Origin of the sequence: Shewanella sp. KX20019 (assembly GCF_016757755.1) — a bacterium.
Taxonomy (GTDB): domain Bacteria; phylum Pseudomonadota; class Gammaproteobacteria; order Enterobacterales; family Shewanellaceae; genus Shewanella.
The window spans coordinates 5075085-5132755 of record NZ_CP068437.1; the positions used below are offsets into that span (position 1 = coordinate 5075085).

Annotated in this window: 55 protein-coding genes, 3 tRNA genes and 6 rRNA genes (1 of these 64 only partly in view); 8 read left to right on the forward strand and 56 right to left on the reverse strand. The window is 45.3% G+C overall.

From position 1 onward, the window contains the following. Nucleotides 1-544: the final stretch of a phosphoenolpyruvate carboxylase gene (ppc, locus tag JK628_RS21940; RefSeq protein ID WP_202287008.1), read on the forward strand. It extends 2093 nt beyond the left edge of the window; the window shows 544 of its 2637 coding nt (coding positions 2094-2637); its start codon lies beyond the left edge, outside the window; the stop codon is at nucleotides 542-544. Continuing rightward, entirely contained in the window at nucleotides 544-1086 is a 543-nt protein-coding gene (locus JK628_RS21945; RefSeq protein ID WP_202287009.1) for a DUF1439 domain-containing protein, read from the forward strand. Before ppc ends, JK628_RS21945 begins: the two co-directional genes overlap by 1 nt. 45 nt (nucleotides 1087-1131) lie before the next feature. Here JK628_RS21945 and JK628_RS21950 read toward each other — a convergent pair whose 3' ends face one another. From JK628_RS21950 to JK628_RS22000, 11 genes are all read right to left on the reverse strand, one after another. Beyond that, nucleotides 1132-2406: a CinA family nicotinamide mononucleotide deamidase-related protein gene (locus JK628_RS21950; RefSeq protein WP_202287010.1), complete on the reverse strand. Its 1275-nt coding sequence runs from the start codon at nucleotides 2404-2406 to the stop codon at nucleotides 1132-1134. A 673-nt stretch (nucleotides 2407-3079) separates the two neighbouring features. Then, nucleotides 3080-3195 (reverse strand): 5S ribosomal RNA (gene rrf, locus JK628_RS21955). A 171-nt stretch (nucleotides 3196-3366) separates the two neighbouring features. Beyond that, a 23S ribosomal RNA gene (locus JK628_RS21960) occupies nucleotides 3367-6271 on the reverse strand. Nucleotides 6272-6668: 397 nt separating this feature from the next. Beyond that, a 16S ribosomal RNA gene (locus JK628_RS21965) occupies nucleotides 6669-8211 on the reverse strand. A 1598-nt stretch (nucleotides 8212-9809) separates the two neighbouring features. Next, nucleotides 9810-9925 (reverse strand): 5S ribosomal RNA (gene rrf / locus JK628_RS21970). A 171-nt stretch (nucleotides 9926-10096) separates the two neighbouring features. After that, nucleotides 10097-13001 (reverse strand): 23S ribosomal RNA (locus JK628_RS21975). Between the two features lie 397 nt (nucleotides 13002-13398). Further along, nucleotides 13399-14941: ribosomal RNA gene (locus JK628_RS21980) — 16S ribosomal RNA — on the reverse strand. The 16S, 23S and 5S rRNA genes sit together here, the layout of an rRNA operon. A gap of 650 nt (nucleotides 14942-15591) precedes the next feature. Continuing rightward, nucleotides 15592-16158 carry a TlpA disulfide reductase family protein gene (locus JK628_RS21985; RefSeq protein ID WP_202287011.1) on the reverse strand — a complete coding sequence of 189 codons (567 nt, stop codon included), beginning with the start codon at nucleotides 16156-16158 and terminating at the stop codon, nucleotides 15592-15594. After that, nucleotides 16155-16634 carry a heme lyase NrfEFG subunit NrfF gene (gene nrfF / locus JK628_RS21990; RefSeq protein WP_202289928.1) on the reverse strand — a complete coding sequence of 160 codons (480 nt, stop codon included), beginning with the start codon at nucleotides 16632-16634 and terminating at the stop codon, nucleotides 16155-16157. The genes JK628_RS21985 and nrfF overlap by 4 nt, the downstream gene beginning before the upstream one ends. Further along, nucleotides 16634-17188, reverse strand: a complete 555-nt coding sequence (locus tag JK628_RS21995; protein ID WP_202287012.1) for a DsbE family thiol:disulfide interchange protein — start codon at nucleotides 17186-17188, stop codon at nucleotides 16634-16636. Before JK628_RS21995 ends, nrfF begins: the two co-directional genes overlap by 1 nt. Before the next feature lie 17 nt (nucleotides 17189-17205). Further along, on the reverse strand, nucleotides 17206-19185 hold the full coding sequence (locus JK628_RS22000; RefSeq protein ID WP_202287013.1) for a heme lyase CcmF/NrfE family subunit: 1980 nt from the start codon (nucleotides 19183-19185) through the stop codon (nucleotides 17206-17208). Between the two features lie 432 nt (nucleotides 19186-19617). On the opposite strand from JK628_RS22000, the gene ccmI reads away from it, so the two are divergent. Next, entirely contained in the window at nucleotides 19618-20871 is a 1254-nt protein-coding gene (gene ccmI, locus JK628_RS22005; RefSeq protein ID WP_202287014.1) for a c-type cytochrome biogenesis protein CcmI, read from the forward strand. Nucleotides 20872-20931: 60 nt separating this feature from the next. Here ccmI and JK628_RS22010 read toward each other — a convergent pair whose 3' ends face one another. Beyond that, entirely contained in the window at nucleotides 20932-21225 is a 294-nt protein-coding gene (locus JK628_RS22010; RefSeq protein WP_202287015.1) for a c-type cytochrome, read from the reverse strand. A gap of 321 nt (nucleotides 21226-21546) precedes the next feature. Here JK628_RS22010 and ccmA point away from each other — a divergent pair, with 321 nt between their 5' ends. Genes ccmA through ccmE form a run of 5 tightly spaced genes read left to right on the forward strand, consistent with a single transcriptional unit; the run spans nucleotide 21547 to nucleotide 24329 of the window. Then, complete coding sequence (ccmA, locus tag JK628_RS22015; RefSeq protein ID WP_202287016.1) at nucleotides 21547-22197, forward strand: cytochrome c biogenesis heme-transporting ATPase CcmA; 651 nt, start codon at nucleotides 21547-21549, stop codon at nucleotides 22195-22197. 9 nt (nucleotides 22198-22206) lie between these two features. Continuing rightward, entirely contained in the window at nucleotides 22207-22893 is a 687-nt protein-coding gene (gene ccmB, locus JK628_RS22020; protein WP_202287017.1) for a heme exporter protein CcmB, read from the forward strand. A 1-nt stretch (nucleotide 22894) separates the two neighbouring features. Further along, the gene (locus JK628_RS22025; protein ID WP_202287018.1) at nucleotides 22895-23641 is read left to right on the forward strand and encodes a heme ABC transporter permease; all 747 of its coding nucleotides are present in this window, start codon (nucleotides 22895-22897) and stop codon (nucleotides 23639-23641) included. After that, nucleotides 23641-23838, forward strand: a complete 198-nt coding sequence (gene ccmD, locus JK628_RS22030; RefSeq protein WP_202287019.1) for a heme exporter protein CcmD — start codon at nucleotides 23641-23643, stop codon at nucleotides 23836-23838. Before JK628_RS22025 ends, ccmD begins: the two co-directional genes overlap by 1 nt. Continuing rightward, nucleotides 23838-24329: a cytochrome c maturation protein CcmE gene (gene ccmE / locus JK628_RS22035; protein WP_202287020.1), complete on the forward strand. Its 492-nt coding sequence runs from the start codon at nucleotides 23838-23840 to the stop codon at nucleotides 24327-24329. Before ccmD ends, ccmE begins: the two co-directional genes overlap by 1 nt. Before the next feature lie 812 nt (nucleotides 24330-25141). On the opposite strand, the gene rplQ is transcribed toward ccmE, so the two are convergent. The 44 genes from rplQ to JK628_RS22255 form a co-directional block, all read right to left on the reverse strand. Continuing rightward, nucleotides 25142-25534 carry a 50S ribosomal protein L17 gene (gene rplQ, locus JK628_RS22040; RefSeq protein WP_202287021.1) on the reverse strand — a complete coding sequence of 131 codons (393 nt, stop codon included), beginning with the start codon at nucleotides 25532-25534 and terminating at the stop codon, nucleotides 25142-25144. A 39-nt stretch (nucleotides 25535-25573) separates the two neighbouring features. Beyond that, nucleotides 25574-26563: a DNA-directed RNA polymerase subunit alpha gene (locus JK628_RS22045; protein ID WP_202287022.1), complete on the reverse strand. Its 990-nt coding sequence runs from the start codon at nucleotides 26561-26563 to the stop codon at nucleotides 25574-25576. Nucleotides 26564-26587: 24 nt separating this feature from the next. Beyond that, nucleotides 26588-27208: a 30S ribosomal protein S4 gene (rpsD, locus tag JK628_RS22050; protein ID WP_101089003.1), complete on the reverse strand. Its 621-nt coding sequence runs from the start codon at nucleotides 27206-27208 to the stop codon at nucleotides 26588-26590. 35 nt (nucleotides 27209-27243) lie between these two features. Continuing rightward, entirely contained in the window at nucleotides 27244-27636 is a 393-nt protein-coding gene (gene rpsK, locus JK628_RS22055) for a 30S ribosomal protein S11 (RefSeq protein WP_012153476.1), read from the reverse strand. Nucleotides 27637-27650: 14 nt separating this feature from the next. After that, the gene (gene rpsM / locus JK628_RS22060; RefSeq protein WP_202287023.1) at nucleotides 27651-28007 is read right to left on the reverse strand and encodes a 30S ribosomal protein S13; all 357 of its coding nucleotides are present in this window, start codon (nucleotides 28005-28007) and stop codon (nucleotides 27651-27653) included. 115 nt (nucleotides 28008-28122) lie between these two features. Further along, nucleotides 28123-28236 (reverse strand): 50S ribosomal protein L36, encoded by a 114-nt coding sequence (rpmJ, locus tag JK628_RS22065; RefSeq protein WP_202287024.1) that lies wholly within the window; start codon nucleotides 28234-28236, stop codon nucleotides 28123-28125. 23 nt (nucleotides 28237-28259) lie between these two features. Beyond that, nucleotides 28260-29600 carry a preprotein translocase subunit SecY gene (secY, locus tag JK628_RS22070; RefSeq protein WP_020912155.1) on the reverse strand — a complete coding sequence of 447 codons (1341 nt, stop codon included), beginning with the start codon at nucleotides 29598-29600 and terminating at the stop codon, nucleotides 28260-28262. Nucleotides 29601-29607: 7 nt separating this feature from the next. Continuing rightward, a complete protein-coding gene (gene rplO, locus JK628_RS22075) occupies nucleotides 29608-30042 on the reverse strand; it encodes a 50S ribosomal protein L15 (protein ID WP_020912154.1) in 435 nt (144 codons plus the stop codon). 1 nt (nucleotide 30043) lies between these two features. Next, nucleotides 30044-30229, reverse strand: a complete 186-nt coding sequence (gene rpmD / locus JK628_RS22080; protein ID WP_173292921.1) for a 50S ribosomal protein L30 — start codon at nucleotides 30227-30229, stop codon at nucleotides 30044-30046. A 5-nt stretch (nucleotides 30230-30234) separates the two neighbouring features. Then, the gene (gene rpsE, locus JK628_RS22085; protein ID WP_142873464.1) at nucleotides 30235-30738 is read right to left on the reverse strand and encodes a 30S ribosomal protein S5; all 504 of its coding nucleotides are present in this window, start codon (nucleotides 30736-30738) and stop codon (nucleotides 30235-30237) included. Nucleotides 30739-30751: 13 nt separating this feature from the next. Next, nucleotides 30752-31102: a 50S ribosomal protein L18 gene (gene rplR, locus JK628_RS22090; RefSeq protein ID WP_202287025.1), complete on the reverse strand. Its 351-nt coding sequence runs from the start codon at nucleotides 31100-31102 to the stop codon at nucleotides 30752-30754. 10 nt (nucleotides 31103-31112) lie between these two features. Further along, entirely contained in the window at nucleotides 31113-31643 is a 531-nt protein-coding gene (gene rplF, locus JK628_RS22095) for a 50S ribosomal protein L6 (protein ID WP_202287026.1), read from the reverse strand. A 10-nt stretch (nucleotides 31644-31653) separates the two neighbouring features. Further along, nucleotides 31654-32046, reverse strand: coding sequence for a 30S ribosomal protein S8 (gene rpsH, locus JK628_RS22100; RefSeq protein WP_101088996.1), 393 nt, complete (start codon nucleotides 32044-32046; stop codon nucleotides 31654-31656). 24 nt (nucleotides 32047-32070) lie between these two features. Continuing rightward, nucleotides 32071-32376, reverse strand: coding sequence for a 30S ribosomal protein S14 (gene rpsN, locus JK628_RS22105; RefSeq protein WP_202287027.1), 306 nt, complete (start codon nucleotides 32374-32376; stop codon nucleotides 32071-32073). 10 nt (nucleotides 32377-32386) lie between these two features. Further along, nucleotides 32387-32926, reverse strand: a complete 540-nt coding sequence (gene rplE / locus JK628_RS22110) for a 50S ribosomal protein L5 (protein ID WP_202287028.1) — start codon at nucleotides 32924-32926, stop codon at nucleotides 32387-32389. A gap of 12 nt (nucleotides 32927-32938) precedes the next feature. Then, nucleotides 32939-33253: a 50S ribosomal protein L24 gene (gene rplX / locus JK628_RS22115; RefSeq protein WP_202287029.1), complete on the reverse strand. Its 315-nt coding sequence runs from the start codon at nucleotides 33251-33253 to the stop codon at nucleotides 32939-32941. An 11-nt stretch (nucleotides 33254-33264) separates the two neighbouring features. Beyond that, nucleotides 33265-33633 (reverse strand): 50S ribosomal protein L14, encoded by a 369-nt coding sequence (gene rplN, locus JK628_RS22120; protein ID WP_011863976.1) that lies wholly within the window; start codon nucleotides 33631-33633, stop codon nucleotides 33265-33267. 182 nt (nucleotides 33634-33815) lie between these two features. Next, on the reverse strand, nucleotides 33816-34064 hold the full coding sequence (gene rpsQ / locus JK628_RS22125; RefSeq protein ID WP_202287030.1) for a 30S ribosomal protein S17: 249 nt from the start codon (nucleotides 34062-34064) through the stop codon (nucleotides 33816-33818). Next, nucleotides 34064-34255, reverse strand: a complete 192-nt coding sequence (rpmC, locus tag JK628_RS22130; protein WP_012144642.1) for a 50S ribosomal protein L29 — start codon at nucleotides 34253-34255, stop codon at nucleotides 34064-34066. The genes rpsQ and rpmC overlap by 1 nt, the downstream gene beginning before the upstream one ends. Then, nucleotides 34255-34665 (reverse strand): 50S ribosomal protein L16, encoded by a 411-nt coding sequence (rplP, locus tag JK628_RS22135; RefSeq protein ID WP_202287031.1) that lies wholly within the window; start codon nucleotides 34663-34665, stop codon nucleotides 34255-34257. The genes rpmC and rplP overlap by 1 nt, the downstream gene beginning before the upstream one ends. An 11-nt stretch (nucleotides 34666-34676) precedes the next feature. Next, a complete protein-coding gene (gene rpsC / locus JK628_RS22140; protein WP_202287032.1) occupies nucleotides 34677-35366 on the reverse strand; it encodes a 30S ribosomal protein S3 in 690 nt (229 codons plus the stop codon). Between the two features lie 9 nt (nucleotides 35367-35375). After that, on the reverse strand, nucleotides 35376-35708 hold the full coding sequence (gene rplV, locus JK628_RS22145; RefSeq protein ID WP_012144645.1) for a 50S ribosomal protein L22: 333 nt from the start codon (nucleotides 35706-35708) through the stop codon (nucleotides 35376-35378). A 15-nt stretch (nucleotides 35709-35723) separates the two neighbouring features. After that, nucleotides 35724-36002 carry a 30S ribosomal protein S19 gene (rpsS, locus tag JK628_RS22150; RefSeq protein ID WP_006083596.1) on the reverse strand — a complete coding sequence of 93 codons (279 nt, stop codon included), beginning with the start codon at nucleotides 36000-36002 and terminating at the stop codon, nucleotides 35724-35726. Nucleotides 36003-36013: 11 nt separating this feature from the next. Continuing rightward, nucleotides 36014-36841: a 50S ribosomal protein L2 gene (gene rplB / locus JK628_RS22155; protein WP_202287033.1), complete on the reverse strand. Its 828-nt coding sequence runs from the start codon at nucleotides 36839-36841 to the stop codon at nucleotides 36014-36016. Between the two features lie 16 nt (nucleotides 36842-36857). Beyond that, a complete protein-coding gene (rplW, locus tag JK628_RS22160; protein ID WP_202287034.1) occupies nucleotides 36858-37160 on the reverse strand; it encodes a 50S ribosomal protein L23 in 303 nt (100 codons plus the stop codon). Then, a complete protein-coding gene (gene rplD / locus JK628_RS22165; protein WP_202287035.1) occupies nucleotides 37157-37762 on the reverse strand; it encodes a 50S ribosomal protein L4 in 606 nt (201 codons plus the stop codon). The genes rplW and rplD overlap by 4 nt, the downstream gene beginning before the upstream one ends. Nucleotides 37763-37779: 17 nt before the next feature. Continuing rightward, on the reverse strand, nucleotides 37780-38418 hold the full coding sequence (gene rplC, locus JK628_RS22170; RefSeq protein WP_202287036.1) for a 50S ribosomal protein L3: 639 nt from the start codon (nucleotides 38416-38418) through the stop codon (nucleotides 37780-37782). A 24-nt stretch (nucleotides 38419-38442) separates the two neighbouring features. Beyond that, the gene (gene rpsJ / locus JK628_RS22175) at nucleotides 38443-38754 is read right to left on the reverse strand and encodes a 30S ribosomal protein S10 (protein ID WP_005503530.1); all 312 of its coding nucleotides are present in this window, start codon (nucleotides 38752-38754) and stop codon (nucleotides 38443-38445) included. Nucleotides 38755-39114: 360 nt separating this feature from the next. Next, nucleotides 39115-40299: an elongation factor Tu gene (tuf, locus tag JK628_RS22180; RefSeq protein WP_202287037.1), complete on the reverse strand. Its 1185-nt coding sequence runs from the start codon at nucleotides 40297-40299 to the stop codon at nucleotides 39115-39117. Between the two features lie 85 nt (nucleotides 40300-40384). Further along, nucleotides 40385-42481 carry an elongation factor G gene (fusA, locus tag JK628_RS22185; protein ID WP_202287038.1) on the reverse strand — a complete coding sequence of 699 codons (2097 nt, stop codon included), beginning with the start codon at nucleotides 42479-42481 and terminating at the stop codon, nucleotides 40385-40387. Nucleotides 42482-42556: 75 nt separating this feature from the next. Next, the gene (gene rpsG / locus JK628_RS22190; protein WP_202287039.1) at nucleotides 42557-43027 is read right to left on the reverse strand and encodes a 30S ribosomal protein S7; all 471 of its coding nucleotides are present in this window, start codon (nucleotides 43025-43027) and stop codon (nucleotides 42557-42559) included. Nucleotides 43028-43107: 80 nt separating this feature from the next. Then, entirely contained in the window at nucleotides 43108-43482 is a 375-nt protein-coding gene (gene rpsL, locus JK628_RS22195; protein WP_101088981.1) for a 30S ribosomal protein S12, read from the reverse strand. A gap of 189 nt (nucleotides 43483-43671) precedes the next feature. After that, nucleotides 43672-47886: a DNA-directed RNA polymerase subunit beta' gene (gene rpoC / locus JK628_RS22200; RefSeq protein WP_202287040.1), complete on the reverse strand. Its 4215-nt coding sequence runs from the start codon at nucleotides 47884-47886 to the stop codon at nucleotides 43672-43674. An 80-nt stretch (nucleotides 47887-47966) separates the two neighbouring features. Beyond that, nucleotides 47967-51998 carry a DNA-directed RNA polymerase subunit beta gene (rpoB, locus tag JK628_RS22205; RefSeq protein ID WP_202287041.1) on the reverse strand — a complete coding sequence of 1344 codons (4032 nt, stop codon included), beginning with the start codon at nucleotides 51996-51998 and terminating at the stop codon, nucleotides 47967-47969. Between the two features lie 239 nt (nucleotides 51999-52237). Then, complete coding sequence (gene rplL / locus JK628_RS22210; protein ID WP_202287042.1) at nucleotides 52238-52603, reverse strand: 50S ribosomal protein L7/L12; 366 nt, start codon at nucleotides 52601-52603, stop codon at nucleotides 52238-52240. A gap of 56 nt (nucleotides 52604-52659) precedes the next feature. Then, nucleotides 52660-53157 carry a 50S ribosomal protein L10 gene (gene rplJ, locus JK628_RS22215; protein ID WP_202287043.1) on the reverse strand — a complete coding sequence of 166 codons (498 nt, stop codon included), beginning with the start codon at nucleotides 53155-53157 and terminating at the stop codon, nucleotides 52660-52662. A gap of 268 nt (nucleotides 53158-53425) precedes the next feature. After that, nucleotides 53426-54127 (reverse strand): 50S ribosomal protein L1, encoded by a 702-nt coding sequence (gene rplA, locus JK628_RS22220; RefSeq protein WP_202287044.1) that lies wholly within the window; start codon nucleotides 54125-54127, stop codon nucleotides 53426-53428. Nucleotides 54128-54131: 4 nt separating this feature from the next. After that, nucleotides 54132-54560: a 50S ribosomal protein L11 gene (gene rplK, locus JK628_RS22225; RefSeq protein ID WP_160798931.1), complete on the reverse strand. Its 429-nt coding sequence runs from the start codon at nucleotides 54558-54560 to the stop codon at nucleotides 54132-54134. 127 nt (nucleotides 54561-54687) lie between these two features. Then, nucleotides 54688-55239, reverse strand: a complete 552-nt coding sequence (gene nusG / locus JK628_RS22230; RefSeq protein WP_202287045.1) for a transcription termination/antitermination protein NusG — start codon at nucleotides 55237-55239, stop codon at nucleotides 54688-54690. A gap of 9 nt (nucleotides 55240-55248) precedes the next feature. Further along, complete coding sequence (gene secE, locus JK628_RS22235) at nucleotides 55249-55620, reverse strand: preprotein translocase subunit SecE (protein WP_202287046.1); 372 nt, start codon at nucleotides 55618-55620, stop codon at nucleotides 55249-55251. A gap of 290 nt (nucleotides 55621-55910) precedes the next feature. After that, nucleotides 55911-57095 carry an elongation factor Tu gene (gene tuf, locus JK628_RS22240; RefSeq protein ID WP_202287037.1) on the reverse strand — a complete coding sequence of 395 codons (1185 nt, stop codon included), beginning with the start codon at nucleotides 57093-57095 and terminating at the stop codon, nucleotides 55911-55913. Nucleotides 57096-57290: 195 nt separating this feature from the next. After that, a tRNA-Gly gene (locus JK628_RS22245) sits at nucleotides 57291-57364 on the reverse strand. A gap of 35 nt (nucleotides 57365-57399) precedes the next feature. Further along, a tRNA-Tyr gene (locus tag JK628_RS22250) sits at nucleotides 57400-57484 on the reverse strand. Nucleotides 57485-57492: 8 nt separating this feature from the next. Further along, a tRNA-Thr gene (locus JK628_RS22255) sits at nucleotides 57493-57568 on the reverse strand. Between the last annotated feature and the right edge of the window lie 103 nt (nucleotides 57569-57671).

Below are 57671 nucleotides of genomic sequence, written 5' to 3' on the forward strand. Positions count from 1 at the left end.
ACCAGCCAAGCGTCGAGTTGATGGTGGGATTGAAAGTTTACGTGCTATCCCTTGGATATTTGCCTGGTCTCAAAATCGCTTAATGTTGCCAGCCTGGCTAGGTGCAGGCGAAGCCTTGAAAGCCGCCTCACAACGAGGTGAACTGCCTCTATTGCAAGAGATGGAGCAACAGTGGCCTTTCTTTAAAACACGTATCTCCATGCTTGAAATGGTTTACGCCAAAGCCGAACCTAACTTGGCAAAATATTATGAGGCCTGCTTAGTCCCCGAAGAACTACACCATCTAGGCGTTCAATTACGTGAACGTCTAGCGATTGGTGTAGAAGCAGTGCTTGAGCTTACTCAATCTGAAAGCTTAATGGCACACACCCCTTGGAATAGAGAATCAGTCGAATTAAGGAATCCCTATATTGATCCTCTCAACTTCCTGCAAGCAGAACTATTAGCCCGTACTCGCCGTGAGGAGGAAACGTCTAAAAATGTACAGCTAGCACTCATGTTAACAATTGCAGGGGTGGCAGCAGGAATGAGAAACACTGGCTAATGAAATTACTCAATATTGCTCTATGCGGTTTATTACTATTATTGACTGGCTGTGTCAGTCAATACAGTATTACCGAAAAGGAATTAGAAGGTTATCTTAGTGACGAAATGCATTTTGAGATCAAGCAGGGTAATCAAATATTTGGTATTGATCTCAAGGTTAATGATATTGATGTCACTTTAGGTGAGAAGCCAGACACTATGGCAGTAATGGCTTCAACTCGCGTCAAGGTGCGTAATCCAATGTTACCCATTAGTGCCGATATAACTGCAAAATTTGAAGCACAACCTTGGTACGATGCAAGTAACAATAGTGTTTACCTGCGGAACCTAAATTTGGTAAAAGTAGAGTCTCAGCCTAAAGATATTGAGAAAGCGATTGGCTCAATAGCGCCTCAACTAATGGGATTTTTAACTCAATTTTTAGAGACTCAACCTGTTTATGTACTCGATACAAAAGAATCAAATCAGGCCCTTATCGCTGAAATGACAAAGCGTATTGAAGTTAAGCCGGGTAAACTAGTGTTAGTGTTTGACGAATAGATCCTGATTACGGCAGCAATGAGTTTTTCATCGCTGCCGTTTTCTCTATTTATTGAATCTAGTGATTGAACCGTAGTCAACAATTACCGCTTCACCTAGTAACTCTCTGCGCAGCATATCAAACGCAACAGCAGTACTTAAGCTGCGAACCAAATCACGCGAACGTCTCGGTAGTTTAATCATCTGGCTATAAACCCCACCCTTGGTAGCCAACGCTATGGCAACTGTTCCTACAGGCTTATCATCAGTACCGCCAGTAGGGCCTGCTACGCCGCTAGTGGCTAACGCATAGTCGCTATCGAGTATGCCTCTTGCCCCTTTGGCCATCTCCTCCACTGTCGCTATAGATACTGCGCCATGATCGTCCAAGGTTTCTGCATTGACACCCAATACCCTGACTTTTGACTCATTGCTATAAGTCACAAGCCCTTGATCAAAATAGGATGAACTTCCTGCAAACGAGACCAACTGGCTAGCAATCATTCCCCCCGTGCAAGACTCGGCAGCACTAAGACTCTTTCCAGAACTAACTAATAACGAATGGATCTCTTCCGCTAAGCTCTTTTTATTATCGGCCACAATCGCAGTACCTAACAAAAAGCGGATCTGTGCTTCGACCTTATCCAACTCGCTTATTGCTGATTTACCACGCGCAAACAACTTAATCTCAATATGTGGCATTGAACTGCGATAACCAATGGTTATTCCCTCCGGCAAAATAATGGTTTCTAGCGCATCAGCTAGGGATGATTCCCCTTGCCCTAACGTTAAGTACTTACGTAGCGAAACATCGCCGGCGATCTCAAACCTTTCTTTAATAAACGGTACAAACTGCTCTTTAACCATCTGCTTAAATTCGAATGGCACCCCAGGGGTAAAAAACAACCAAGCCCGATTAAGCTTAACTGCAAACCCACATGCCGTTCCGACAGGGTTATCAATCATAATTGCAGACTCAGGCAATAATGCTTGTTTAAGGTTACTCTCAGCCATAACTCGTCCATTACGAGTAAACCAATCCTCTAAACGTTCGCGCCATAGGCAGTTCTCCACTAACGGTTCACCTTTAGCTAATGCCATCGCCTCAGAGGACAAGTCATCACTTGTTGGGCCTAAGCCGCCATTGACAACAATGACGTCAGCTTCCGTACTTCGCTCCTTGAAAACAGCGACTAAATCTTCAAGTCGATCACCTACAGTAATCCGACGTTGGCACTCGACACCATGTTCCATCAAAGTGTTTGCAAACCATGCTGCATTGGTATCAACAATCTGACCCGCTAATACTTCTTCACCTGTACAAATCATTTCTAATTTCATTGGACAATCCCTAGCGATTAATTGCAGTTAAATTAGGAGAGGTCAGCAGTAATAGCAATAACCAATTGAGATTAATTAGCTTTATTAACGTGAATATGGCTTTACGCGGCAAAATAGAAAAAGGATCGACGCAATCGAAATTCTTAGGTTTCAAATTATCTTCTAACTTTCTTAAGTTATGCAAAAACCATTGCATTGCAGCGTGTTATTCATCTCTTGCGAGACCAATATAGGAAAGAGTCGGTGCGGAGATAAATTACTATTTATCATTCTGCTGGGGGTACATGTTCATATCAGACACACTACCGTCAATAGCAATACTCAGAATCATTAAGTCACCCACACTGCTATAAATGCCAAAACTCAGAGTCATTAATCCATGCACATAACGACTCAAAATCACAAATCGGAGACATAAAATAGCCCGTTGCGCTAGCAACAGGCTATTCACTCTCTTACGAGACCGATCTTAGAAAGAGTCGCGTCTGGAAATGAGCTACTCCTTATTATCCTCCTCAAAGTGGACACATGGGCATATTGACCACATAGCTATAAATGCCAATACTCAGAGTCATTAAACCCTGCATGTAATGGCTCAAAACCACAAATCGCAGACGTAAAAAAGCCCGTTGCGTTAGCAACGGGCTTAATACTCTCTTTCGAGAAATTAGGCGCCTGGAAATGACCTACTCTCACATGGGGAAACCCCACACTACCATCGGCGATACTGTGTTTCACTTCTGAGTTCGGAATGGGATCAGGTGGGACCACAGCTCTATGGTTTCCAGACAAATTTGGCTATTACTTTCAGCTTTTAAAAAGCTAAAGGTAAAAAGTTTAGAAAGCTGATACTCGCTACCGCAAGTAATATTAAATTATTGAGTCTTACACACACATTAAGTGCTTCTAATTCTGGTTTCTGTCGAAACATCAGTCTCATACAAAACCCATCAGGGTTGTATGGTTAAGCCTCACGAGTCATTAGTACAGGTTAGCTCAACGCCTCACAACGCTTACACACCCTGCCTATCAACGTCCTAGTCTCGAACGGCTCTTTAGAGGAATTAAATTCCTAGGGATGACTCATCTTAGGACTCGCTTCCCGCTTAGATGCTTTCAGCGGTTATCGATTCCGAACGTAGCTACCGGGCAATGCTATTGGCATAACAACCCGAACACCAGCGGTTCGTCCACTCCGGTCCTCTCGTACTAGGAGCAGCTTCCTTCAATCATCCAACGCCCACGGCAGATAGGGACCGAACTGTCTCACGACGTTCTGAACCCAGCTCGCGTACCACTTTAAATGGCGAACAGCCATACCCTTGGGACCGACTTCAGCCCCAGGATGTGATGAGCCGACATCGAGGTGCCAAACACCGCCGTCGATATGAACTCTTGGGCGGTATCAGCCTGTTATCCCCGGCGTACCTTTTATCCGTTGAGCGATGGCCCTTCCATACAGAACCACCGGATCACTATGACCTACTTTCGTACCTGCTCGACGTGTATGTCTCGCAGTTAAGCTGGCTTATGCCATTGCACTAACCGTACGATGTCCGACCGTACTTAGCCAACCTTCGTGCTCCTCCGTTACTCTTTGGGAGGAGACCGCCCCAGTCAAACTACCCACCAGGCACTGTCCCGAACCCCGATTCAGGGGCCGCGGTTAGAACATCAAAACTACAAGGGTGGTATTTCAAGGTTGACTCCACTTCATCTAGCGACAAAGCTTCAAAGTCTCCCACCTATCCTACACATGTAGGTTCAATGTTCAGTGCCAAGCTATAGTAAAGGTGCACGGGGTCTTTCCGTCTAGCCGCGGGTATACGGCATCTTCACCGCAATTTCAACTTCACTGAGTCTCGGCTGGAGACAGCGTGGCCATCATTACGCCATTCGTGCAGGTCGGAACTTACCCGACAAGGAATTTCGCTACCTTAGGACCGTTATAGTTACGGCCGCCGTTTACCGGGGCTTCGATCATGAGCTTCTCCGAAGATAACCCAATCAATTAACCTTCCGGCACCGGGCAGGCGTCATACCGTATACTTCCTCTTGCGAGTTTGCACAGTACTGTGTTTTTGATAAACAGTTGCAGCCACCTGGTATCTGCGACTGCCAACAGCTTAGGGAGCAAGTCCCATCACCGTCGGCAGCGTACCTTCTCCCGAAGTTACGGTACCATTTTGCCTAGTTCCTTCAGCCGAGTTCTCTCAAGCGCCTTGGTATTCTCTACCCAACCACCTGTGTCGGTTTGGGGTACGATTCCTACTAACCTGAAGCTTAGAAGATTTTCCTGGAAGCATGGCATCAACTACTTCAGTCCCTTAGGACCTCGTCATCAACTCTCAGCATTGCAATTTAATGCGTATTCCCGGATTTGCCTAAGAATACTGCCTACAGCCTTAAACGCGGACAACCAACGCCGCGCTAGCCTAGCCTTCTCCGTCTCTCCATCGCAGTTAGCAGAAGTACAGGAATATTAACCTGTTTCCCATCGACTACGCCTTTCGGCCTCGCCTTAGGGGTCGACTCACCCTGCCCTGATTAACATTGGACAGGAACCCTTGGTCTTTCGGCGAGGGAGTTTTTCACTCCCTTTATCGTTACTCATGTCAGCATTCGCACTTCTGATACGTCCAGTGTGGGTTACCCCTTCACCTTCAACCGCTTACAGAACGCTCCTCTACCGCTTGCTAGTAAACTAGCAAACCCATAGCTTCGGTGTATTGCTTAGCCCCGTTAAATCTTCCGCGCAGGCCGACTCGACTAGTGAGCTATTACGCTTTCTTTAAATGATGGCTGCTTCTAAGCCAACATCCTAGCTGTCTAAGCCTTCCCACATCGTTTCCCACTTAGCAATAACTTTGGGACCTTAGCTGATGGTCTGGGTTGTTTCCCTTTTCACGACGGACGTTAGCACCCGCCGTGTGTCTCCCGTATAGTACTCATTGGTATTCGGAGTTTGCAAAGGGTTGGTAAGTCGGGATGACCCCCTAGCCTTAACAGTGCTCTACCCCCAATGGTATTCGTACGAGGCGCTACCTAAATAGCTTTCGAGGAGAACCAGATATCTCCCGGTTTGATTGGCCTTTCACCCCCAGCCACAAGTCATCCGCTCATTTTTCAACATAAGTCGGTTCGGTCCTCCAGTTGATGTTACTCAACCTTCAACCTGCCCATGGCTAGATCACCGGGTTTCGGGTCTACACCTTGCAACTAAACGCGCAGTTAACACTCGGTTTCCCTACGGCTCCGCTATTCGCTTAACCTCGCTACAAAATGTAAGTCGCTGACCCATTATACAAAAGGTACGCAGTCACGGTCTCAAGAACCGCTCCCACTGCTTGTACGTATACGGTTTCAGGTTCTATTTCACTCCCCTCACAGGGGTTCTTTTCGCCTTTCCCTCACGGTACTGGTTCACTATCGGTCAGTCAGGAGTATTTAGCCTTGGAGGATGGTCCCCCCATGTTCAGACAAGATGTCACGTGTCCCGTCCTACTCGTTTTCACGTAAAGTTAGTTTTCATGTACGGGGCTATCACCCTGTGCCGCTGTGCTTTCCAACACATTCCACTAACACCCTCTACGCTTAAGGGCTAATCCCCGTTCGCTCGCCGCTACTAGGGGAATCTCGGTTGATTTCTTTTCCTCCGGGTACTTAGATGTTTCAGTTCCCCGGGTTTGCCTCACAACACTATGTATTCATGTTGTAATACTCACTTATGTGAGTGGGTTTCCCCATTCGGACATCGTTAGCTCAAATGCTTGTTACTAGCTCGCCAACGCTTTTCGCAAGTTACTACGTCCTTCATCGCCTCTGACTGCCAAGGCATCCACCATATACGCTTAGTCACTTAACCATACAACCCAAATAAGTCTCTATGAGAAATAATCGTTGTTTCAAGCGGGTAAGCTCAAAACAGTCGTATCGTAACTAATGGTTTCTACTTTCGCCAAAATTAGAATTTTTAACTCGTAACCGTTAAGTCACAAGCCAAGACACTTAATGTTTAAGTGTTTAGAACTCAATTTTTTAATTTCGCGCTAATCCTATAAATAACAATACGATAAATCGTAACTGCTATCCCTTTCAGATTAACACTATCAGCTTTCCAAATTTTTAAAGAACGATATCACTGCAACAAGGCAGGATATTTTGTCGCTCACCTCAACTCAATTAAGAGATAAGGAGAACAAGCAATCTGTGTGGACACTCAAACGTATTTGCATACTTCAGATGCGAGTTAGTCGTATAGGTAAGGAGGTGATCCAGCCCCAGGTTCCCCTAGGGCTACCTTGTTACGACTTCACCCCAGTCATGAACCACACCGTGGTAAACGCCCTCCCGAAGGTTAAGCTATCTACTTCTGGTGCAGCCCACTCCCATGGTGTGACGGGCGGTGTGTACAAGGCCCGGGAACGTATTCACCGTAGCATTCTGATCTACGATTACTAGCGATTCCGACTTCACGGAGTCGAGTTGCAGACTCCGATCCGGACTACGACCGGCTTTGTGAGATTAGCTCCACCTCGCGGCTTTGCAACCCTCTGTACCGGCCATTGTAGCACGTGTGTAGCCCTACTCGTAAGGGCCATGATGACTTGACGTCGTCCCCACCTTCCTCCGGTTTATCACCGGCAGTCTCCCTAAAGTTCCCACCATTACGTGCTGGCAAATAAGGATAAGGGTTGCGCTCGTTGCGGGACTTAACCCAACATTTCACAACACGAGCTGACGACAGCCATGCAGCACCTGTCTCATAGTTCCCGAAGGCACACCAAAATCTCTTTCGGCTTCTATGGATGTCAAGAGTAGGTAAGGTTCTTCGCGTTGCATCGAATTAAACCACATGCTCCACCGCTTGTGCGGGCCCCCGTCAATTCATTTGAGTTTTAACCTTGCGGCCGTACTCCCCAGGCGGTCTACTTAATGCGTTAGCTTGAGAACCCAGTGTTCAAGACACCAAATTCCGAGTAGACATCGTTTACGGCGTGGACTACCAGGGTATCTAATCCTGTTTGCTCCCCACGCTTTCGTACATGAGCGTCAGTCTTTGTCCAGGGGGCCGCCTTCGCCACCGGTATTCCTTCAGATCTCTACGCATTTCACCGCTACACCTGAAATTCTACCCCCCTCTACAAGACTCTAGTTTGCCAGTTCGAAATGCAGTTCCCAGGTTGAGCCCGGGGCTTTCACATCTCGCTTAACAAACCGCCTGCGTACGCTTTACGCCCAGTAATTCCGATTAACGCTTGCACCCCTCGTATTACCGCGGCTGCTGGCACGAAGTTAGCCGGTGCTTCTTCTGCGAGTAACGTCACAGCTGTTGGTTATTAACCAACAACCTTTCCTCCTCGCTGAAAGTACTTTACAACCCGAAGGCCTTCTTCATACACGCGGCATGGCTGCATCAGGCTTTCGCCCATTGTGCAATATTCCCCACTGCTGCCTCCCGTAGGAGTCTGGACCGTGTCTCAGTTCCAGTGTGGCTGATCATCCTCTCAGACCAGCTAGGGATCGTCGCCTTGGTGAGCCATTACCTCACCAACTAGCTAATCCCGCCTAGGTTCATCCAATCGCGGAAGGCCCGAAGGTCCCCTCCTTTCCCCCGTAGGGCGTATGCGGTATTAGCAGTCGTTTCCAACTGTTATCCCCCTCGATTGGGCAGATACCTAGGTATTACTCACCCGTCCGCCGCTCGACACCTCAGGAGCAAGCTCCCTTGTGTTTCCGCTCGACTTGCATGTGTTAGGCCTGCCGCCAGCGTTCAATCTGAGCCATGATCAAACTCTTCAATTAAAGTTTTTTGCTTTACCCCGTTAAGAGCAAAGCGGCTCAATGAATTATACTGTTTTTCAAATATCCGAAGATATTCGAAGTTTACATATTGCTATGGTCACTCAGTGGTTCATTGAGTTAATATTTTGATTGCCGACATTCCGAAGAACAGAAGGCAATTTCGAATAACTCAACACCTGTGAGTGCCCACACAGATTTGCTTGTCATATTGTTAAAGAGCGTGACATCAATCTTTCAGATGTCGCCGAAGACGCTAGGTCGTTGGCTTGAGGAGGCGTATTCTACACTCTCCAGTGTCGGCGTCAAGAGCTTATTTTAAGAAGTTTTTCAAGCGATGATTTCTTAATCACTCTCGTGAAATCAATCATTACCCGAAGCCCTTAAAGCGCTTGTCCCCTGAGGCTAATTTCCGAAGAAGTTAATCTCTCTAACACTGCTGCAAGTCCCGTGCTATCTAGCTTTTGCTAAGAGCGATTGGCCTGCTGTGCCGTGTCAGTGGATGCGCATTATAGGCAGTTCCTGACCAAGCGCAAGCGCTTTTATCAATTAAAACAACCTTTTTTAAAAGACACAGAATAACCACAACCTACCCACCACTTACCCCCAAGGTTATCCACAATAGTAGGCGAACCACAGAAAACACATTGAGATGGGATATATATCTTAGTCCATAATGAGCAACTTGCACGCTCCATAACTGAATAGTTTACGCTTTATTTTTAAGCGATTAATCCTCAGAAAGAGAGTCTTACACTCCACAGGCCGACTGTAGCCCACCTTGATTTTTACCTGACTTAATTTTACAGCTAACACCAGACAAACCACCAAGACACCATGTGAATAATCAGCCAGATCCACCCTATATTTTAATTAGATCTAAGATGTCTAAAGTCAGATAGGAAAATATGAACCTCATAAGCTCCAGCAAAAGTAGGATCCAGTATTCAAAGGAGTATAAAACGACTGTTGCTTATAGAAAGGGAAAGAGAAGTAGCCGTTCACACCTTAAGTGTGCCCTGCGCAGTTAAGATCTAGAGCCTGTGACTCAATTACAGGAGAACACAAACCAATGAACTGTACGTTTATCCTTGTAAAACTCACCTTCCAGCTGCATGAGTAGTAATATCCACTAATTAACAACTGGGTTTATACGTAGGCTTAGAATTAAAAAACACTAGATAGAGGGACACAAAAAGTGGCACATCACGGTCATGCTAGCGCTCTACTAGATCTAGTTAAATCGTAAAGCTGTTTTAGCTAGCAAGGTGGGGGGATCAAAGATATTAGCTCCCACACAGACGATTATTCTTGAGTGGAGGTAAACCATAAATCGCAGACGTAAAAAAAGCCCGTAGCGTTAGCAACGGGCTTAATACTCTCTTTCGAGACCGATATTAGAAAAAGTCGCGTCAGGAAATGAGCTACTCCTTATTATCCTCCTCAAAGTGGGCACATGGGCATATTGACCACATAGCTATAAATGCCAATACTCAGAGTCATTAAACCCTGCATGTAATGGCTCAAAACCACAAATCGCAGACGTAAAAAAGCCCGTTGCGTTAGCAACGGGCTTAATACTCTCTTTCGAGAAATTAGGCGCCTGGAAATGACCTACTCTCACATGGGGAAACCCCACACTACCATCGGCGATACTGTGTTTCACTTCTGAGTTCGGAATGGGATCAGGTGGGACCACAGCTCTATGGTTTCCAGACAAATTTGGCTATTACTTTCAGCTTTTAAAAAGCTAAAGGTAAAAAGTTTAGAAAGCTGATACTCGCTACCGCAAGTAATATTAAATTATTGAGTCTTACACACACATTAAGTGCTTCTAATTCTGGTTTCTGTCGAAACATCAGTCTCATACAAAACCCATCAGGGTTGTATGGTTAAGCCTCACGAGTCATTAGTACAGGTTAGCTCAACGCCTCACAACGCTTACACACCCTGCCTATCAACGTCCTAGTCTCGAACGGCTCTTTAGAGGAATTAAATTCCTAGGGATGACTCATCTTAGGACTCGCTTCCCGCTTAGATGCTTTCAGCGGTTATCGATTCCGAACGTAGCTACCGGGCAATGCTATTGGCATAACAACCCGAACACCAGCGGTTCGTCCACTCCGGTCCTCTCGTACTAGGAGCAGCTTCCTTCAATCATCCAACGCCCACGGCAGATAGGGACCGAACTGTCTCACGACGTTCTGAACCCAGCTCGCGTACCACTTTAAATGGCGAACAGCCATACCCTTGGGACCGACTTCAGCCCCAGGATGTGATGAGCCGACATCGAGGTGCCAAACACCGCCGTCGATATGAACTCTTGGGCGGTATCAGCCTGTTATCCCCGGCGTACCTTTTATCCGTTGAGCGATGGCCCTTCCATACAGAACCACCGGATCACTATGACCTACTTTCGTACCTGCTCGACGTGTATGTCTCGCAGTTAAGCTGGCTTATGCCATTGCACTAACCGTACGATGTCCGACCGTACTTAGCCAACCTTCGTGCTCCTCCGTTACTCTTTGGGAGGAGACCGCCCCAGTCAAACTACCCACCAGGCACTGTCCCGAACCCCGATTCAGGGGCCGCGGTTAGAACATCAAAACTACAAGGGTGGTATTTCAAGGTTGACTCCACTTCATCTAGCGACAAAGCTTCAAAGTCTCCCACCTATCCTACACATGTAGGTTCAATGTTCAGTGCCAAGCTATAGTAAAGGTGCACGGGGTCTTTCCGTCTAGCCGCGGGTATACGGCATCTTCACCGCAATTTCAACTTCACTGAGTCTCGGCTGGAGACAGCGTGGCCATCATTACGCCATTCGTGCAGGTCGGAACTTACCCGACAAGGAATTTCGCTACCTTAGGACCGTTATAGTTACGGCCGCCGTTTACCGGGGCTTCGATCATGAGCTTCTCCGAAGATAACCCAATCAATTAACCTTCCGGCACCGGGCAGGCGTCATACCGTATACTTCCTCTTGCGAGTTTGCACAGTACTGTGTTTTTGATAAACAGTTGCAGCCACCTGGTATCTGCGACTGCCAACAGCTTAGGAAGCAAGTTCCATCACCGTCGGCAGCGTACCTTCTCCCGAAGTTACGGTACCATTTTGCCTAGTTCCTTCAGCCGAGTTCTCTCAAGCGCCTTGGTATTCTCTACCCAACCACCTGTGTCGGTTTGGGGTACGATTCCTACTAACCTGAAGCTTAGAAGATTTTCCTGGAAGCATGGCATCAACTACTTCAGTCCCTTAGGACCTCGTCATCAACTCTCAGCATTGCAATTTAATGCGTATTCCCGGATTTGCCTAAGAATACTGCCTACAGCCTTAAACGCGGACAACCAACGCCGCGCTAGCCTAGCCTTCTCCGTCTCTCCATCGCAGTTAGCAGAAGTACAGGAATATTAACCTGTTTCCCATCGACTACGCCTTTCGGCCTCGCCTTAGGGGTCGACTCACCCTGCCCTGATTAACATTGGACAGGAACCCTTGGTCTTTCGGCGAGGGAGTTTTTCACTCCCTTTATCGTTACTCATGTCAGCATTCGCACTTCTGATACGTCCAGTGTGGGTTACCCCTTCACCTTCAACCGCTTACAGAACGCTCCTCTACCGCTTGCTAGTAAACTAGCAAACCCATAGCTTCGGTGTATTGCTTAGCCCCGTTAAATCTTCCGCGCAGGCCGACTCGACTAGTGAGCTATTACGCTTTCTTTAAATGATGGCTGCTTCTAAGCCAACATCCTAGCTGTCTAAGCCTTCCCACATCGTTTCCCACTTAGCAATAACTTTGGGACCTTAGCTGATGGTCTGGGTTGTTTCCCTTTTCACGACGGACGTTAGCACCCGCCGTGTGTCTCCCGTATAGTACTCATTGGTATTCGGAGTTTGCAAAGGGTTGGTAAGTCGGGATGACCCCCTAGCCTTAACAGTGCTCTACCCCCAATGGTATTCGTACGAGGCGCTACCTAAATAGCTTTCGAGGAGAACCAGATATCTCCCGGTTTGATTGGCCTTTCACCCCCAGCCACAAGTCATCCGCTCATTTTTCAACATAAGTCGGTTCGGTCCTCCAGTTGATGTTACTCAACCTTCAACCTGCCCATGGCTAGATCACCGGGTTTCGGGTCTACACCTTGCAACTAAACGCGCAGTTAACACTCGGTTTCCCTACGGCTCCGCTATTCGCTTAACCTCGCTACAAAATGTAAGTCGCTGACCCATTATACAAAAGGTACGCAGTCACGGTCTCAAGAACCGCTCCCACTGCTTGTACGTATACGGTTTCAGGTTCTATTTCACTCCCCTCACAGGGGTTCTTTTCGCCTTTCCCTCACGGTACTGGTTCACTATCGGTCAGTCAGGAGTATTTAGCCTTGGAGGATGGTCCCCCCATGTTCAGACAAGATGTCACGTGTCCCGTCCTACTCGTTTTCACGTAAAGTTAGTTTTCATGTACGGGGCTATCACCCTGTGCCGCTGTGCTTTCCAACACATTCCACTAACACCCTCTACGCTTAAGGGCTAATCCCCGTTCGCTCGCCGCTACTAGGGGAATCTCGGTTGATTTCTTTTCCTCCGGGTACTTAGATGTTTCAGTTCCCCGGGTTTGCCTCACAACACTATGTATTCATGTTGTGATACTCACTTATGTGAGTGGGTTTCCCCATTCGGACATCGTTAGCTCAAATGCTTGTTACTAGCTCGCCAACGCTTTTCGCAAGTTACTACGTCCTTCATCGCCTCTGACTGCCAAGGCATCCACCATATACGCTTAGTCACTTAACCATACAACCCAAATAAGTCTCTATGAGAAATAATCGTTGTTTCAAGCGGGTAAGCTCAAAACAGTCGTATCGTAACTAATGGTTTCTACTTTCGCCAAAATTAGAATTTTTAACTCGTAACCGTTAAGTCACAAGCCAAGACACTTAATGTTTAAGTGTTTAGAACTCAATTTTTTAATTTCGCGCTAATCCTATAAATAACAATACGATAAATCGTAGCTGCTATCCCTTTCAGATTAACACTATCAGCTTTCCAAATTTTTAAAGAACGATATCACTGCAACAAGGCAGGATATTTTGTCGCTCACCTCAACTCAATTAAGAGATAAGGAGAACAAGCAATCTGTGTGGACACTCAAACGTATTTGCATACTTCAGATGCGAGTTAGTCGTATAGGTAAGGAGGTGATCCAGCCCCAGGTTCCCCTAGGGCTACCTTGTTACGACTTCACCCCAGTCATGAACCACACCGTGGTAAACGCCCTCCCGAAGGTTAAGCTATCTACTTCTGGTGCAGCCCACTCCCATGGTGTGACGGGCGGTGTGTACAAGGCCCGGGAACGTATTCACCGTAGCATTCTGATCTACGATTACTAGCGATTCCGACTTCACGGAGTCGAGTTGCAGACTCCGATCCGGACTACGACCGGCTTTGTGAGATTAGCTCCACCTCGCGGCTTTGCAACCCTCTGTACCGGCCATTGTAGCACGTGTGTAGCCCTACTCGTAAGGGCCATGATGACTTGACGTCGTCCCCACCTTCCTCCGGTTTATCACCGGCAGTCTCCCTAAAGTTCCCACCATTACGTGCTGGCAAATAAGGATAAGGGTTGCGCTCGTTGCGGGACTTAACCCAACATTTCACAACACGAGCTGACGACAGCCATGCAGCACCTGTCTCATAGTTCCCGAAGGCACACCAAAATCTCTTTCGGCTTCTATGGATGTCAAGAGTAGGTAAGGTTCTTCGCGTTGCATCGAATTAAACCACATGCTCCACCGCTTGTGCGGGCCCCCGTCAATTCATTTGAGTTTTAACCTTGCGGCCGTACTCCCCAGGCGGTCTACTTAATGCGTTAGCTTGAGAACCCAGTGTTCAAGACACCAAATTCCGAGTAGACATCGTTTACGGCGTGGACTACCAGGGTATCTAATCCTGTTTGCTCCCCACGCTTTCGTACATGAGCGTCAGTCTTTGTCCAGGGGGCCGCCTTCGCCACCGGTATTCCTTCAGATCTCTACGCATTTCACCGCTACACCTGAAATTCTACCCCCCTCTACAAGACTCTAGTTTGCCAGTTCGAAATGCAGTTCCCAGGTTGAGCCCGGGGCTTTCACATCTCGCTTAACAAACCGCCTGCGTACGCTTTACGCCCAGTAATTCCGATTAACGCTTGCACCCCTCGTATTACCGCGGCTGCTGGCACGAAGTTAGCCGGTGCTTCTTCTGCGAGTAACGTCACAGCTACTGGTTATTAACCAACAACCTTTCCTCCTCGCTGAAAGTACTTTACAACCCGAAGGCCTTCTTCATACACGCGGCATGGCTGCATCAGGCTTTCGCCCATTGTGCAATATTCCCCACTGCTGCCTCCCGTAGGAGTCTGGACCGTGTCTCAGTTCCAGTGTGGCTGATCATCCTCTCAGACCAGCTAGGGATCGTCGCCTTGGTGAGCCATTACCTCACCAACTAGCTAATCCCGCCTAGGTTCATCCAATCGCGGAAGGCCCGAAGGTCCCCTCCTTTCCCCCGTAGGGCGTATGCGGTATTAGCAGTCGTTTCCAACTGTTATCCCCCTCGATTGGGCAGATACCTAGGTATTACTCACCCGTCCGCCGCTCGACACCTCAGGAGCAAGCTCCCTTGTGTTTCCGCTCGACTTGCATGTGTTAGGCCTGCCGCCAGCGTTCAATCTGAGCCATGATCAAACTCTTCAATTAAAGTTTTTTGCTTTACCCCGTTAAGAGCAAAGCGGCTCAATGAATTATACTGTTTTTCAAATATCCGAAGATATTCGAAGTTTACATATTGCTATGGTCACTCAGTGGTTCATTGAGTTAATATTTTTGATTGCCGACATTCCGAAGAACAGAAGGCAATTTCGAATAACTCAACACCTGTGAGTGCCCACACAGATTTGCTTGTCATATTGTTAAAGAGCGTGACATCAATCTTTCAGATGTCGCCGAAGACGCTAGGTCGTTGGCTTGAGGAGGCGTATTCTACACTCTCCAGTGTCGGCGTCAAGAGCTTATTTAAAGAAGTTTTCCAAGCGATGATTTCTTAATCACCCTCGTGAAATCAATCATTACCCGAAGCCTTTAAAGCGCTTGTCACCTGAGGCTAATTTCCGAAGAAGTTAATCTCTCTAACACTGCTGCAAGTCCCGTACAACCTAAGCTGCTGGCCTGCTGTGCCGTGTCAGTGGATGCGCATTATAGGGAAATCTAACAAGAGCACAAGGGGTTAAATACTAAAAAGTGCAATAAAAATGGAATAAGCTGACCAAGCGGATACTTCTCAAACGATACGTACAAAAAAGGGGCCAAAAGCCCCTTCTTATAGTCAATTGATACTCACTCAGTCTCTATTACTGGGTTTGTTCCAAGAAGCCTTTGATTAACGTTACGGCTTTGTCGTCGTCCCAATCAACAAAGGTACGAACAAATGCGATTAACTCACCTTCTCTATTAAGAATAAATGTGGCAGGTATTGTATCCAATGGGAATACATCACTTAAGCTCTGCTCTTTATCATAATAGGTAGTGAAGCTTTCCATTCCTAATGATTTAAGGAAGGGCTCTACTTGCTTATTACCATCTAGATCTATCGAAACTGGAAGTACTTCGAACTCCGCTGAACCGATCTTATCAGAGAAGCGGCTAATCGCTGGAAGTTCTCTGACACATGGAGGACACCAAGTGGCCCACATGTTAACCATAATAACCTTTCCTTTGTACTGACTAAAATCGACAGGTTTTCCCTGCTTGTCTTTAAAAGGAACGGCTTCTATTGGGAATGGCTTTGGCAGCACGCTAATTTGATCAACACTTGATTGAATTTCCTTTTCGCCTTGCTTTTGCATACCAGGATAAGCTTGCGCATGCCCTGCAAACATAAGTGTGGCGACAAAGAATCCAGATACTATGTTTTTCATTTATTCTCTCGCTTCAAAAGACGATCAAGCTCTTGCTGATCTTCCGAAGTTAGCTCATCGGTATTGGCTTCTGCAATACGCTGTTTGCGTATAAATAGGAAACCAATTAAACCACCAAATAGTAATAAACCAATAGGGCCTAACCAAAGAACATAGGTCTTGGCTTCCATTCTTGGCTTATAAAGCACAAACTCGCCATAACGACTTGTCATAAACTCTACAATCTCGTCATCACCTTTACCTTCATCGACCATTTCGTATACTTCTAAACGAAGATCTTGGGCAACTGGTGAGTTCGAATCAACCAAGTTTTGATTTTGACACTGGGGACAGCGTAGTGAATGTGCTAAAGATAGTGCACGTTTTTGGTTTTCGGGAGACTTAAATTCATAAGTATCCACTGGTGTAGCATTAGCAACTGATGCCATGCTCAGCAATAAAACAAAAGCTGATAGACCCTTAATTAATGTCTTTATCATGATGCACCATCCTTTGCTGCTTCTGCTTGTAACTCTTGAACCATAGGATATAGCGTTTCTTTCCAAATACGAGAGTCGATAGGACCCGCATATCGGTAGCGAATAATCCCTTTATGGTCGACAAGGAAGCTTTCTGGAGCACCGTAGACACCGAGGTCTAACCCAAGACGGCCATTGTGGTCATATATATTGATAGTATATGGATTACCTTCGCGGCTTAACTCGCGAATGGCCAATGCTCGTTCATCACGATAGTTGATACCATATATAGGTAAAATATTTTTGCGCGCCAATGTCATTAAAAAAGGATGCTCATACTTACATGAGGGACACCAAGTCGCCCATACGTTAAGTAGCGATACTTTCCCTTTAAGTGTCTCATTAGTCAAAGTTTCCCCTGACTTTTCCAGAACCTCTAATTGGAAAGCCGGGATAGGCTTTCCCTCTAGAGCTGAATCGAGTTTTTGAGGGTTAAGGAAGAGTCCCTTATAAAGGAACACTCCCATACCTAAAAACACAACTAGTGGAATAAATAAAACTAGCTTTTTCATACTTACCTTAATTCCAATTATGCAGTTGCTAATTTGTCACTTTTTTCTGCAGCGTTTTTATCAGTACTACCAGCTTTAACTCGGTAACGCTTATCTGATGCAGCAAAGAAACCGCCAACCATCATAAAGATAGATCCGAACCATAACCAGCGAACAAACGGCTTATAGTTAAGACGAACCGCAAACTCTGTGCGACTGATAGGGTCGCCCATAGTGACATAAAGGTCGCGGAATAAGCCCCAATCGATACCTGCCTCAGTCATGTCCATTGTACGAACATTATATTGACGGCGATCAGGTTTCAATAATGTGACGTAATCGTCACCTTGGTAAACTTCGATCTGGCCTTGTTGCGCAGTATAGTTCGGACCCACTACGTTTTTGGTCTCAACATACTTGAAGGTATATCCCGCAAGCTCTTGAGAAATACCAGGCCCCATGCGCACACTCTTCTCAATAGAGTAGTTAGAGACCATAGTTGCACCCATAACTGACACTGCGATACCTAAATGGGCAATAAGCATACCCATCTGGCTACGACCTAAGCGCGTCATATCAACAGCACCTTCTTTGGTCTTAACCATATTGTAGGCCGCTCTAAATGTCATAAGCGTTACCCAAGTTGCAGTACCGGTACCTAACACTACCCAGATATTAAACTGACCATCAGCGATGAACGGTGCAGCTAAACCAACAACTGCAGCGACGACAGCAGGGATCATAAGTTGACGTTTCAACTCACCATCTTTTGACTTCTTCCAACGGATCACTGGGCCAATACCCATGAAACCAAACAGTACTAGTACAATTGGAACGAATACTGCGTTGAAATATGGAGGTCCAACTGAGATCTTACCCATACCTAAAGCATCGATAAGTAGCGGATAAAGAGTACCTAGTAAAACAGTACCACAAGCTACGGTGAGCAATAGGTTACAGACCAACAGCATGGTCTCTTTTGACTTAAGCTGGAAACGCGCGGGGCTTTTCATCTCACTTGCTCGGAAGGCAAACAACGTGAGTGAACCACCCACTGCCAACCCTAGTAGTAGCAGGATGAACATACCTCGACTTGGATCTGCCGCAAATGAGTGCACAGATGTTAGTACGCCTGAACGTACAATAAAGGTACCGAGTAAACTCAGTGAGAAAGCAAAAATCGATAATAGAACGGTCCAGTTACGGAATGCGCCACGCTTTTCAGTCACAATAAGCGAGTGAACAAGCGCTGTACCTATCAACCAAGGCATAAATGATGCGTTCTCGACTGGATCCCAGAACCACCAACCACCCCAACCAAGCTCATAATATGCCCACCAAGAACCGAGTGCGATACCACCAGTAAGGAATACCCAAGCAGCCAATGTCCATGGACGACTCCAGCGAGCCCATGCAGAATCCAAACGCCCACTCATTAGTGCAGCAATTGCAAATGCAAAGCTAACTGAGAAGCCAACATAACCTAGATACAACATTGGCGGGTGGAAGATTAAGCCTACATCCTGCAGCATTGGATTAAGGTCACGCCCCTCCATAGGGATAGGGAATAATCGTTCAAACGGACTAGATGTCAACAACATAAATAGCGTGAAGCCAATCAATATCATGGCTAATACGGCAAGTACGCGTGCGGTAAAGACCTCTTCTAAGCCTTTACTAAACAATGCGACTGCGGCAGCCCAAGCTGATAATGAGAAAACCCAAAACAGCAATGAACCTTCATGGCCACCCCAAACTGCAGCAATCTTAAAGAAGATTGGCAGTTCAGAGTTTGAATGATGCGCTACATAAGCGATAGAAAAATCGTCGACGGCAAAACTGTAACCGAGCACGACAACGGAAAATAGAATAAAGAAAAACATTCCGTATGTTAATGGCCAAGCATAGCGCACCAAATACTGGTCTTTGCGAGCTACACCTACTAATGGGACGATGGCTAGAAGCATGGCAAATGCCAAGCCTATAATCAGCGAAAAGTGTCCTAATTCTGGGATCATTGGTTTTCCTCAGTCCTAAATCATGTATTGATAAGCATACGCTAATATCATTACATACGAGTCCGTAGTTAACACTACTAAAAAGGGTACAAATTTAGCTCAGTTTAGTGTTTGCTATTGTTCCTGTCTGCCTATTTCGTACAAATATGGGTGACCTGTCTCATTCTTCCCCTATCTTAGTACGAGCAACACATAAACAGTTGATCAAAAAAACCACCACTAACTGAGCTGATTGAGTGTGATTTTTAAGTCTGACTCAGAAAGTTCCACTAAGTTTCGAGTTCTTTTGCAAATAAAATCAATCTGTGAACAAGTACGCAACTATGACCATTTCAGGTTATATTACTGTTCAATGAATAATCTTTACGTATAATCTTACCCCTAGTTCAGCGGTGAATCCGCTTTTTCGCAAACTAAAGTGAAATAGACATAATGACCACATTCTGGATCTTGATAGCCTTATTTGTGTTGGTCAGCCTAGCGCTGATTTGGTTTCCACATTTTCGTCAGCAACAAATGCTGCAGACGGAAGAAGCCGGTGTTCGTAGAAGCACTAACTTAGAATTATTTACCGAGCGTCTCTCTGTATTAGAGAAAGAAGTCAGCGAAGAGTTACTTGATCAAGCTGAATTCGATGCACTTAAGAAAGAGCTTGAAATAAGCCTACTTCAAGATATGAAGCAGGGTGATGACGAATCTCTTGTCAATAAAGTTAAGCCTAAGGGAATAGTATGGCCGGCAGTGATGTCTGCGGTAATACTTGGCATCAGTGGTTATATGTATTCAACATTGGGTGCTTATGAAAACTTAGACAAACCTATGACAGCTAATCAACCACACGCAGGCATGGATACAGCTCAAATAATGTCACAGCGTGTGCAGATGATGGAAGCTCAGGCCCAAGCTGAACCCGATAATAGTCAGCTATGGTTTAGTCTTGGCCACACATATATCTCAGCTAACCGTTATGACGATGCTATAAGAGCCTTCGACAAAACAATGGAGTTGGTTGGCGTACATGCTGAGCTATTGGGGCCTAAAGCAACCGCTTTATACTACCGCTCTAATCAGCAGATGACTCCCGCGGTTCAAGCGTTGATTGATCAATCTCTGGCGCTAGATGAGTCTGACCCTTCAACATTACTGCTTGTAGGTATGGATTCTTTCTTCTCAGCAGAATATCAAACAGCTATCGATGCATGGCAACTAATTTTAGACAGCGAACGTAAAGATGTTGACCGTAGTGCCATCATCAATGCTATCGACAGCGCTAAGATGAGAATGGAATCTGATGGCACTATGCCTAATGATGATGCGCATAAGAATGTGAAGCCTAAATCAATCGCCAAGACTGTCACCATTGAAGTTTCAATCTCTCCAGACCTTCAAGCTCAAGTGGCTAGCACCGATATGTTATTCATCTTCGCTCGCTCTACAGAGGGGCCAAAGGTTCCTTTAGCAGCAACAAAAGTCTCTGCTGAATCATTGCCAGCAACGATTACACTTGATGACAGCACTAACATGGGCGGTAACGTTAAGTTAAGTGATGCTAAAGCGGTTGAAGTCATTGCAGTGCTATCTAAGCATGGTAGTGTTAAGCCGCAAGCGGGTGACATTCAAGGTAAGCTTTCAATGGTGAAGGTAGGTGATACTGGGCAACTTATTCTTGATACCCAAGTTCAATAATCACAAATTTCACGCATAAAAAAACCGGCTTAAGCCGGTTTTTTTATATCAGCAAAAAGCTTACTTTGACATAAACTCAATTGCTTTCTTGTAATCTTCATCTGAACAATCAGTACACATTCCACCTGGTGGCATTGCGTTTAGTCCAGATTTAACGCTTGATACTAGCGCGTCAGCACCCTTAGCCAAACGAGGCTCCCATGCAGCAGCATCATGTGCTTTTGGAGCACCAGCAACACCCATGCTGTGACAAACTTGACATGCCTTGTCATAGACTGCTTTGCCGTCTTGGGCAAATGCACTTGTTGACAAAGTTAACGCTGCGACTGCAGTCAGTGCTAATAATTTTTTCATTTTATAGGTTCCTAATGCAAATTCTAACAAGGCTCACGCTGCCCTTATAGAATGCGGCAGACTTATTTTAGCTCGGCTAGATTACTACAAACTTCACCAAATGGCATCTATTTGTGATTTAAATCGCGTTAAAGACTGTTTAACAAGACATCAATCTCAAAAACGTTAATATATTAGCAAATGTTTAAAAAGTTCCTAAAAAGTTTCTAATATTGGAACTACATCATATTGCTGACACTTAACACCACGCCACACTAAACGCTTGAAAGTCTATGTGTTAGTATTACTTGTGTTTTTATACAGCATGATATAGAGGACTCAGTGGTAGAACAATTAAAAGCAACAACACTGGTATCAGCTAGTAACTTAACCTGCATAAGAGAAGAGCGTATTCTTTTTGACGAACTTTCCTTTGAGATTACAGAAGGTGAAATTGTTCAGATTGAAGGGCCTAACGGTGCAGGTAAAACAAGCCTGTTGCGGATCATCGCCGGTTTGTCTCGTCCATATGCTGGCAATATAAATTTCAAAGGTGAAGACATTACCCGTTGTCGAGATGAGTACAATGATGAGTTATTGTATCTTGGCCACCTCGCAGGGGTTAAAAGCGAACTCACTGCAGAAGAGAATCTTAATTTCAATTTAAGACTCTGCGGGTATGATGGTTTTGACTCTCGTGAAATCCTTTCAAAAGTAAATTTGTCCGGTTTTGAAGAAGCGCTAGCAGGCCACCTATCGGCAGGCCAACATAGGCGTACCGCATTAGCGAGGCTTTGGCATACGAACTGCAAAATTTGGCTTCTTGATGAACCGTTTACTGCAATCGATAAAAAAGGCGTAGAGGAGCTGGAACATCTGTTTCTTGCTCATGCTAAACGCGGCGGCTGTGTCATCCTAACAACTCACCAAGATATGGGTGTAATTAGCGATGATATTTTACGTAAAATCCGTCTCGATTATCGCTTTGTATAGAGGTTAGTAATGAAAAAAGGCATTAGTTATACACAAGCTTTTGGCACGGTATTGAAACGAGACCTACAGATTGCAATACGTCATCGCGGTGATATATTCAATCCACTACTGTTTTTTGTACTTGTTGTTACCCTATTCCCGTTAGGAATTGGACCAGAACCACAAGTGTTAACGCGAGTTGCACCTGGTATTATATGGGTGGCGGCACTTCTAGCCTCTATGTTGTCTTTAGAACGTTTATTTAAAGCAGATTATGTAGACGGAAGCCTAGAGCAAATGCTGTTAAGCCCGCAACCTTTACCATTAATGGTTTTGGCTAAAGTTCTGGCACACTGGATATTAACTGGCGTACCGTTAATTTTAGTGGCTCCTTTATTGGCAGTGTTGTTGCATCTTGAAAGCAATAGCTATGGGGCACTCATCGCGACACTCGCACTCGGAACACCAGTATTGAGTCTTCTAGGTGCTATTGGCGTTGCGTTAACGGTCGGACTACATAAGGGCGGTGTGTTGTTAAGTTTACTCATTTTACCTTTATATATCCCCGTTCTAATTTTTGCTACCAGCGCCATAGATGCTGCTGGTATGAATTTACCTTATGATGGTCAACTCGCTATAATCGGCGCAATGTTGATCGGTTCATTAACGTTAGCACCATTCGCTATTGGTGCTTCCTTACGAGTGAGTACTAACTAAAATGTGGAAATGGTTACATTCATACGCGGATCCTGAACGCGCATATAAGCTTTCAAGCACCCTATTACCTTGGTTTGCAACACTTGCAATCGCTTTTATCGGTATAGGCACTATCTGGGGGTTAGGTTTTGCCCCTACAGACTACCAGCAAGGTGATAGTTACAGAATTATCTTTATTCATGTACCAGCGGCATCTATGTCGATGGCGGCTTATATGGGTATGGCGACATGTTCGTTCATCGGTCTTGTTTGGCAAATAAAATCTGCTGACTGGGCTGCAGCCTCAATAGCGCCTATTGGTGCGGTGATCACCTTTATTGCGCTTGTTACTGGTGCAACCTGGGGCAAACCAATGTGGGGTACATGGTGGGTATGGGATGCGCGTTTAACATCCGAGCTAGTACTACTCTTCCTTTATTTGGGGGTGATATCACTTTACGCTTCATTTGAAGATAAAGTTCTTGCCGCGAGAGCGTCAGGTATTCTGGCTATTGTAGGGGTCATCAATATCCCTATCATTAAGTACTCTGTAGACTGGTGGAGCTCATTACATCAGCCGTCTACTATCCGTATTACAGAGAAATCGACTATGTCGACAGATATGCTATATCCACTACTTATCAATATCTTTGGTTTTGGGCTTATGATCGCAGCGATTAGTATTGTGAGATTTAGATCAGAAATTTTGGCACGAAATGGAATGCGTCCATGGGTGCGTGAACTTGCTAAAGCAGAAGGGGTCAAATAATGCAATTCGACTCAATTAGTGAATTTTTAAACATGGGCGGCTATGCTTTTTATGTATGGCTAGCTTACGGAGTAACCTTCTTCTCTCTTGGAACGCTAATCGTTTTAAGTGTCAGACAGAAACGTAAAGTGTTAGTTGAAATCGCAAAGAAGATTCAACGAGAAGAACGCCTCAAAGAAACGCGGAGTACTAAATAGTGAACCCAAGACGGAAAAAACGTTTAACCCTAGCAGTTGCTTTAATCGGTGGTGTCGCGGCAATAGGATCATTGCTTTTATATGCCCTAAATTCAAACCTAAATCTATTTTACACTCCAACTGAAATTGTACAGGGTAAAAAAGATACCGGTGTAATGCCTGAAATAGGGCAACGCATCCGCGTCGGTGGCATGGTAACCATTGGTTCTATGGTCAGAGACCCCAACAGCCTACATGTTGAGTTTGCTATTCATGACTCACTTGGTGGCGAAATTATTGTTACTTTTGATGACTTATTACCAGATTTGTTCCGCGAAGGACAAGGGATCGTTGCTCAGGGCGTTCTTTCAGCACCAGGTACGCTGCAAGCAACTGAAGTTCTAGCTAAGCATGACGAGAACTACATGCCCCCAGAGGTTGCAGAAGCGATGGGACAAACCCATGAAAAGCTCGAGTATGATGAAAACCAGTCTAAGACCGGTGGTTATTAATAGCTAAAACACTGTTAACCTATAAAGCCTCCATTAATTGGAGGCTTTTTTCTTTGCTGTACTCTATAGCTACTTGAGAATTAAACTGCCACCTATTCTCATATCATAGGTACTCCTCCATGCGCTACTCTACCAGCTTAATCTAGCTCTATAGCGGCTCGAAATATCCTATTTTGTAGGGTAAAAGTAGATCAGAGAGTAGGAATTTAGCATTCTCAATGATGAATACAAACCGATGTGACCGTGTACGTTGCACTAGGGAACTCTGAACGCATCGCCTGAGGCGGTATGATATATTCACTTTTGAGTCTAACGATAAACTTAGCAGCCTTATTTCCGTCTTCTCCCACTATAATTAGAACAAATTCTCTTAACAGACTTGACCCGCCCCACTACCATACTCGTCCATTGAACTCTGCTCTAATGACTATTGAACAGCCTTGGTTATTTGCTTGCGATTCACAAGCGCAACGTAAAAATGACTTTTCCAACACTTAGCCCCCTCTTAACCCACTGTAAGTGGCATAGCGGAAATGCAGTTTTAGCACCAATCGAGAGACAGAGCGAGCCCACATCCCCATTAAAGCAGCTAACAACCGGCCGCAGTATATAATTCATAATCTTTGCAATTAGTTAACGCTGTGGCTGTGGCTGTGGCTGTGGCTGTGGCTGTGGCTGTGGCTGTGGCTGTGGCTGTGGCTGTGGCTGTGGCTGTGCAGATAAAAATAAACAGTTGAACGAGTCAAGTCATTAATACATCAGACATAAAAAAGGCCGAACATATTGTTCGGCCTTTTATAACTAAGACTTATTTACTCAGCAGTGTCTTCAACAGCTTCAGCTGCTTCAGGACGACCTACTAGTTCAATATACGCCATAGGCGCTTTATCACCAGTACGTAGACCGCACTTAAGAATACGAGTGTAACCGCCAGGACGTTCCTGGAAGCGTGGACCCAATTCTGTAAATAATTTACCCACGACTTCAGCGTCGCGAGTACGTGCAAATGCCAAACGGCGGTTTGCAACACTATCACTCTTAGCAAGTGTTATCAGAGGTTCAACTACGCGACGCAGTTCTTTCGCTTTAGCTACAGTAGTTCGGATCACTTCGTGACGAACTATTGAGCATGCCATGTTACGAAACATAGCTTGACGATGACTGCTGTTACGGTTTAGTTGACGACCACTCTTACGATGGCGCATGACCTAATCCTTATTACCTATATCTGTACTAATCTGGACTTAAAGGTCGTCTGCTAAACTAGCTGGAGGCCAGTTTTCAAGACGCATACCTAACGACAGTCCGCGAGATGCAAGAACATCCTTAATTTCGGTAAGAGATTTCTTACCCAAGTTAGGTGTTTTCAACAACTCAACTTCAGTGCGTTGTACCAGATCGCCGATGTAATGAATCGCTTCAGCCTTCAAACAGTTGGCTGAACGTACAGTTAGCTCTAAATCGTCGACAGGACGCAACAATATCGGATCGAACTCCGGCTTCTCTTCAACTGGTGCAGCCTCAGTTACATCACGTAACTCAACAAACGCATCTAGCTGTTCAGCTAAAATGGTTGCAGAGCGACGAATTGCTTCCTCAGGATCGATAGTACCGTTTGTGGTCATATCAATAACGAGTTTATCCAAGTCTGTACGCTGTTCAACACGAGCGGCTTCAACATTATAAGCAATGCGAGCTACAGGTGAGAATGAAGAATCAACCAACAAACGGCCGATAGGGCGATCATCGTCTTCAGTTTGTGCACGGGCAGAAGCCGGTACATAACCACGACCACGCTCTACGCGGATACGCATGCTGACGTCATTATTACCTGTCAAATGACAGATAACATGGTCAGGATTCATGATAGTAACATCACCATCATGCGTGATATCTGCTGCAGTAACAGGGCCTGCGCCTGACTTACTAAGCGTAAGCATAGCTTCGTCTTTCCCTTCGATAACAACAGCTAAACCTTTTAGGTTAAGCAATATCTCAAGGATATCTTCTTGCACGCCTTCCTTGCTACTGTATTCATGCAGTACACCATCGATCTCTACTTCGGTAACCGCGCAGCCTGGCATAGACGACAATAGGATACGACGCAACGCGTTACCTAAAGTGTGACCAAAACCACGCTCAAGCGGCTCCAGTGTAACCTTGGCACGTGTTGGATTAACCTGCTCGATATCAACGAGACGCGGTTTAAGAAATTCTGTAACAGAACCCTGCATTGTGTCCTCTCTTTTGTTTTAACTTTACTTAGAGTAAAGTTCGACGATCAGCTGTTCGTTAATTTCCGCAGACAAATCACTACGCTCAGGTAGACGCTTGAAAGCACCTTCCATCTTAGTGCTGTCAACTTCAACCCATGTTGGCTTTTCGCGTTGAGCCGACACTTCTAAAGCCGCTTTAATACGAGCTTGAGTACGTGACTTCTCGCGAACGCTCACTACATCATTCGCAGACACTTTGAATGATGGAATGTTAACGACGCTACCATTAACCATAATAGACTTATGACTAATTAGCTGACGTGATTCAGCGCGTGTTGCACCAAAGCCCATACGATAAACTACGTTATCAAGACGGGTTTCTAAAAGAGTAAGTAGGTTTTCACCAGTGTTACCTTTAGTACGTGCAGCATCTTTGTAGTAGTTACGGAATTGCTTCTCTAGCACACCATAAATACGACGAACTTTTTGTTTCTCGCGTAGCTGTACGCCATACTCAGACAGACGGGTCTTACGAGCGCCGTGTTGTCCAGGTGCAGTTTCTAGCTTACACTTCGAATCGATTGCTCTCACGCCGCTTTTTAGGAAAAGGTCTGTACCTTCTCTGCGGCTGAGCTTGAGCTTTGGACCCAAGTATCTTGCCATGTTCTTTCTCCAACTATCCTATTAAAAACGACGAATTAAACGCGACGTTTCTTAGGAGGACGACAACCATTATGAGGGATAGGCGTCACATCGGTAATGTTGGTAATTTTATACCCAACCGAATTTAGTGCACGAATCGCTGATTCGCGCCCTGGACCTGGACCCTTCACAAAAACTTCAAGGTTCTTAACACCGTAATCCTGAGCAGCAGTACCTGCACGCTCAGCAGCAACCTGTGCAGCAAATGGGGTAGATTTACGTGAACCACGGAAACCTGAACCACCAGAAGTTGCCCAAGATAGTGCGTTACCTTGACGATCTGTAATGGTAATAATAGTGTTGTTGAAAGACGCATGGATATGCGCCATACCATCAGCAACCTGTTTACGTACACGCTTACGCGGAGAACGTGACGGAACTTTAGCCATTGTGGATTACCCCGTTACTTTCTAATTGGTTTACGTGGACCTTTACGCGTACGCGCATTGGTCTTAGTACGTTGCCCACGAAGGGGAAGGCTACGACGATGGCGAAGGCCACGGTAACAACCAAGGTCCATAAGACGCTTGATGTTCATGGAAACTTCGCGACGTAAATCACCTTCTACAATGTAGTTAGCAACTTCTTCGCGTAGAGTATCTATTTGAGCTTCGCTCAATTCCTTGATCTTAGCATCTTCAGCAATTGAAGTAGCCGCGCAAATTGCTTGTGCGCGAGTACGGCCAATACCAAAAATAGCAGTCAATGCAATGACTGTGTGCTTTTGATCAGGAATGTTAATGCCAGCGATACGGGCCACTATGCACTCCTCAAGTTAAAGGTCATCTGTGAAAAGCCCGGTAGGATACTCGACAGACGACAATTTAGCAAATAATATTTTGACCAGCCCCGACTGGGCTGGTCAAATCTTTCTTTTAGCCTTGACGCTGTTTGTGTTTAGGTTCAACACAAAGTACGCGAACAACGCCATTACGCTTTACGATCTTGCAGTTACGGCAGATCTTCTTCACGGAAGCTCGAACTTTCATTTCAATACTCCGAGATTACTAGCTTAGCGACCAAAGCGATCTAAATTCGCTTTGTTTACCAAGTTAGCTTTCTTCATTACAGACTCATACTGATGAGACATCATATGGGTCTGAACTTGAGCCATGAAGTCCATGATTACGACTACCATAATTAGTAGTGAAGTACCGCCAAAATAGAACTGTACTTGCCACGCAATTAACATGAACTCCGGAATTAAGCAGATAAAGGTAATATATAACGCGCCAGCTAATGTTAGGCGGGTCATTACTTTATCTATGTAACGCGAAGTCTGTTCTCCAGGACGAATCCCGGGAATAAACGCACCACTCTTCTTCAAGTTATCAGCTGTTTCGCGAGGGTTAAATACCAACGCAGTATAGAAGAAACAGAAAAAGATAATCGCTGTTGCATATAACAATGAGTACAGCGGTTGTCCCGGTGACACAGCAAGTGAAAAATCACTTAACCATGACATGGACTCATTTTGACCAAACCACTGAGCCAGTGTGCCTGGAAACAAAATGATGCTGGACGCAAAAATAGGCGGTATAACACCAGCCATATTTATCTTAAGCGGTAGATGTGTGCTTTGCGCTGCAAAGACCTTACGGCCCTGCTGACGTTTAGCATAGTTGACAACAATACGACGTTGCCCACGCTCTACAAATACCACAAAATATGTGACAGCAAAAACGATTACTGCCAGCAACAACAATACTAGTACACTTATGTCGCCTTGACGCGCTTGCTCAGCCGTTTGGCCGATAGCAGATGGTAGACCTGCAACAATACCTGCGAAAATTAATATCGAGATACCATTACCAATGCCTCTTTCGGTAATTTGCTCACCTAGCCACATTAGGAACATTGTTCCTGTCACTAAGCTCACAACCGCTACAAAGTAGAATCCGAATCCTAGGTTTACTACTAAACCTGGAACTAAGTTCGGAAGACCTGTTGCGATACCGATTGCCTGGAATGTACCCAGAACCAACGTGCCGTATCTAGTGTATTGGCTGATCTTCTTTCGCCCTGACTCGCCTTCCTTTTTAAGTTCAGCGAGAGCAGGATGAACGACAGTCAATAACTGCATGATAATCGATGCCGAAATATACGGCATGATACCTAATGCAAAAATAGAGGCACGTTCAAGGGCGCCACCAGAGAACATGTTAAACATGCCTAAGATGGTACCCTTTTGCTGATTAAACAGCTCTGCTAGTACAGCAGCGTCAATACCAGGAATTGGTACAAACGAACCGGCTCTAAAGACGATAATTGCACCAATCACGAACAACAGACGGGTTTTCAGTTCAGATAAACCGCCCTTCGCGCTTTTTAAATCAAGTCCTGGTTTTGCCATCGACGTATTATTCCTCGATCTTGCCACCGGCAGCTTCAATAGCTGCACGTGCACCTTTGGTTACCTTTAGACCTTTAACGGTCACAGGGCGCTCAATGGTACCTGAAAGAACGATTTTAGCAAACTGTATGTTGCGAGTAACTAGATTCGCATCTTTCAGCGCATTTAGGTCGATAACATCACCGTTAACTTTAGCTAGTTCGCTAATGCGAACTTCTGCTGATACCAACGCTCGACGCGAGGTAAAACCGAATTTAGGTAGACGGATCTTAAGTGGCATTTGACCACCTTCGAAACCGACACGGACACCGCCGCCAGAACGAGACTTCTGACCTTTGTGACCGCGACCTGCAGTTTTACCTAGGCCTGAACCGATACCGCGACCTACACGCTTAGCTGCTGATTTAGCACCTGCAGCAGGTGATAGAGTATTTAGACGCATCTTATACTTCCTCCACCGAAACCATGTAGTAAACCTTGTTAATCATACCGCGAACAGAAGGAGTATCTTCTACTTCAACAGTGTGATTAATACGGCGTAGACCTAGACCAGTCAAAGTTGCACGATGCTTAGGCAAACGTCCAATTGAACTCTTAGTCTGAGTTACTTTAATTGTTTTAGTAGCCATGGTGCTTAACCTCGAATTTCTTTAACATTCAGGCCACGCTTAGCTGCAATTTGTGATGGTGACTTCATGTGCACCAACGCATCTACAGTTGCGCGAACGATGTTAATCGGGTTAGTAGAACCGTATGCTTTAGACAGAACGTTATGAACGCCTGCTACTTCCAATACGGCACGCATTGCGCCACCGGCAATAATACCGGTACCGTCAGAGGCTGGCTGCATGTAAACACGAGAACCAGTATGACGACCCTTTACAGGGTGGTGTAAAGTACCGTTGTTCAATTCAACAGTTACGATGTTGCGTCGAGCCTTTTCCATCGCTTTCTGAATTGCTGCTGGTACTTCACGCGCTTTACCATAGCCAAAGCCAACTTTACCATTACCATCACCGACTACAGTTAGTGCAGTGAAGCTAAAGATACGTCCGCCTTTAACTACTTTAGAAACACGATTAACTGCAACTAACTTCTCTTGCAGATCGTCTTTTTGTTGAGCTTCAAATTTAGCCATTTTTCATCATTCCTTAGAACTTGAGGCCAGCTTCACGAGCGGCATCTGCTAATGCAGCAACGCGTCCGTGATACTTGAAGCCGGAACGATCGAATGCAACTACGGCTACGCCTTTTTCGATGGCGCGTTCAGCAACGGTTTTACCCACTACTTTAGCTGCATCTACGTTACCTGTGTACTTTAGCTGCTCTGATACCGCTTTTTCAGCAGTAGAAGCTGCCGCCAACACTACGTTTTCAGGGCTAATGACCTGAGCGTAAGTGTGACGTGGTGTACGATGTACAACCAGACGATTAACGCCCAGCTCTTGGATCTTCTTACGGGCGCGTAGTGCGCGGCGTAAGCGAGATGTTTTCTTATCCATATCGCGTTACCTACTTCTTCTTAGCCTCTTTACGGCGTACTTGTTCATCAGCATAACGAACACCTTTGCCCTTATAAGGCTCTGGTGGACGGTAGCCGCGAATCTCAGCAGCAACCTGACCAATTAACTGCTTATCAGTACCCTTAAGTACGATTTCAGTTTGGCTAGGACATTCTGCTGTTACGCCGTCAGGAAGTTCATGTACTAGTGGGTGAGAAAAACCTAAAGTTAAATCAACGCCTTTACCAGCGATTTTCGCACGGTAACCGACACCAATTAACTGAAGTTTCTTTTCAAAACCAGCAGTAACACCAACAACCATATTGTTGATTAAAGCTCGAGCTGTACCCGCTTGAGCGGCAGTTTTCACGCCTTCAATTGGGCTACACTTAATTTCATTGTCTTCAACAACAACAGAAACGTCAGCGTTTATTACTCGAGTCAAACTACCTTTAGTACCTTTTACGGTGATAGTTTGTTCGTTTAAAGTCACTTCTACGCCTGCAGGAATAGCGACTGGTGCTTTTGCGACACGAGACATTGCTAGCTCCTTATGCTACGTAGCAGATAACTTCCCCGCCCATGCCATTTTGGCGGGCAGTACGATCAGTCATCAAACCTTTAGAAGTGGACACGATAGCGACACCCAGTCCGCCCATAACCTTTGGAAGTTCGTTTTTACTTTTGTAAATACGAAGACCAGGACGGCTAACGCGCTGGATAGTCTCAACGACTGGCTGACCTTGGAAATACTTAAGCGTAATTTCCAATTCAGGCTTGGCTTCATCTGCTACGGCGTAGTCAGTGATATAACCTTCTTCTTTTAGCATTTTCGCAATAGCGATTTTTAGCTTAGCAGAAGGCATCTTCACAGATACGTGTTTAGCAGCTTGGCCGTTACGAATACGTGTTAACATATCCGCAATAGGATCTTGCATGCTCATATTAGCTTACTCCGTGACAAGTGCTTACCAGCTGGCTTTTCGTAGGCCAGGAACTTCACCGCGCATAGTTGCTTCACGTAATTTAATACGGCTAAGGCCGAATTTACGTAGGAAACCATGTGGGCGACCAGTTTGACTACAGCGATTGCGCTGACGCGCTGCGCTAGAGTCACGTGGTAGAGCTTGTAACTTAAGTACGGCATCCCAACGTTCTTCATCAGAACTAGTTGAGCTGCTAATGATAGCTTTAAGAGCTAGACGCTTTTCAGCGAACTTAGCTACGAGCTTGGCACGTTTTGCTTCACGTGCTTTCATTGAACTTTTTGCCATTACGCTACCCTTATTTCTTGAATGGGAAGTTAAAGCCTTCGAGCAAAGCTCGGCCTTCTTCGTCATTCTTCGCAGAAGTAGTGATTACAATATCCATGCCGCGGATCTTATCGATTTTATCGTATTCGATCTCTGGAAAGATGATTTGCTCACGTACACCCATTGCGTAGTTACCACGACCGTCGAATGATTTAACACTCATACCACGGAAGTCGCGAATACGCGGGATTGCGATATCAACTAAACGCTCTAAGAATTCCCACATACGCTCACCGCGCAGTGTAACCTTACAGCCTATTGGGTAGCCTTCACGGATTTTAAAACCAGCAACTGACTTACGAGCTACAGTCACTACTGGCTTCTGACCAGCGATAGCAGTCATGTCACGAAGCGCATGCTCCATAACTTTCTTATCTGCTACTGCTTCGCCTACACCCATATTAAGGGTGATCTTTTCAATCCGAGGGACTTGCATGACACTGGTAAAACCAAACTTGGTTACAAGTCCAGGACTAACAGTCTCTTTATATTTATCATGCAGTTTCGCCATCGTTTACTCCAATTACTTAACGAGTTCACTGTTCGACTTAAAGAAACGGACTTTTTTGCCGTCTTCAAATCGGAAACCAACGCGATCAGCTTTGCCAGTGGCAGAGTTAAAAATCGCTACGTTTGATGCTTGTATCGGTGCTTCTTGCTCAACAATACCGCCAGCTACGCCCAATTGTGGGTTTGGCTTTTGGTGTTTCTTGACAAGGTTAAGACCTTCTACAATTAATTTACCAGTAGTAAGAACCTGAGAAACCTTACCGCGTTTCCCCTGGTCTTTACCAGCTAGTACAATTACTTCGTCTTGACGACGTATTTTTGCTGCCATTTTGAAGCTCCTTACAGTACTTCTGGTGCCAGCGAGACAATTTTCATAAATTGCTCTGTACGCAATTCACGTGTCACTGGTCCAAAGATACGAGTACCAATCGGTGCAAGGTTTGCATTAAGCAAAACCGCTGCGTTCCGATCGAAGCGAATGACAGAACCGTCTGGACGACGTACGCCTTTCTTAGTACGGACTACCACCGCGTTATATACATCACCTTTCTTCGCTTTACCGCGAGGAATAGCTTCCTTTACAGAAACCTTGATGACGTCGCCGATTCCGGCATAACGACGATGAGAGCCACCCAAGACCTTAATACACTGAACTCTTCGAGCGCCACTGTTACAGGCGACTTCTAGAGTCGATTGCATTTGGATCATTTTAAGTGCTCCGCTATCGTTACTTCACAATCCCACAAAGGGGGTATATTTTTTGCCCGATTTTCGACTTTAATTTAGTCAAAAATGGCGCGCAAGTGTAACACCCAATTATAGGAATAGATAGTACTAAAAATACAAACGGCTCCAACAACTGGAGCCGTTTAACTAAATGCCTAATAAACCTAGGCTTTTGTTACTACTTCAACCAGCGTCCAAGACTTAGTCTTAGACAGCGGACGGCATTCGCGAATAGTCACGACATCGCCAGCATTACACTGATTTTGTTCGTCATGTGCGTGGATCTTGGTAGTACGCTTAAGGAACTTCCCGTATAAAGGATGCTTAACCTTACGCTCAATAGCTACAGTGATAGACTTGTCCATCTTGTTGCTAAGTACTCGACCCTGCAAAGTACGGATATTATCAGACATTATGCACCCGCCTTAGAAGTAATAATGGTCTTAACGCGCGCAATGTTGCGACGCACGATTTTAAGCTGATGAGTCTGAGTCAACTGACCAGTGGCGTGTTGCATACGCAGATTAAACTGCTCACGCAGCAGACCAAGCAGTTCAGCGTTCAATTCTTCAACGCTCTTTTCTGTTAGTTCGCTCGCTTTCATTACATCACCGTCTTAGTTACGAAGGTAGTCTTCAGAGGTAACTTGGCAGCAGCAAGGGTGAAAGCTTCACGAGCTAACTCCTCTGATACACCATTCATCTCATAAAGAACCTTACCTGGTTGAATCTGGGCAACCCAGTATTCAACGTTACCCTTACCTTTACCCATACGCACTTCAAGAGGCTTAGAGGTAATTGGCTTATCAGGGAAAACGCGGATCCAGATTTGACCTTGACGTTTAATATGACGTGTCATAGCACGACGCGCAGCTTCGATTTGACGAGCAGTTAGACGACCACGTCCAACAGCTTTCAAACCGAATTCACCGAAGCTAACTTCAGTGCCGTTCGCTAGACCGCGGTTACGGCCTTTGAACATTTTGCGGAACTTTGTTCTTTTTGGTTGCAGCATTGCCAGCTCTCCTATTTACCGCGAGGCTTACGCTTCGGCTGCTGTTTCGGCTCTTCATGCTGAGGAACGATACCGTCTAGAACTTCACCTTTGAAGACCCAAACTTTAACGCCAATCACACCGTATTGAGTGTGACTCTCAGAAGTAGAATAGTCGATATCAGCACGAAGAGTATGCAAAGGTACACGACCTTCACGATACCATTCCGAACGCGCAATCTCAGCGCCGCCTAGACGGCCGCTAACTTCAACTTTGATACCCTTTGCGCCAAGACGCATTGCGTTTTGAACTGCGCGCTTCATAGCACGACGGAACATAACACGACGCTCTAGCTGCGAAGCGATGCCATCGGCAACAAGCTTAGCATCTAGCTCAGGCTTACGGATCTCAGCAATGTTGATTTGAGCTGGAATACCAGTCAATTTAGCAACTGCATTGCGTAGCTTTTCAACATCTTCGCCTTTCTTACCAATCACAACACCTGGACGGGCTGTGTGGATAGTAACACGAACACTTTTAGCTGGACGCTCGATAACAATCTTAGAAACTGATGCTTGCTTAAGTTTCTTTTCAAGAAACTTACGCACTTCCCAGTCACTACTCAAGTTATTGGCATAGTCTGACTTGTCAGCGTACCATGTCGAGATCCAAGGCTTAGTGATACCCAGACGGATACCATTAGGATGTACTTTCTGTCCCATTGCTAACTCCTAGCGATCTGATACAACCACAGTAATGTGGCTGGTACGCTTGATTATGCGATCAGCACGGCCTTTGGCACGTGGCATGATACGCTTCATAGTTGGACCTTCATCGATCATTATCGCTCCAACTCTCAATTCGTCAATGTCAGCACCTTCATTGTGCTCAGCATTAGCGATTGCAGAGTCCAGTACTTTTTTAACAAGTACGGCAGCTTTCTTAGGGCTGAAAGTTAGAATTTCGAGAGCCTTAGCAACAGGCAGTCCACGGATTTGATCTGCAACCAAACGACACTTTTGAGGCGACGTACGGGCAAAACGATGTTTAGCTAAAACTTCCATCTTATTCCTCCCGTATTATCGCTTCTTCGCTTTCTTATCTGCAGCATGGCCGCGATAAGTGCGTGTTGGTGAAAATTCACCAAGCTTGTGGCCGATCATTTCGTCAGTTACGAACACAGGTACGTGCTGACGACCATTATGGACAGCGATGGTCAACCCAATCATGTTAGGGATGATCATAGAGCGGCGAGACCAAGTCTTAATTGGTTTTTTATCTCCCGCTTCCATCGCTTTCTCTACCTTCTTCAGCAAGTGTAGGTCAATGAATGGACCTTTCTTGAGAGAACGTGGCATGGCGAATCCTCTTACTTTTTATTGCGACGACGTACAATGTACTTGTCGGTGCGTTTGTTACTACGAGTCTTATAACCCTTAGCTGGAGTACCCCAAGGTGAAACAGGGTGACGGCCACCAGAAGTACGGCCTTCACCACCACCATGTGGGTGATCTACTGGGTTCATTGCAACACCACGAACTGTCGGGCGTACGCCTCTCCAGCGTTTAGCACCTGCTTTACCTAACTGGCGTAGCATGTGCTCGGCGTTTCCAACTTCACCTAATGTCGCACGGCAATCAACCGGCACTTTACGCATTTCGCCAGAGCGAAGACGTAGAGTGGCGTATGCGCCATCACGAGCAATAACTTGTACATAAGCACCAGCAGAACGCGCGATTTGAGCACCTTTACCAGGCTTCATTTCGACTGCGTGCACTACGCTACCCACAGGGATATTACGTAGAGGCATTGCGTTACCGGTCTTAATCTCTGCATCGATACCAGACTGGATTGAATCACCAGCTTTCATGCCTTTAGCGGCAATGATGTAACGACGCTCACCGTCAGCGTAAAGTACCAATGCGATGTTTGCTGTGCGGTTTGGATCATATTCCAAACGCTCAACCTTCGCAGGGATGCTATCTTTATTACGCTTAAAGTCGATTAGACGATAATGTTGCTTATGACCACCACCAATGTGGCGGACAGTGATACGACCAGTATTGTTACGGCCACCACTTTTTGATTTTTTCGCCAACAGGCCTGCAAAAGGTTTACCTTTATGCAAATCGCTGTTCACCACTTTAACTACGTGGCGACGACCTGGAGAGGTTGGCTTACACTTAATAACTGCCATGATAATTCTCCTTTGCTTATTCAGCGCCGCCGACGAAATCGATGTCAGCACCTTCAGCTAGAGTAACATAGGCTTTTTTCCAATCGCTACGACGGCCTGTACGGGCACCGTGACGCTTAGTTTTACCTTTGTTAACTAAAGTGCGAACTGAATCGACTTCAACTTCGAATAGCTGTGCTACTGCAGCTTTAACTTCAGCTTTAGTGGCATCGATAGCTACACGGAAAACAACTGTATTGTTTTTCTCTGCATTCACAGTGCTCTTTTCAGATACATGTGGAGCAAGAATAACTTTCAACAAACGTTCTTCGCTTATCATCCCAGCATCTCCTCGATTTGCTTAATAGCTTCAGCAGTTACGAGTACTTTGTTGAATGCGATAAGGCTAACTGGATCAATACCAGCAACATCACGAACATCAACTTTGTACAAGTTACGAGCAGCTAAGAACAAGTTCTCGTCAACTTCTGGAGTAACAATCAACACGTCTTCTAGTTGCATTTCAGCAAGTTTAGCTTTCAGCTCTTTAGTTTTAGGAGCATCAACACTAAACGACTCAACAACGATAAGACGGTCTTGACGTACCAATTCAGAGAATATGCTTTTCAGCGCTCCGCGGTACATCTTCTTGTTAACTTTTTGGCTGTGATCTTGTGGTTTAGCAGCGAATGTTACGCCACCGCCACGCCAGATTGGGCCTTTAACAGTACCGGCACGTGCACGGCCAGTACCTTTTTGGCGCCATGGCTTCTTGCCAGAGCCAACTACTTCTGCGCGAGTCTTTTGAGCACGAGTGCCCTGACGCGCGTTTGCAGCGTAAGCTACAACTACCTGATGAACCAGTGCTTCATTAAAGTCACGGCCGAAGGTAGTTTCGGAAACTTCAAGAGCACTCTGTGCGTCTTTCAATACCAATTCCATTACTATCTCCTCAGACCTTAAGCTTTAACAGCTGGTTTGATGATCAGGTCGCCATTAGTAGCGCCTGGAACTGCACCCTTAACCAGTAGCAAGTTACGCTCAGCATCTACACGAATAACGTCTAGATTCTGCGTAGTAACACGCTCTGCACCCATGTGGCCTGACATTTTCTTACCTTTGAAAACGCGACCAGGTGTCTGGTTTTGACCAATAGAACCGTTAGATCTATGAGCCAAAGAGTTACCATGTGTCATATCTTGGGCATGGAAGTTCCAACGCTTAATACCGCCTTGGAAACCTTTACCTTTTGATTGACCAGTTACATCTACTTTCGCAATTTCAGCGAAAATATCTACATTAAGCTCAGCACCAACTTCAATGCCTTCACCTTCATCATCTGCCAAACGCATTTCCCATAAACCACGACCGGCTTCAACGCCTGCCTTAGCAAAGTGACCTGCTTCTGGTTTAGTGATGCGATTAGCTTTTTTGGTACCAGTAGTTACTTGAAGTGCGCGGTAACCGTCTGTAGCCAAAGTTCTCACTTGGGTTACACGGTTAGCAGCAATTTCAATTACTGTTACAGGTACCGACGCGCCATCTTCATTGAAGATACGTGTCATACCTACTTTACGACCGATAAGACCGATAGCCATCTCTCAAACCTCTTTTAAGCTCAATTAACCCAAGCTAATTTGAACGTCAACACCCGCTGCAAGATCTAAACGCATAAGTGCGTCTACAGTCTTTTCAGTCGGCTCAACGATATCAACAAGACGCTTGTGAGTACGAAGTTCGTACTGATCACGCGCATCTTTATTAACGTGTGGAGAAGTCAAAATGGTATAACGTTCTTTACGCGTAGGTAGTGGAATTGGACCACGAACCTGTGCGCCTGTACGCTTAGCAGTTTCAACGATTTCCGCAGTAGACTGATCAATCAAACGATGATCAAATCCTTTTAAGCGGATACGGATTCTTTGGTTCTGCATTGACCAGAGCTCCTAAAATGTACACATAAAAAATCACCCTCTAGCTTCTTCCATTTGGAAAAGCAGAGCGAGATGATTTAACCGTTCGACTCACAATCGGAGCCGCTGTTTTTTTTACGTCAACCTCAAGGGTAGACTAATTTCATTCGCCTAATGGTTAAGGCGAGGGGGTATTATACTGATATTTGCTCTCAGATCAACCCCACTGTTTGAAATACCGTCAAATAGACAGGTTCCAACAAAGTGGCCGCTATTATACCGAGCCAGATCGAGATTACTAGCCTCAATAACTTTTCTCGAGCAAATAAAAAAGGCAGCCTAAGCTGCCTTTTTTTGATATCGAGTTAAGATTCGTCGCTATTAAGCAACAATCTCAGCTACAACACCAGCACCAACTGTACGGCCACCTTCACGGATAGCGAAGCGTAAACCTTCGTCCATCGCGATTGGGCAGATAAGCGTTACTGTCATAGCAACGTTATCACCAGGCATTACCATCTCTACGCCTTCTGGCAATTCGATAGTACCAGTCACATCCGTAGTACGGAAGTAGAACTGTGGACGATAGCCTTTGAAGAATGGAGTGTGACGTCCGCCTTCTTCTTTTGACAGAACGTAGATTTCTGACTTGAATGTTGTGTGTGGAGTGATTGAACCAGGAGCAGCAAGAACCTGACCACGTTCAACATCTTCACGCTTAGTACCACGTAGAAGAACACCACAGTTCTCGCCAGCACGACCTTCGTCAAGAAGCTTACGGAACATTTCAACACCAGTACAAGTAGTCTTAGTAGTATCACGGATACCAATAATTTCTACTTCTTCACCAACTTTGATGATACCGCGCTCTACACGACCAGTTACTACTGTACCACGGCCTGAGATTGAGAAAACATCTTCGATTGGAAGAATGAATGCACCATCAATTGCACGCTCTGGCTCTGGAATATAAGTATCTAGAGCTTCAGCAAGCTCAAGGATCTTAGCTTCCCACTCTGGCTCGCCTTCAAGGGCTTTAAGCGCAGAACCTTGGATAACTGGTAAGTCATCACCTGGGAAGTCATATTCAGAAAGAAGTTCACGAACTTCCATCTCTACAAGCTCAAGAAGCTCTTCGTCATCTACCATGTCACACTTGTTCATGAATACGATGATGAATGGTACGCCAACCTGACGTGAAAGCAGGATGTGCTCACGTGTTTGTGGCATTGGACCATCTGTAGAAGCAACTACTAGAATCGCGCCGTCCATTTGAGCAGCACCAGTAATCATGTTTTTAACATAATCGGCGTGACCAGGACAATCTACGTGTGCGTAGTGACGTGCAGGTGTGTCATATTCGATGTGAGAAGTATTAATTGTAATACCGCGCTCACGCTCTTCAGGAGCGTTATCGATCTGTGCGAAATCTTTAACTTCACCACCGTAAGTCTTAGTTAAGACTGACGAGATAGCAGCTGTTAGCGTTGTTTTACCATGATCGACGTGTCCAATAGTACCAACGTTGACATGCGGTTTATTACGTTCAAATTTTTCTTTAGCCACGATATATTCCTTTCTTTTCAGAAAATGCTCGGTTCAATTAACCGAGCAATAGCAATTAATTATATCAACAATAGAGTCGGACTGTTTAGCCGCGAGCTTCTATTATTGCTTTAGTAACATTTTGCGGTGCATCGGAGTACTTCAAAAACTCCATAGAGTATGAAGCACGACCCTGAGTCGCAGAGCGCAAATCGGTTGCATAACCGAACATTTCAGACAACGGCACTGTTGCATGCACAAGTTTAACGCCTGCGATACCATCATCCATACCTTCAATGAGGCCACGACGACGGTTTAAGTCTCCAACAACATCACCCATATGATTTTCAGGTGTTGTCACTTCAACTTTCATACAAGGTTCAAGCAAGGCAGGGTCTGCTTCGAGAGCACCCTTTCTAAAGCCCATTGAACCGGCGACTTTAAAGGCCATTTCGTTCGAATCCACATCATGATATGAACCATCAAACAAAGTAACTTTTACGTCTAGAATAGGGAACCCGGCTAATACGCCGCTGTTCATCTGTTCTTGAATGCCTTTATCTACTGCTGGGATATATTCTTTTGGAACACTACCACCAACAATTTCGTTGACAAACTCATAACCAAAACCCTCTTCTTGAGGTTCTAGCTTTAACCAAACATGACCGAATTGACCTCGACCACCCGATTGGCGTATGAACTTACCTTCAACTTCCACGGTTGCGCGGATAGTCTCACGATATGCAACTTGAGGTTTACCTACATTACAGTCAACACCAAACTCGCGACGCATACGGTCAACGATGATATCTAAGTGTAGCTCACCCATACCAGAGATCAGTGTTTGACCCGATTCTTCATCAGTTTCAACACGGAACGACGGATCTTCCGCTGCAAGTTTTTGCAACGCCATCCCCATCTTATCCTGGTCTGCCTTGGTTCTTGGTTCAACAGCAATAGTAATTACGGGCTCAGGAAACTCCATGCGCTCCAAAATTACTTTATGATCGCTATCGCACAATGTATCGCCAGTCGTCACGTCTTTAAGACCAATAGCAGCAGCGATGTCGCCAGCGCGTACTTCTTTAATCTCTTGACGGTCATTAGCGTGCATCTGCACCATACGACCAATACGTTCACGTTTTTGCTTAACAGAGTTATAAACGCCAGAACCGGTTTCCAATACACCTGAATAAACACGCATAAAGGTTAAAGTTCCCACGAATGGGTCTGTTGCAATCTTAAATGCTAAGGCAGCGAAAGGCGCATTATCATCCGCAGGACGATCAGTTTCTTTCTCATTGTCATCTATTCCCGTAATTGCAGGAACTTCGACTGGTGATGGTAGAAAATCTACCACTGCATCGAGCACCGCTTGCACACCTTTGTTCTTAAAAGCAGAACCACAGGTGACCAAGACGATTTCGTTATTTAAGGTACGTTTACGTAATGCCTCTTTGATCTCAACTTCGGTAAGCTCACCTTCTTCAAGGTACTTTTCCATCAGTTCGTCAGTAGCTTCCGCGGCACTCTCAACCAAATACTCACGCATCTCTGCTGCTTTATCGGCTAAATGGGCTGGAATTGCTTCATAACTGAAAGACATTCCCTGATCTTCTTCAGACCAGTTAATCGCTTTCATCTTGATCAAATCGACTACACCTTTGAACTCCTCTTCTGCACCGATATTCAATTGAATAGGTACACAAGTTGCTCCAAGACGGTTACGGATCTGTTCGACTACGCTATCAAAGTCTGCGCCTGCTCGGTCCATCTTATTAATGAATACCAAACGAGGGACGTGATACTTATCAGCTTGACGCCAAACAGTCTCGGATTGAGGTTCTACCCCAGATGAACCACAGAATACCACCACAGCACCATCTAAGACTCGTAGTGAACGTTCTACTTCAATAGTGAAGTCAACGTGACCAGGAGTATCGATGATGTTGATACGGTGTTCAGTAAACTGCGCATCCATTCCGCGCCAGAAAGTAGTCGTTGCGGCTGATGTGATGGTAATCCCACGCTCCTGCTCCTGTTCCATCCAATCCATAGTGGCTGCGCCATCATGGACTTCACCGATCTTATGAGACATACCGGTGTAGAATAGAACACGTTCAGTTGTGGTGGTTTTACCAGCGTCAACATGAGCGACAATACCGATATTTCGGTAGCGCTCAATTGGAGTTGTACGAGCCACGATTTATACCCTCTTAGCTAAAACCTGAGTGTTAGCAATGCAAGTAAGGCGTGGGACATTGCCCACGCCAAGATATTACCAGCGGTAATGAGCAAACGCTTTGTTTGCTTCTGCCATACGATGCACGTCTTCGCGCTTCTTAACAGCAGTACCTTTGTTTTCTGATGCGTCTAGCATTTCACCGGCTAGACGTAACGCCATAGATTTTTCACCACGCTTACGTGCAGCTTCAACCAACCAGCGCATCGCTAGTGCGTTACGACGCACTGGACGAACTTCACATGGTACCTGGTATGTAGAACCACCAACACGACGAGACTTAACCTCGACTGATGGACGTACATTGTCCAGGGCTGCTTCAAGGATAACTAGATGATCTTCGCCTTTCTTTTCGAAAGCGGTATCTAGTGCCTTGTAAATAATTTTTTCTGCAGTCGACTTTTTGCCGTCCTGCATAATGACGTTGATGAACTTAGCCAGCAACTCACTGTTGAACTTTGGATCTGGTAGGATTTTACGTTGTCCTACAACGCGACGTCTTGGCATAACAATTTCTCCGTATGCTTCAGGGACCCCAAAACTGGAATCTCAATAAAAACTAGCTTGGCCTTACTTAACGGAAAACGTTAAGACTTAGGACGCTTAGCACCGTACTTTGAACGACCTTGACGACGTTCACTTACGCCAGCACAATCTAAAGCGCCACGTACAGTGTGGTAACGCACACCCGGTAAGTCTTTTACACGACCGCCACGGATTAGAATTACACTGTGTTCCTGCAGGTTGTGGCCTTCACCGCCGATGTACGAAGTAACTTCGAAACCGTTAGTTAGACGCACACGAGCTACTTTACGTAGTGCAGAGTTAGGTTTTTTTGGTGTGGTTGTGTATACGCGAGTACAAACACCACGTTTTTGTGGACACGCTTCCAACGCTGGCACATTAGTCTTATCGACTTTAGGTGCGCGTGGCTTACGTACCAACTGGTTTACAGTTGCCATGTATAGCTCCGAATCAGTTGACTAAATCAACAGTAAGGTGTGAAAAATCTATATCCCACAGGTGTGGGACGCGAAATTTTAGAAGTGTATGGCGTTAGTGTCAAGAAATAGACAACTTTTAACCGATTTAAAGTAAAAAAAAGGCGCCAAAGGCGCCTTTTTTACAATCTATTTACTTTTCAGACTGAATTAATCAGAACTTCCAGCTAAATTTAGTAGATCTGCAAGGTTCTGCTCAGCTTCGCTAGCACTAATTGTTGGTGCTTCAGTCGACGTAGGTTTCGCCGCTTCTGCCGCACGCTTCTGATGGTATGAGTAACCCGTACCAGCAGGGATCAATCGACCCACAATTACGTTCTCTTTAAGACCGCGCAATTTATCTTTCTTACCACCAACAGCTGCTTCAGTAAGAACACGAGTGGTCTCCTGGAACGATGCTGCTGAGATGAAAGATTCTGTTGCTAGAGACGCCTTGGTAATACCAAGAAGTTCGCGCTCAAAGGTCACTAGCTGCTTACCTTGTGCTTCAAGTTCGCGGTTAGCGATCTTAACACGTGATACTTCAGCTTGCTCACCCGCTAGGAATTCACTGTCACCGGCATTAGTAATCTCACACTTACGCAGCATCTGGCGAATAATCACCTCGATGTGCTTATCGTTGATCTTAACACCCTGTAGGCGGTAAACATCTTGCACTTCATTTACGATGTAGTTTGCCACATTGTGGATACCACGTAGACGTAGAATGTCGTGTGCAGCTTCTGCACCATCAGCAATAACTTCACCACGTTCGACTTTTTCACCTTCGAACACGTTAAGGTTACGCCACTTAGGGATCATCTCTTCATAGTGATCGCCACCTTCAGCAGGTGTAATCACTAGACGACGCTTACCTTTAGTTTCTTTACCAAACGAGATAGTTCCCGAAACTTCAGCAAGAATAGCAGGCTCTTTTGGCTTACGCGCTTCGAACAAGTCGGCTACGCGCGGTAGACCACCGGTAATATCACGAGTCTTAGACGATTCTTGAGGAATACGAGCTAATGCATCACCAACGTTAATTGGTGCGTTATCGTCAAGGTTGACAATCGCGTTACCAGGCAAGAAGTATTGCGCTGGTACTTCAGTACCAGGGATCTTCAAGTCGCCACCATCAGCAGCAACTAGACGAATCATCGGACGCATCTCTTTACCGGCTGTTGGACGTTGTGCAACATCTAATACTACGATAGATGATAGACCCGTAAGCTCGTCTGTTTGACGTGTCATAGTGACACCTTCAATCATATCTACGAACTTAGTACTACCCGCCACTTCTGTGACAATCGGGTGAGTATGTGGATCCCAGTTAGCGATAATTTCGCCAGCTGCAACAGGTGCGTCTTCTAATTTTTCTAGAATAGTACCGTATGGCACCTTATAACGCTCTTTCTCACGACCTAGCTCATCAATGATGGCTAGCTCAGATGAACGCGATACGATAACCAACTTACCATTGCTGTTTGTTACATGCTTAGCATTGTGCAGCTTTAGAGTACCCGCGTTCTTAACTTGAACGTTGTTCTCTGCTGACGCACGAGATGCTGCACCACCAATGTGGAAGGTACGCATCGTAAGCTGTGTACCAGGCTCACCAATTGACTGAGCCGCAACAACACCGATTGCTTCACCTTGGTTGATGATATGACCACGAGCCAAATCACGACCATAACAAGCCGCACAAACACCGAAGTCTGTATCACAGCTAATCACTGAGCGAACAATCATTTCATCGATAGAGTTATCTTCGACGATGTCACACCAAGCTTCATCAAGCAGTGTATTACGTGGCACAAGTACATCTTCAGTACCAGGCTTAAATACATCTTGAGCAACAACACGACCTAGAACACGTTCACGTAACGGTTCAACAACATCACCACCTTCAATAAGCGGTTTCATTGTTAGACCTTCGAACGTGCCACAATCTTCTTCAATGACAACTAAATCTTGTGCAACGTCTACTAGACGACGAGTCAGGTAACCAGAGTTAGCTGTCTTCAATGCCGTATCCGCTAGACCTTTACGCGCACCGTGAGTAGAAATAAAGTATTGAGATACGTTTAGACCTTCACGGAAGTTAGCGGTAATTGGTGTTTCGATGATTGAGCCATCAGGCTTAGCCATCAGACCACGCATACCCGCTAGCTGACGAATCTGTGCAGCACTACCACGAGCACCAGAGTCGGCCATCATGTAAATACTGTTGAAAGATTCTTGCTGCTCTTCTACACCGTCACGGTTAATCACGGTTTCAGAAGACAAGTTATCCATCATCGCTTTCGACACTTTCTCGTTCGCGCTTGCCCAGATATCGATGACCTTGTTGTAACGCTCACCAGCTGTTACTAGACCTGATTGGAACTGCTCTTGAATTTCAAGAACTTCCGCTTCAGCATCAGCAACTAGCGTATATTTCTCATCTGGAATAACCATGTCATTGATACCAACAGAGGCACCAGACACAGTAGCAAAATGGAAACCGGTATACATCAATTGGTCAGCAAAGATAACTGTATCTTTAAGACCTAGTTGACGGTAACAAGTGTTCAATAGCTTAGAGATCTGCTTCTTACCCATGTTCTGGTTAACCAGATCATAAGATAAGCCTTTAGGCAGGATCGTTGAAAGCAATGCGCGACCGACTGTAGTATCTACGACACGACGAGTCTTAACTTTTTCGCCAGCTTCGTTAATCTTGGTTTCGGTAATACGAACCTTAACGCGTGCATGCAATTCAACAAATCCGGTGCGGTAAGCTTTTTCAGCTTCAGCCACATCAGAGAATGCCATGCCTTCACCCTTGCCGTTAATACGCTCACGGCTGGTGTAGTACAGACCCAATACAACATCTTGTGACGGTGTGATAACCGGCTCACCGTTTGCAGGCGATAGAATGTTGTTGGTAGACATCATTAGTGAACGTGCTTCTAGCTGAGCTTCCAGCGTTAGCGGCACGTGAACAGCCATTTGGTCACCATCGAAATCGGCGTTGTATGCCGCACAAACCAATGGGTGAAGCTGGATCGCTTTACCTTCGATTAGTACTGGCTCAAATGCCTGGATACCCAATCTGTGCAATGTTGGTGCACGGTTAAGCATCACTGGGTGTTCACGAATAACATCGTCTAGAACATCCCAAACTTCAGGTACTTCACGCTCAACCATCTTCTTAGCAGCTTTAATGGTAGTAGCTAAGCCACGACCTTCTAACTTGCCATAGATGAATGGCTTAAATAGCTCTAGTGCCATCTTCTTAGGAAGACCACACTGGTGTAAGCGAAGAGTTGGACCTACGGTAATTACCGAACGACCAGAATAATCAACACGCTTACCTAGCAAGTTCTGACGGAAACGACCTTGCTTACCTTTGATCATATCGGCCAAAGATTTAAGCGGACGCTTGTTAGAACCTGTAATAGCACGACCACGACGACCGTTATCCAATAGCGCATCAACAGATTCTTGCAACATACGCTTTTCGTTACGTACGATGATATCTGGAGCAGCTAGATCTAACAGACGCTTTAGACGGTTGTTACGGTTGATGACACGACGGTAAAGGTCGTTCAAATCAGACGTAGCAAAACGTCCACCATCTAGTGGAACTAGAGGGCGTAGATCAGGTGGCAGTACTGGCAGCACTTTAAGGATCATCCACTCAGGCTTGTTACCTGATTGGAAGAATGCCTCAACAAGCTTAAGACGCTTAGTGATCTTCTTACGACGAGTCTCAGAGTTGATTGATGGCAACTCTTCGCGCATCATCTCAATCTCTTTCTCAAGCTCGATAGCACGTAGCAATTCTAGAACTGCTTCAGCACCCATCTTAGCTTCGAATTCATCACCGTACTCTTCCAATGCATCCAGATAGTTTTCTTCTGTCAGCATTTGGCCGCGTTCAAGACTGGTCATGCCAGGCTCGATTACGACGAAAGATTCGAAGTAAAGTACACGTTCGATATCACGAAGTGTCATATCTAGCATCAAACCGATGCGAGACGGAAGTGACTTCAAGAACCAAATGTGTGCCACTGGGCTTGCAAGATCGATGTGACCCATACGCTCACGACGTACTTTAGTCTGTGTAACTTCTACGCCACACTTTTCACAGATCACACCACGGTGCTTAAGACGCTTATACTTACCGCATAAACATTCGTAATCTTTTACTGGACCAAAAATACGCGCACAAAACAGACCTTCACGCTCAGGCTTGAATGTACGGTAGTTAATGGTTTCTGGCTTCTTAACTTCACCAAAAGACCAAGAACGGATCAAATCAGGTGACGCTAGGCCAATCTTGATTCCATCAAATTCTTCAGTCTTGCTTTGCTGTTTCAGAAACTTTAATAAGTCTTTCACGTTTCTCTCCTGAAGGAGTTAAACCGGGTGCCCTGCTAATGCAAAGCACCGATTTTGCCAAATAGAGGCGGGAACCAGTTTTACTTGGTATCCAACTCAATGTTGATACCGAGTGAACGGATCTCTTTCAACAATACGTTGAAAGATTCAGGCATACCTGGTTGCATCTGATAGTTACCGTCGACGATGTTCTTATACATCTGAGTACGACCGTTCACATCATCTGACTTAACAGTTAGCATTTCCTGAAGGGTATATGCTGCACCGTAAGCTTCAAGTGCCCATACTTCCATCTCACCGAAACGCTGACCACCGAACTGTGCTTTACCACCCAATGGCTGCTGAGTAACAAGACTGTACGAACCGGTAGAACGGGCGTGCATCTTATCGTCAACCAAGTGGTTAAGCTTGAGCATGTACATGTAACCAACGGTTACTTGACGCTCAAATTCGTTACCAGTACGACCATCACATAGCGTTAGCTGACCTGATGTCGGTAGGCCTGCAAGAGCAAGCATCTGCTTGATCTCTTTCTCTTTGGCACCATCAAACGCAGGTGTAGCTGTTGGTACACCGCCTTTAAGGTTTTTAGCTAGACGCAAGACTTCATCATCAGTAAATGAATCGATATCGACGCGCTGCTGCACTTCGTCACCTAATTCATAAACTTCTTTAATGTATCCGCGAACTTCTGCCAATTCGCGCTGCTCTTCAAGCATTTCAGTAATACGATTACCGATACCTTTAGCTGCAGCACCCATATGAACTTCAAGTACTTGACCGATGTTCATACGTGACGGTACACCTAGTGGGTTCAATACGATATCCACTGGGTTACCTTTGTCATCGTAAGGCATGTCTTCAACAGGACAAATCTTAGAGATTACACCCTTGTTACCGTGACGACCCGCCATCTTATCACCAGGCTGGATAGTACGTTTAACTGCAAGGTAAACCTTAACAATCTTCAGTACGCCAGGTGCTAAATCATCACCTTGAGTGATCTTACGACGCTTAACTTCAAACTTCTTATCGAAATCTGCTTTTAGCTCTTCCGCTTGCTCAGCTAATTGCTCTAGCTCAGTTTGCTTACCTTCATCATCGATGGTTTGAACCAACAACTGTGAACGTGGAATCGCATTAAGTTGCTCTTCGGTGAAACCTGCACCTAATAATAGGTTGCGGGCACGACCAAGAACACCCTCTTCAAGAATTTGGAACTCTTCAGTCAAATCCTTCTTCGCTTCCGCGATGTGCAACTCTTCAATCTCAACAGCACGCTTATCTTTATCAACGCCGTCACGAGTAAACACTTGAACGTCGATGATAGTACCTTTAACAGAGTTAGGTACACGCAATGAACTGTCTTTAACGTCAGAGGCTTTTTCACCGAAAATAGCTCGGAGGAGTTTCTCTTCTGGAGTCAGCTGTGTTTCACCCTTAGGTGTCACTTTACCAACTAGGATGTCGCCACCCTTAACTTCAGCACCGATATAAACGATACCTGATTCATCTAGCTTAGAAAGCGCAGACTCACCAACGTTTGGAATATCAGCAGTGATCTCTTCGCTACCCAACTTAGTATCACGAGCGATACAAGAAAGTTCTTGAATATGGATAGTCGTGAAACGATCTTCCATAGCCACGCGCTCAGAGATAAGGATTGAATCCTCAAAGTTGTAACCGTTCCAAGGCATGAACGCGATACGCATGTTCTGACCGAGAGCCAAATCACCCAAATCGGTAGATGGACCATCAGCAAGTACATCACCAGTAACAACTGGATCGCCCATAGAACAACAAGGACGCTGGTTAATACAAGTGTTCTGGTTAGAACGCGTGTATTTAGTCAAGTTGTAGATATCGATACCGGCTTCACCTGGGTGTAGCTCAGATTCGTTTACCTTAACAACGATGCGACTTGCATCTACGTAGTCGATATAACCGCCACGCTTAGCAACAACAACAACACCAGAGTCAACAGCAAGAGTACGCTCAATACCAGTACCTACTAACGGCTTATCAGCCTTTAGTGTTGGTACGGCTTGACGTTGCATGTTTGCACCCATCAATGCACGGTTCGCATCATCGTGTTCTAGGAACGGAATTAGCGATGCCGCAACAGAAATAATCTGTTGTGGTGAAACATCCATATATTGGATATCAGCAGCACCCATAAAGGTAGAATCACCTTTATGACGACAAGCAATAAGCTCATCCATCATGCGACCGGTTTCATCAAGCTGAACGATTGCCTGTGCAATAACGTAACGGCCCTCTTCAATAGCTGACAAGTAATCTACTTCGTCAGTTACTACACCATCAATTACCTTGCGGTAAGGTGTTTCAAGGAAACCATAGTTGTTAGTACGAGCAAAGGTTGACAACGAGTTGATCAAACCAATGTTTGGACCTTCAGGAGTTTCGATTGGACATAGACGACCGTAGTGCGTCGGGTGTACATCTCGAACCTCAAAACCAGCACGTTCACGAGTCAAACCACCAGGGCCAAGCGCAGAAATACGACGCTTATGCGTCACTTCTGAAAGCGGGTTGTTTTGATCCATGAATTGCGAAAGCTGTGAAGAGCCAAAGAATTCTTTAACAGCTGCAGAGATTGGCTTAGCGTTGATCAAATCCTGAGGCATTAGCTCATTCAGATCGCCAAGGCTCAAACGCTCACGTACGGCACGTTCAACACGAACTAGACCAACACGGAACTGGTTTTCAGCCATTTCGCCAACACTACGGATACGACGGTTACCTAGGTGATCGATATCATCAACTTCGTCAAATCCATTACGGATGGCGATGATGTTCTTCATCACGGCAACGATATCTTCTTTAGAAAGGATACCCGTACCTTCATCATCATCAATACTTAGACGACGATTGAACTTCATACGACCTACTTTAGAAAGGTCATAGCGCTCTTCGCTGAAGAAAAGGTTATTAAATAACGCTTCTGCAGCATCTTTAGTTGGTGGCTCGCCTGGGCGCATCATACGGTAGATTTCAACAAGCGCTTCTAAGCGGTTTGTTGTTGAATCGATACGTAGAGTGTCAGAGATATAAGCACCGTTATCAAGCTCGTTGATATACAGTGTGCTTACTTCTTTAACGCCAGCAAGCGAAAGCTTAGCGAGATCTTCTAGGCCAATTTCTGCGTTTGCAGAAACCAAAACTTCACCTGTATCTGGATCAATATAGTCTTGACCAGAAATCTTGCCTACGATGTACTCAACAGGTACTTCAAGCTCAGTAGTCTTAGTCTTTTCAAGTTGACGAATATGACGTGCAGTAATGCGACGTCCTTTCTCAACAAGAACAGTGCCATCGGCTTCTTTAATATCATAGCTTGCAGTTTCGCCACGCAGACGATCAGCAACCAAATCCATTACTAATGAATCATTTTTGATCTTAAAGTTTACGCGATCGAAGAACAGGTCAAGAATATCTTGAGTCGAATAATCTAATGCGCGAAGAATGATCGATGCAGCCAATTTACGACGGCGGTCAATACGAACAAACAATGCATCTTTAGGATCGAATTCAAAGTCTAACCAAGAACCACGGTAAGGAATAATACGTGCGTTATACAGCACCTTACCTGAAGAGTGGGTTTTACCACGGTCATGATCGAAGAATACGCCCGGGCTACGGTGTAGCTGAGATACGATAACACGCTCAGTACCATTAATTACAAAGGTACCGTTGTCAGTCATAAGAGGGATATCCCCCATATAAACTTCTTGTTCTTTAATGTCTTTCACAGTGCCAGGTGCAGCTTCACGGTCATAAAGCACCATACGCAATTTAACGCGCAGTGGAGCAGAATATGTAATACCGCGGATTTGACACTCTTTCACATCAAAAACTGGCTCGCCTAGTTTGTAGCTGACATATTGCAGCTCCGAGTTACCAGAAAAGCTCTTGATGGGAAAAACGCTACGGAAAGCGGCTTCAAAACCACGCTCACCTGTAGGATCTTGATCGGTGAACTTCTTAAAAGAGTCCAACTGGATTGACAAAAGGTAAGGGATGTCCAGAACTTGTGGACGTTTACCGAAGTCTTTGCGAATACGCTTCTTTTCAGAATAGGAGTAAACCATGGGTTTCCTCTGATTGCGAGATGTGACCAAGACTGAAACAATCATCATGATTGAAACAGCGCGTTTGCCCATCACCGTTGAAAGCAAGAACCCAACCAGTAATCTCTGTTAGGAACTGCGAAATCTGGCGACAAACGGTGAAAAAAAAATCGCCTACGCTTACAGCGCAAAAAAGGCCGACGGTTAAAAAACCGCCAGCCTCCGCCCGATTTCTCGGGGGTAGTAAGTTAAAGTATAACTTACTTAATCTCTACAGAAGCACCAGCTTCTTCTAGATCAGTTTTAAGAGCTTCAGCTTCTTCTTTAGTGATAGCTTCTTTAACTGGAGTTGGAGCAGCTTCAGCCATAGCTTTAGCTTCTTTCAGGCCTAGACCTGTAGCGCCACGAAGAGCTTTAATTACTTTAACTTTGTTCTCACCGAAAGAAGTAAGAATTACGTCAAATTCTGTTTGCTCTTCAGCAGAAGCTGAATCGCCACCACCAGAAACAACAGCAGCTGCAGCTGATACGCCGAACTTCTCTTCCATTGACTCGATTAGTTCAACAACTTCCATTACAGACATTTCTGCAATAGCTTCTAAGATTTGGTCTTTTGTGATAGACATAACAAAAAATTCCTAATTGTACTGAATTCAATTTAATTAAGCGGCTAATAAAATTATTAAGCAGCTTCTTTCTGATCGCGTAGAGCGGCCAATGTACGAACCAACTTGCCAGCAGATGCTTCTTTTAGAGTCATCATGAACTGAGCTAGTGCTTCTTCGTATGTTGGTAGTTTTGCTAAACGATCGATATTTTCTGCAGGGATTAACTCCCCTTCAAAGGCTGCTGCTTTGATTTCAAACTTCTCTTGTGACTTCGCGAAATCTTTAAGAAGACGCGCTGCTGCACCTGGGTGCTCATTAGAGAATGCAATCAAAGTAGGACCAGTGAACGTATCGCTTAAGCACTCAAAATCAGTACCAGCGACAGCGCGTTTTACTAGTGTATTACGTACAACTTTAACGTATACACCAGCTTCGCGAGCTGCTTTACGAAGACCGGTCATATCACCTACAGTTACACCGCGTGAATCGGCTACAACTGCAGATAAAGCACCTTTGGCAGCTTCGGCGACTTCAGCAACAATCGCTTTTTTGTCTTCGAGTCCTAATGCCATTGGCTTTACTCCTGGATTCTATCTAGGGAAACTCCCTAGCAATTACCATGCTAAACATCTAATGATATCTAGCGACTTACGGCGCGAAAAGATCCAGCAGAATAAAATCTATCTGGGGTCCGACACCGTCTACGTAGGAGATTAAGTTAGTTATTCAACTAACACCTACGGTCTTGGACGGAGACTACTTTCTAATCTATTAGATTAAATCATAGCCCCAACCCTACAAAGTGCGCGCATTATAGACTAATGCGCGAGCTTTGTAAATTTACTTACCGTCGTCCAGAGTACCCTGGTCGACAGCAACACCTGCACCCATAGTGGTAGAGATGCTTACTTTCTTAAGGAAAACACCTTTAGCAGCTGCTGGCTTGGCTTTTTTAAGAGCAACAAGTAGAGCTTCTAAGTTTTCTTTAAGTTGAGCTGGTTCAAAATCCACTTTACCGATAGTAGTGTGGATGATGCCGTTCTTATCATTACGATAGCGAACTTGACCAGCTTTAGCGTTCTTAACTGCTTCAGCAACGTTTGGCGTTACAGTACCAGTTTTAGGGTTAGGCATAAGACCACGTGGGCCTAAGATTTGACCTAATTGACCAACAACGCGCATTGCATCTGGTGATGCGATAACAACGTCAAAGTTCATTTCACCCGCTTTAACTTGTGCAGCAAGCTCGTCCATACCGACTAGCTCAGCGCCAGCAGCAGTAGCAGCTTCAGCGTTAGCACCTTGAGTGAATACAGCTACACGTACGTCACGACCAGTACCGTGTGGTAGCACAGTAGCGCCACGAACGTTTTGGTCAGATTTACGTGGATCAACACCAAGATTTACAGCAACGTCAACACTTTCAACGAACTTAGCAGTAGCTAGTTCCTTAAGTAGTGCAACAGCTTCATTGATGTCGTAGTTCTTAGTCACTTCAACTTTTTCGCGGATCAAACGAGCGCGTTTAGTTAGCTTTGCCATTATATTAGTCCTCTACTACCAAACCCATTGAACGCGCAGTACCTTCAATTGAGCGAGTCATCGCTTCAATATCAGCACCAGTCATATCAGCGGCTTTAGTCTCAGCAATTTCCTGGACAGCGCTACGCTTGATAGTTCCCACTTTTTCAGTGTTCGGACGGCCAGAACCAGATTTCAAACCAGCTGCTTTAAGCAGTAGGAAAGATGCAGGTGGCGTCTTAGTTTCGAAAGTGAAAGAGCGATCAGTATATACAGTGATAACTACTGGAATCGGCATACCTTTGTCGAACTTTTCAGTACGAGCGTTGAATGCTTTACAGAATTCCATGATGTTAACACCTTTCTGACCCAATGCTGGGCCAACTGGTGGCGACGGGTTTGCAGCACCGGCTGCAACTTGTAGTTTGATGTAACCATCAACTTTCTTTGCCATGAGACATTTTCCTCAAGTTTGGGTTCAAACGCCATCAACACTATGTTGAAAAGCTCCCCGAAAAATATGGGTGCGAATTATATATAAATTCACACCCATTTCCAATCAATATTTGTGCTTTATTTAATCAGCTTTTTTCAATCTGACTAAAATCAAGTTCTACAGGTGTTGAGCGACCGAAGATCATCACAGAAACCTTAACGCGGTTCTTCTCATAATCCACCTCTTCAACAGTACCGTTGAAGTCAGCAAAAGGTCCGTCAGTAACGCGAACTACTTCACCAGCCTCAAACATCACGCGATGCGTTGGAGACTCAGTAGTGTCCTGCAGACGCTGAAGAATTGCATCAGCTTCTTTATCAGAAATTGGAGCTGGACGATCTGATGTACCACCAATGAAGCCCATTACACGAGGGATGCTCTTCACTAGGTGCCAGCTTTCGTCATTCATTTCCATCTGAACTAATACATAGCCAGGGAAAAATTTACGTTCGCTCTTACGACGTTGGCCTGCACGCATTTCAACGACTTCTTCAGTTGGTACTAGTACCTCACCGAAGTAATCTTCCATGTTATGCATTTGGATATGTTCGTTCAAAGACTTACAAACGCGGCCTTCATAGCCTGAAAACGCTTGTACTACATACCATCTTTTTTTAGCTTCAGTTGCTTCAGTCATTCGAGATGCCTATACGCCTGTAATAAAATTAACAATTCTAAGCAATACTGCGTCCATGCCCCAAAGGATTAATCCTAAAACGGCAGTTGCAGCTAATACAATAAAAGTTGTATTAAGTGCTTCTTGACGCGTAGGCCAAACCACTTTACGAACTTCAATCTGTGATTCACGAGCAAACGTTAATGCTTGCTTGCCTTTCTCTGTTTGCGACGCAATAAGACCAGCAATAGCAAAAGCGATTACAACACTTATAGCGCGAACTAGAACACTAGCTTCAGCGAAATAATGATTGCCAATAACAGCGGCAGCCAACAAGATTATAACTAGGCCCCACTTTATAATATCCAGAGAATTACCCTGGCTTTCAGTATTTGTTGTCATCGGTTAATTCCGTTACTTACTACGAACTGAGACTATTACTACTTTAAAATAGCATTTTACTCAGCGAAAAAATCAGTCAGGCTTTCAATCCAAACTGACGACTGCTCAATACACTCACCAAAAGTATATCCAGCGAGTCAAAAATCGGCCATAGATTGTATTCTTATTCCACGTATTTGGCAAGAATACATAGCCCAGCATAGCTAACAAAATTAGCATAGGCTTACAATAGAAACAAAAAAGGCAGCCTAAGCTGCCTTTTTTTGATATCGAGTTAAGATTCGTCGCTATTAAGCAACAATCTCAGCTACAACACCAGCACCAACTGTACGGCCACCTTCACGGATAGCGAAGCGTAAACCTTCGTCCATCGCGATTGGGCAGATAAGCGTTACTGTCATAGCAACGTTATCACCAGGCATTACCATCTCTACGCCTTCTGGCAATTCGATAGTACCAGTCACATCCGTAGTACGGAAGTAGAACTGTGGACGATAGCCTTTGAAGAATGGAGTGTGACGTCCGCCTTCTTCTTTTGACAGAACATAGATTTCTGACTTGAATGTTGTGTGTGGAGTGATTGAACCAGGAGCAGCAAGAACCTGACCACGTTCAACATCTTCACGCTTAGTACCACGTAGAAGAACACCACAGTTCTCGCCAGCACGACCTTCGTCAAGAAGCTTACGGAACATTTCAACACCAGTACAAGTAGTCTTAGTAGTATCACGGATACCAATAATTTCTACTTCTTCACCAACTTTGATGATACCGCGCTCTACACGACCAGTTACTACTGTACCACGGCCTGAGATTGAGAAAACATCTTCGATTGGAAGAATGAATGCACCATCAATTGCACGCTCTGGCTCTGGAATATAAGTATCTAGAGCTTCAGCAAGCTCAAGGATCTTAGCTTCCCACTCTGGCTCGCCTTCAAGGGCTTTAAGCGCAGAACCTTGGATAACTGGTAAGTCATCACCTGGGAAGTCATATTCAGAAAGAAGTTCACGAACTTCCATCTCTACAAGCTCAAGAAGCTCTTCGTCATCTACCATGTCACACTTGTTCATGAATACGATGATGAATGGTACGCCAACCTGACGTGAAAGCAGGATGTGCTCACGTGTTTGTGGCATTGGACCATCTGTAGAAGCAACTACTAGAATCGCGCCGTCCATTTGAGCAGCACCAGTAATCATGTTTTTAACATAATCGGCGTGACCAGGACAATCTACGTGTGCGTAGTGACGTGCAGGTGTGTCATATTCGATGTGAGAAGTATTAATTGTAATACCGCGCTCACGCTCTTCAGGAGCGTTATCGATCTGTGCGAAATCTTTAACTTCACCACCGTAAGTCTTAGTTAAGACTGACGAGATAGCAGCTGTTAGCGTTGTTTTACCATGGTCGACGTGTCCAATAGTACCAACGTTAACATGCGGTTTATTACGTTCAAATTTTTCTTTAGCCATGGTATTGCCCCAATCCAAAGTACTGGTGATGAAACTGCATATAGCAAAAAATCCGATGCATAAATGCTACCGAATCAGTGAGTAAGATAGTTGAGATATATAAGAAGCAGGAGGCGTGCTGACAGGTAGTCTTAAACTGGAAAAAGCACTCGCTATCGAGTGCTTTCTACTGATTAAGTATTATCAGCAAGAATTTGGAGCGGATGGCGGGAATCGAACCCGCGTTATCAGCTTGGAAGGCTGGAGTAATACCATTATACGACATCCGCGCAACCTACTTCAGGTTACCTAACTACCTAGAAAATGGTGGAGGGAGAAGGATTCGAACCTTCGAAGGCTGAGCCGTCAGATTTACAGTCTGATCCCTTTGGCCACTCGGGAACCCCTCCAGAGAAAATGGTGCCGGCACCAAGAGTCGAACTCGGGACCTACTGATTACAAGTCAGTTGCTCTACCAACTGAGCTATGCCGGCGTATCATTTCGGTAGCGGATATTATGGAAGTATGAGCACAAGTGCAATAGCAAAATCGTTTTTTTTTCATAAAAAACGTCAAACGGCGTTTTTTTATGCTCAT

What these genes read in the sequence shown, in the direction of transcription:
- JK628_RS21945 (WP_202287009.1), top strand. Translation starts at nt 544, where the DNA reads ATGAAATTACTCAATATTGCTCTATGCGGTTTATTACTATTATTGACT.
- JK628_RS21950 (WP_202287010.1), bottom strand. Translation starts at nt 2,406, where the DNA reads ATGAAATTAGAAATGATTTGTACAGGTGAAGAAGTATTAGCGGGTCAG.
- JK628_RS21985 (WP_202287011.1), bottom strand. Translation starts at nt 16,158, where the DNA reads ATGAAAAACATAGTATCTGGATTCTTTGTCGCCACACTTATGTTTGCA.
- JK628_RS21995 (WP_202287012.1), bottom strand. Translation starts at nt 17,188, where the DNA reads ATGAAAAAGCTAGTTTTATTTATTCCACTAGTTGTGTTTTTAGGTATG.
- JK628_RS22000 (WP_202287013.1), bottom strand. Translation starts at nt 19,185, where the DNA reads ATGATCCCAGAATTAGGACACTTTTCGCTGATTATAGGCTTGGCATTT.
- ccmI (WP_202287014.1), top strand. Translation starts at nt 19,618, where the DNA reads ATGACCACATTCTGGATCTTGATAGCCTTATTTGTGTTGGTCAGCCTA.
- JK628_RS22010 (WP_202287015.1), bottom strand. Translation starts at nt 21,225, where the DNA reads ATGAAAAAATTATTAGCACTGACTGCAGTCGCAGCGTTAACTTTGTCA.
- ccmB (WP_202287017.1), top strand. Translation starts at nt 22,207, where the DNA reads ATGAAAAAAGGCATTAGTTATACACAAGCTTTTGGCACGGTATTGAAA.
- JK628_RS22025 (WP_202287018.1), top strand. Translation starts at nt 22,895, where the DNA reads ATGTGGAAATGGTTACATTCATACGCGGATCCTGAACGCGCATATAAG.
- ccmD (WP_202287019.1), top strand. Translation starts at nt 23,641, where the DNA reads ATGCAATTCGACTCAATTAGTGAATTTTTAAACATGGGCGGCTATGCT.
- rplQ (WP_202287021.1), bottom strand. Translation starts at nt 25,534, where the DNA reads ATGCGCCATCGTAAGAGTGGTCGTCAACTAAACCGTAACAGCAGTCAT.
- JK628_RS22045 (WP_202287022.1), bottom strand. Translation starts at nt 26,563, where the DNA reads ATGCAGGGTTCTGTTACAGAATTTCTTAAACCGCGTCTCGTTGATATC.
- rpsD (WP_101089003.1), bottom strand. Translation starts at nt 27,208, where the DNA reads ATGGCAAGATACTTGGGTCCAAAGCTCAAGCTCAGCCGCAGAGAAGGT.
- rpsK (WP_012153476.1), bottom strand. Translation starts at nt 27,636, where the DNA reads ATGGCTAAAGTTCCGTCACGTTCTCCGCGTAAGCGTGTACGTAAACAG.
- rpmJ (WP_202287024.1), bottom strand. Translation starts at nt 28,236, where the DNA reads ATGAAAGTTCGAGCTTCCGTGAAGAAGATCTGCCGTAACTGCAAGATC.
- secY (WP_020912155.1), bottom strand. Translation starts at nt 29,600, where the DNA reads ATGGCAAAACCAGGACTTGATTTAAAAAGCGCGAAGGGCGGTTTATCT.
- rplO (WP_020912154.1), bottom strand. Translation starts at nt 30,042, where the DNA reads ATGCGTCTAAATACTCTATCACCTGCTGCAGGTGCTAAATCAGCAGCT.
- rpmD (WP_173292921.1), bottom strand. Translation starts at nt 30,229, where the DNA reads ATGGCTACTAAAACAATTAAAGTAACTCAGACTAAGAGTTCAATTGGA.
- rpsE (WP_142873464.1), bottom strand. Translation starts at nt 30,738, where the DNA reads ATGGCTAAATTTGAAGCTCAACAAAAAGACGATCTGCAAGAGAAGTTA.
- rplR (WP_202287025.1), bottom strand. Translation starts at nt 31,102, where the DNA reads ATGGATAAGAAAACATCTCGCTTACGCCGCGCACTACGCGCCCGTAAG.
- rplF (WP_202287026.1), bottom strand. Translation starts at nt 31,643, where the DNA reads ATGTCTCGTGTCGCAAAAGCACCAGTCGCTATTCCTGCAGGCGTAGAA.
- rpsH (WP_101088996.1), bottom strand. Translation starts at nt 32,046, where the DNA reads ATGAGCATGCAAGATCCTATTGCGGATATGTTAACACGTATTCGTAAC.
- rpsN (WP_202287027.1), bottom strand. Translation starts at nt 32,376, where the DNA reads ATGGCAAAAAGTTCAATGAAAGCACGTGAAGCAAAACGTGCCAAGCTC.
- rplE (WP_202287028.1), bottom strand. Translation starts at nt 32,926, where the DNA reads ATGGCGAAACTGCATGATAAATATAAAGAGACTGTTAGTCCTGGACTT.
- rplX (WP_202287029.1), bottom strand. Translation starts at nt 33,253, where the DNA reads ATGGCAGCAAAAATACGTCGTCAAGACGAAGTAATTGTACTAGCTGGT.
- rplN (WP_011863976.1), bottom strand. Translation starts at nt 33,633, where the DNA reads ATGATCCAAATGCAATCGACTCTAGAAGTCGCCTGTAACAGTGGCGCT.
- rpsQ (WP_202287030.1), bottom strand. Translation starts at nt 34,064, where the DNA reads ATGTCTGATAATATCCGTACTTTGCAGGGTCGAGTACTTAGCAACAAG.
- rpmC (WP_012144642.1), bottom strand. Translation starts at nt 34,255, where the DNA reads ATGAAAGCGAGCGAACTAACAGAAAAGAGCGTTGAAGAATTGAACGCT.
- rplP (WP_202287031.1), bottom strand. Translation starts at nt 34,665, where the DNA reads ATGCTGCAACCAAAAAGAACAAAGTTCCGCAAAATGTTCAAAGGCCGT.
- rpsC (WP_202287032.1), bottom strand. Translation starts at nt 35,366, where the DNA reads ATGGGACAGAAAGTACATCCTAATGGTATCCGTCTGGGTATCACTAAG.
- rplV (WP_012144645.1), bottom strand. Translation starts at nt 35,708, where the DNA reads ATGGAAGTTTTAGCTAAACATCGTTTTGCCCGTACGTCGCCTCAAAAG.
- rpsS (WP_006083596.1), bottom strand. Translation starts at nt 36,002, where the DNA reads ATGCCACGTTCTCTCAAGAAAGGTCCATTCATTGACCTACACTTGCTG.
- rplB (WP_202287033.1), bottom strand. Translation starts at nt 36,841, where the DNA reads ATGGCAGTTATTAAGTGTAAGCCAACCTCTCCAGGTCGTCGCCACGTA.
- rplW (WP_202287034.1), bottom strand. Translation starts at nt 37,160, where the DNA reads ATGATAAGCGAAGAACGTTTGTTGAAAGTTATTCTTGCTCCACATGTA.
- rplD (WP_202287035.1), bottom strand. Translation starts at nt 37,762, where the DNA reads ATGGAATTGGTATTGAAAGACGCACAGAGTGCTCTTGAAGTTTCCGAA.
- rplC (WP_202287036.1), bottom strand. Translation starts at nt 38,418, where the DNA reads ATGGCTATCGGTCTTATCGGTCGTAAAGTAGGTATGACACGTATCTTC.
- rpsJ (WP_005503530.1), bottom strand. Translation starts at nt 38,754, where the DNA reads ATGCAGAACCAAAGAATCCGTATCCGCTTAAAAGGATTTGATCATCGT.
- rpsG (WP_202287039.1), bottom strand. Translation starts at nt 43,027, where the DNA reads ATGCCAAGACGTCGCGTTGTAGGACAACGTAAAATCCTACCAGATCCA.
- rpsL (WP_101088981.1), bottom strand. Translation starts at nt 43,482, where the DNA reads ATGGCAACTGTAAACCAGTTGGTACGTAAGCCACGCGCACCTAAAGTC.
- rpoB (WP_202287041.1), bottom strand. Translation starts at nt 51,998, where the DNA reads ATGGTTTACTCCTATTCTGAAAAGAAGCGTATTCGCAAAGACTTCGGT.
- rplL (WP_202287042.1), bottom strand. Translation starts at nt 52,603, where the DNA reads ATGTCTATCACAAAAGACCAAATCTTAGAAGCTATTGCAGAAATGTCT.
- rplJ (WP_202287043.1), bottom strand. Translation starts at nt 53,157, where the DNA reads ATGGCATTAGGACTCGAAGACAAAAAAGCGATTGTTGCTGAAGTCGCC.
- rplA (WP_202287044.1), bottom strand. Translation starts at nt 54,127, where the DNA reads ATGGCAAAGCTAACTAAACGCGCTCGTTTGATCCGCGAAAAAGTTGAA.
- rplK (WP_160798931.1), bottom strand. Translation starts at nt 54,560, where the DNA reads ATGGCAAAGAAAGTTGATGGTTACATCAAACTACAAGTTGCAGCCGGT.
- nusG (WP_202287045.1), bottom strand. Translation starts at nt 55,239, where the DNA reads ATGACTGAAGCAACTGAAGCTAAAAAAAGATGGTATGTAGTACAAGCG.
- secE (WP_202287046.1), bottom strand. Translation starts at nt 55,620, where the DNA reads ATGACAACAAATACTGAAAGCCAGGGTAATTCTCTGGATATTATAAAG.
- tuf (WP_202287037.1), bottom strand. Translation starts at nt 57,095, where the DNA reads ATGGCTAAAGAAAAATTTGAACGTAATAAACCGCATGTTAACGTTGGT.